The organism is uncultured Maribacter sp. (assembly GCF_947500985.1).
GTDB lineage: Bacteria > Bacteroidota > Bacteroidia > Flavobacteriales > Flavobacteriaceae > Maribacter.
Window position 1 is genome coordinate 1 of record NZ_CANMTX010000008.1, and the last position, 57,671, is coordinate 57,671.

Annotated in this window: 49 protein-coding genes, 1 tRNA gene and 2 pseudogenes (1 of these 52 running past the window's edge); 22 read left to right on the forward strand and 30 right to left on the reverse strand. The window is 36.2% G+C overall.

Translation table 11 applies throughout. The features are described 5' to 3' along the window. The first annotated feature begins 158 nt into the window (after positions 1-158). The gene (locus Q0871_RS15515) at positions 159-413 is read left to right on the forward strand and encodes a winged helix-turn-helix transcriptional regulator (RefSeq protein WP_299325336.1); all 255 of its coding nucleotides are present in this window, start codon (positions 159-161) and stop codon (positions 411-413) included. Positions 414-616: 203 nt separating this feature from the next. Here the strand turns inward: Q0871_RS15515 and Q0871_RS15520 are convergent, their stop codons facing one another. Together Q0871_RS15520 and Q0871_RS15525 are read right to left on the reverse strand one after the other, a co-directional pair. Next, on the reverse strand, positions 617-1,351 hold the full coding sequence (locus Q0871_RS15520) for a LytTR family DNA-binding domain-containing protein (protein ID WP_299325337.1): 735 nt from the start codon (positions 1,349-1,351) through the stop codon (positions 617-619). A 77-nt stretch (positions 1,352-1,428) separates the two neighbouring features. Next, positions 1,429-3,087 (reverse strand): histidine kinase, encoded by a 1,659-nt coding sequence (locus Q0871_RS15525; protein ID WP_299325338.1) that lies wholly within the window; start codon positions 3,085-3,087, stop codon positions 1,429-1,431. A gap of 270 nt (positions 3,088-3,357) precedes the next feature. On the opposite strand from Q0871_RS15525, the gene Q0871_RS15530 reads away from it, so the two are divergent. After that, positions 3,358-3,915: a DUF6252 family protein gene (locus Q0871_RS15530; RefSeq protein ID WP_299325339.1), complete on the forward strand. Its 558-nt coding sequence runs from the start codon at positions 3,358-3,360 to the stop codon at positions 3,913-3,915. Between the two features lie 77 nt (positions 3,916-3,992). Then, entirely contained in the window at positions 3,993-6,038 is a 2,046-nt protein-coding gene (locus tag Q0871_RS15535) for a hypothetical protein (protein WP_299325340.1), read from the forward strand. A gap of 16 nt (positions 6,039-6,054) precedes the next feature. Here Q0871_RS15535 and Q0871_RS15540 read toward each other — a convergent pair whose 3' ends face one another. The 12 genes and pseudogenes from Q0871_RS15540 to dnaE all read right to left on the reverse strand — a co-directional run bounded on the left by Q0871_RS15540 (position 6,055) and on the right by dnaE (position 19,311). Beyond that, the gene (locus tag Q0871_RS15540) at positions 6,055-6,426 is read right to left on the reverse strand and encodes a hypothetical protein (RefSeq protein WP_299325341.1); all 372 of its coding nucleotides are present in this window, start codon (positions 6,424-6,426) and stop codon (positions 6,055-6,057) included. A gap of 7 nt (positions 6,427-6,433) precedes the next feature. Then, positions 6,434-7,267 (reverse strand): DUF4138 domain-containing protein, encoded by an 834-nt coding sequence (locus tag Q0871_RS15545; RefSeq protein ID WP_299325342.1) that lies wholly within the window; start codon positions 7,265-7,267, stop codon positions 6,434-6,436. A gap of 31 nt (positions 7,268-7,298) precedes the next feature. Continuing rightward, a pseudogene (gene traM, locus Q0871_RS15550) lies at positions 7,299-8,227 on the reverse strand (conjugative transposon protein TraM). A gap of 31 nt (positions 8,228-8,258) precedes the next feature. Next, positions 8,259-8,873 (reverse strand): conjugal transfer protein TraK, encoded by a 615-nt coding sequence (locus Q0871_RS15555; protein ID WP_299325343.1) that lies wholly within the window; start codon positions 8,871-8,873, stop codon positions 8,259-8,261. An 11-nt stretch (positions 8,874-8,884) separates the two neighbouring features. Further along, positions 8,885-9,727, reverse strand: coding sequence for a hypothetical protein (locus Q0871_RS15560; RefSeq protein ID WP_299325344.1), 843 nt, complete (start codon positions 9,725-9,727; stop codon positions 8,885-8,887). Positions 9,728-9,729: 2 nt separating this feature from the next. After that, entirely contained in the window at positions 9,730-10,299 is a 570-nt protein-coding gene (locus Q0871_RS15565; RefSeq protein ID WP_299325345.1) for a conjugal transfer protein, read from the reverse strand. A 4-nt stretch (positions 10,300-10,303) separates the two neighbouring features. After that, positions 10,304-12,710 (reverse strand): annotated as a pseudogene (locus Q0871_RS15570) (TraG family conjugative transposon ATPase). Between the two features lie 45 nt (positions 12,711-12,755). After that, positions 12,756-12,923 carry an Arm DNA-binding domain-containing protein gene (locus Q0871_RS15575; RefSeq protein WP_299325346.1) on the reverse strand — a complete coding sequence of 56 codons (168 nt, stop codon included), beginning with the start codon at positions 12,921-12,923 and terminating at the stop codon, positions 12,756-12,758. Positions 12,924-13,152: 229 nt separating this feature from the next. Beyond that, positions 13,153-13,226 (reverse strand) — tRNA-Asp (locus tag Q0871_RS15580). Positions 13,227-13,299: 73 nt separating this feature from the next. Beyond that, on the reverse strand, positions 13,300-14,229 hold the full coding sequence (locus tag Q0871_RS15585; RefSeq protein WP_299325347.1) for a DUF58 domain-containing protein: 930 nt from the start codon (positions 14,227-14,229) through the stop codon (positions 13,300-13,302). Positions 14,230-14,346: 117 nt separating this feature from the next. Continuing rightward, complete coding sequence (trxA, locus tag Q0871_RS15590) at positions 14,347-14,664, reverse strand: thioredoxin (protein WP_299325348.1); 318 nt, start codon at positions 14,662-14,664, stop codon at positions 14,347-14,349. A 210-nt stretch (positions 14,665-14,874) separates the two neighbouring features. Continuing rightward, on the reverse strand, positions 14,875-19,311 hold the full coding sequence (dnaE, locus tag Q0871_RS15595) for a DNA polymerase III subunit alpha (protein ID WP_299325349.1): 4,437 nt from the start codon (positions 19,309-19,311) through the stop codon (positions 14,875-14,877). A 413-nt stretch (positions 19,312-19,724) separates the two neighbouring features. Between dnaE and Q0871_RS15600 the strand changes: the two genes are divergently transcribed. The 6 genes from Q0871_RS15600 to Q0871_RS15625 all read left to right on the forward strand — a co-directional run bounded on the left by Q0871_RS15600 (position 19,725) and on the right by Q0871_RS15625 (position 24,710). Continuing rightward, on the forward strand, positions 19,725-20,300 hold the full coding sequence (locus Q0871_RS15600; RefSeq protein ID WP_299325350.1) for a 30S ribosomal protein S16: 576 nt from the start codon (positions 19,725-19,727) through the stop codon (positions 20,298-20,300). A 13-nt stretch (positions 20,301-20,313) separates the two neighbouring features. Continuing rightward, positions 20,314-20,841: a ribosome maturation factor RimM gene (gene rimM / locus Q0871_RS15605; protein ID WP_299325351.1), complete on the forward strand. Its 528-nt coding sequence runs from the start codon at positions 20,314-20,316 to the stop codon at positions 20,839-20,841. Positions 20,842-20,956: 115 nt separating this feature from the next. Beyond that, the gene (locus tag Q0871_RS15610; RefSeq protein WP_299325352.1) at positions 20,957-22,042 is read left to right on the forward strand and encodes a sensor histidine kinase; all 1,086 of its coding nucleotides are present in this window, start codon (positions 20,957-20,959) and stop codon (positions 22,040-22,042) included. Further along, on the forward strand, positions 22,039-22,752 hold the full coding sequence (locus Q0871_RS15615; RefSeq protein WP_299325353.1) for a LytTR family DNA-binding domain-containing protein: 714 nt from the start codon (positions 22,039-22,041) through the stop codon (positions 22,750-22,752). The genes Q0871_RS15610 and Q0871_RS15615 overlap by 4 nt, the downstream gene beginning before the upstream one ends. Before the next feature lie 64 nt (positions 22,753-22,816). After that, a complete protein-coding gene (locus tag Q0871_RS15620) occupies positions 22,817-23,476 on the forward strand; it encodes a methyltransferase (RefSeq protein WP_299325354.1) in 660 nt (219 codons plus the stop codon). Between the two features lie 55 nt (positions 23,477-23,531). After that, positions 23,532-24,710 carry an acyl-CoA dehydrogenase family protein gene (locus Q0871_RS15625; RefSeq protein WP_299325355.1) on the forward strand — a complete coding sequence of 393 codons (1,179 nt, stop codon included), beginning with the start codon at positions 23,532-23,534 and terminating at the stop codon, positions 24,708-24,710. 140 nt (positions 24,711-24,850) lie between these two features. Here Q0871_RS15625 and Q0871_RS15630 read toward each other — a convergent pair whose 3' ends face one another. From Q0871_RS15630 to Q0871_RS15655, 6 genes are all read right to left on the reverse strand, one after another. Further along, on the reverse strand, positions 24,851-26,206 hold the full coding sequence (locus Q0871_RS15630; RefSeq protein WP_299325356.1) for a GH1 family beta-glucosidase: 1,356 nt from the start codon (positions 26,204-26,206) through the stop codon (positions 24,851-24,853). Between the two features lie 74 nt (positions 26,207-26,280). Then, complete coding sequence (locus Q0871_RS15635; protein WP_299325357.1) at positions 26,281-27,315, reverse strand: glycosyltransferase family protein; 1,035 nt, start codon at positions 27,313-27,315, stop codon at positions 26,281-26,283. Next, a complete protein-coding gene (locus Q0871_RS15640) occupies positions 27,312-28,175 on the reverse strand; it encodes a UDP-2,3-diacylglucosamine diphosphatase (protein WP_299325358.1) in 864 nt (287 codons plus the stop codon). The genes Q0871_RS15635 and Q0871_RS15640 overlap by 4 nt, the downstream gene beginning before the upstream one ends. Positions 28,176-28,414: 239 nt before the next feature. After that, entirely contained in the window at positions 28,415-30,712 is a 2,298-nt protein-coding gene (locus Q0871_RS15645) for an FdhF/YdeP family oxidoreductase (RefSeq protein ID WP_299325359.1), read from the reverse strand. Between the two features lie 83 nt (positions 30,713-30,795). Then, a complete protein-coding gene (locus tag Q0871_RS15650; protein ID WP_299325360.1) occupies positions 30,796-31,161 on the reverse strand; it encodes a hypothetical protein in 366 nt (121 codons plus the stop codon). A gap of 266 nt (positions 31,162-31,427) precedes the next feature. Next, the gene (locus Q0871_RS15655; RefSeq protein ID WP_299325361.1) at positions 31,428-32,306 is read right to left on the reverse strand and encodes a sugar phosphate nucleotidyltransferase; all 879 of its coding nucleotides are present in this window, start codon (positions 32,304-32,306) and stop codon (positions 31,428-31,430) included. Between the two features lie 143 nt (positions 32,307-32,449). On the opposite strand from Q0871_RS15655, the gene Q0871_RS15660 reads away from it, so the two are divergent. Further along, positions 32,450-33,802: a Gfo/Idh/MocA family oxidoreductase gene (locus Q0871_RS15660; RefSeq protein WP_299325362.1), complete on the forward strand. Its 1,353-nt coding sequence runs from the start codon at positions 32,450-32,452 to the stop codon at positions 33,800-33,802. A 9-nt stretch (positions 33,803-33,811) separates the two neighbouring features. On the opposite strand, the gene Q0871_RS15665 is transcribed toward Q0871_RS15660, so the two are convergent. The 4 genes from Q0871_RS15665 to Q0871_RS15680 all read right to left on the reverse strand — a co-directional run bounded on the left by Q0871_RS15665 (position 33,812) and on the right by Q0871_RS15680 (position 39,831). Further along, entirely contained in the window at positions 33,812-34,987 is a 1,176-nt protein-coding gene (locus Q0871_RS15665) for a permease (protein ID WP_299325363.1), read from the reverse strand. A 120-nt stretch (positions 34,988-35,107) separates the two neighbouring features. Beyond that, entirely contained in the window at positions 35,108-36,298 is a 1,191-nt protein-coding gene (locus Q0871_RS15670) for a histidinol-phosphate transaminase (protein ID WP_299325364.1), read from the reverse strand. Between the two features lie 28 nt (positions 36,299-36,326). Further along, positions 36,327-36,830, reverse strand: a complete 504-nt coding sequence (locus Q0871_RS15675; RefSeq protein WP_299325365.1) for a hypothetical protein — start codon at positions 36,828-36,830, stop codon at positions 36,327-36,329. 34 nt (positions 36,831-36,864) lie between these two features. Then, on the reverse strand, positions 36,865-39,831 hold the full coding sequence (locus Q0871_RS15680) for a TonB-dependent receptor (protein WP_299325366.1): 2,967 nt from the start codon (positions 39,829-39,831) through the stop codon (positions 36,865-36,867). A 532-nt stretch (positions 39,832-40,363) separates the two neighbouring features. On the opposite strand from Q0871_RS15680, the gene Q0871_RS15685 reads away from it, so the two are divergent. Beyond that, the gene (locus Q0871_RS15685; RefSeq protein ID WP_299325367.1) at positions 40,364-40,837 is read left to right on the forward strand and encodes an Lrp/AsnC ligand binding domain-containing protein; all 474 of its coding nucleotides are present in this window, start codon (positions 40,364-40,366) and stop codon (positions 40,835-40,837) included. On the opposite strand, the gene Q0871_RS15690 is transcribed toward Q0871_RS15685, so the two are convergent. After that, entirely contained in the window at positions 40,838-42,229 is a 1,392-nt protein-coding gene (locus tag Q0871_RS15690) for a Gfo/Idh/MocA family oxidoreductase (RefSeq protein WP_299325368.1), read from the reverse strand. Between the two features lie 232 nt (positions 42,230-42,461). Here Q0871_RS15690 and Q0871_RS15695 point away from each other — a divergent pair, with 232 nt between their 5' ends. After that, the gene (locus tag Q0871_RS15695) at positions 42,462-42,920 is read left to right on the forward strand and encodes a small multi-drug export protein (protein WP_299325369.1); all 459 of its coding nucleotides are present in this window, start codon (positions 42,462-42,464) and stop codon (positions 42,918-42,920) included. Positions 42,921-43,024: 104 nt separating this feature from the next. Next, on the forward strand, positions 43,025-43,378 hold the full coding sequence (locus Q0871_RS15700; protein ID WP_299325370.1) for a pyruvate kinase: 354 nt from the start codon (positions 43,025-43,027) through the stop codon (positions 43,376-43,378). Between the two features lie 183 nt (positions 43,379-43,561). Here Q0871_RS15700 and hutG read toward each other — a convergent pair whose 3' ends face one another. The 4 genes from hutG to hutH all read right to left on the reverse strand — a co-directional run bounded on the left by hutG (position 43,562) and on the right by hutH (position 49,510). Then, positions 43,562-44,518, reverse strand: coding sequence for a formimidoylglutamase (hutG, locus tag Q0871_RS15705; protein ID WP_299325371.1), 957 nt, complete (start codon positions 44,516-44,518; stop codon positions 43,562-43,564). 79 nt (positions 44,519-44,597) lie between these two features. Further along, positions 44,598-46,598, reverse strand: coding sequence for a urocanate hydratase (locus Q0871_RS15710; protein WP_299325372.1), 2,001 nt, complete (start codon positions 46,596-46,598; stop codon positions 44,598-44,600). A gap of 85 nt (positions 46,599-46,683) precedes the next feature. Continuing rightward, complete coding sequence (gene hutI / locus Q0871_RS15715) at positions 46,684-47,931, reverse strand: imidazolonepropionase (protein ID WP_299325373.1); 1,248 nt, start codon at positions 47,929-47,931, stop codon at positions 46,684-46,686. A gap of 4 nt (positions 47,932-47,935) precedes the next feature. After that, entirely contained in the window at positions 47,936-49,510 is a 1,575-nt protein-coding gene (hutH, locus tag Q0871_RS15720; protein WP_299325374.1) for a histidine ammonia-lyase, read from the reverse strand. 84 nt (positions 49,511-49,594) lie between these two features. Here hutH and Q0871_RS15725 point away from each other — a divergent pair, with 84 nt between their 5' ends. After that, positions 49,595-50,488 carry a LysR family transcriptional regulator gene (locus tag Q0871_RS15725; protein WP_299325375.1) on the forward strand — a complete coding sequence of 298 codons (894 nt, stop codon included), beginning with the start codon at positions 49,595-49,597 and terminating at the stop codon, positions 50,486-50,488. 111 nt (positions 50,489-50,599) lie between these two features. Beyond that, positions 50,600-51,157: a nitroreductase gene (locus Q0871_RS15730; protein WP_299325376.1), complete on the forward strand. Its 558-nt coding sequence runs from the start codon at positions 50,600-50,602 to the stop codon at positions 51,155-51,157. Positions 51,158-51,165: 8 nt separating this feature from the next. On the opposite strand, the gene Q0871_RS15735 is transcribed toward Q0871_RS15730, so the two are convergent. After that, positions 51,166-51,681, reverse strand: a complete 516-nt coding sequence (locus Q0871_RS15735) for a DUF456 domain-containing protein (RefSeq protein ID WP_299325377.1) — start codon at positions 51,679-51,681, stop codon at positions 51,166-51,168. 144 nt (positions 51,682-51,825) lie between these two features. Here Q0871_RS15735 and Q0871_RS15740 point away from each other — a divergent pair, with 144 nt between their 5' ends. From Q0871_RS15740 to Q0871_RS15770, 7 genes are all read left to right on the forward strand, one after another. Then, entirely contained in the window at positions 51,826-52,188 is a 363-nt protein-coding gene (locus Q0871_RS15740; protein ID WP_299325378.1) for a BlaI/MecI/CopY family transcriptional regulator, read from the forward strand. Beyond that, a complete protein-coding gene (locus Q0871_RS15745) occupies positions 52,185-53,909 on the forward strand; it encodes a TonB family protein (RefSeq protein WP_299325379.1) in 1,725 nt (574 codons plus the stop codon). The genes Q0871_RS15740 and Q0871_RS15745 overlap by 4 nt, the downstream gene beginning before the upstream one ends. A gap of 244 nt (positions 53,910-54,153) precedes the next feature. Next, positions 54,154-54,630, forward strand: coding sequence for a hypothetical protein (locus Q0871_RS15750; RefSeq protein WP_299325380.1), 477 nt, complete (start codon positions 54,154-54,156; stop codon positions 54,628-54,630). Positions 54,631-54,635: 5 nt separating this feature from the next. Then, entirely contained in the window at positions 54,636-55,193 is a 558-nt protein-coding gene (ruvC, locus tag Q0871_RS15755) for a crossover junction endodeoxyribonuclease RuvC (protein WP_276491889.1), read from the forward strand. 92 nt (positions 55,194-55,285) lie between these two features. Further along, entirely contained in the window at positions 55,286-55,651 is a 366-nt protein-coding gene (locus tag Q0871_RS15760; protein WP_299325381.1) for a four helix bundle protein, read from the forward strand. Between the two features lie 45 nt (positions 55,652-55,696). Beyond that, positions 55,697-56,830, forward strand: coding sequence for a radical SAM family heme chaperone HemW (gene hemW / locus Q0871_RS15765; protein WP_299325382.1), 1,134 nt, complete (start codon positions 55,697-55,699; stop codon positions 56,828-56,830). Between the two features lie 102 nt (positions 56,831-56,932). Further along, positions 56,933-57,671 carry the 5' portion of a cyclase family protein gene (locus Q0871_RS15770; RefSeq protein WP_299325383.1) on the forward strand. 8 nt of this gene lie beyond the right edge of the window, so only the first 739 of its 747 coding nucleotides appear in the window; it begins with the start codon at positions 56,933-56,935; its stop codon lies off the right edge, out of view.

The window sequence follows — 57,671 nt, forward strand, 5'->3', positions numbered from 1 at the left end:
AATTCTTCATCAAACCTGACCTAAATAATAATTATTTATCGAATTTAGAGGTGTCCTAATAAGGGGAAGCCTACATTGAACAATTAGGTTCTGGCATCCCTCGTATTTTAGAACACTATGGGAAAGAGAGCTTCAGGTTTTCAGATAATTTCCTTAGAATGACTTTTAGTGTTAAAGAAGTTGCTGATGAATCTACTATTAGAGATGATGATAAAGAAAGTGGTGTAACAGGTGGTGCAATGGGTGGTGTAACAGGTGGTGCAATAGATGCTATAGATGCACTTACTAAAAGACAAAAAGAAGTACTTAAACTTATTGCAACCAATACTACTATTACTTATACTGAAATAGCTGAAGCTTTAGGCATCAATGAATCCCCTGTGGGCAAACATATAAACGCACTAAAAAAATAAAGGCTTTTTAATACGTCACGGTGGCACGCAAGGCTATTGGGAAATTAAGTTATCGAAAACCTAAAAAACAACTTTCATCAAAAAGGCGCTTTGTTATTTCATTACATCGGTATTGAGCAAAGGCTTCCTCTTTAATAAGTAACAGCATTTAAGATGGAATCGTCGATCTCAGTTATGAAATATAGAAACAGGAAGCCTTTATCTTAATTAAACCTGCCCAAAAACTCATCCTTACGCCTCACGGCTATGGGAACTTGATTGCCATTGGTCATAACCACATAGGCTTGTTTTCCTTTATGGTAATTTTTTACTTGGTCTAACTTGATGAGATGCGATTTGTGACATTTAAAAAATAAATCTTTATCAAGTAGGTCTTGGTAGAACTTTATGGGTTTGGTGACCGTTTTTTTGGTGTCATCGGTATGGATATACGTATAATTTCCACTCGCTTCTAAATGAACAATGTTCGCTACAGGAATGGTTTCAAAACCTTCTACCGAAGAAATGGTCAGTAGATTAGGTTGCTTCTGTTCAACATTTTCAAGCAAGCCTTTCACCTGAATGTTTTTCTGACTTTTAGCTGATGTTTTGCTAAGGCGTTCTATAGATTCGTTGAACTCATCCACATCGATAGGCTTCATTAGATAATCAAAGGCACTGTACTTAAAAGCCTTGATAGCATAGTTATCAAAGGCAGTTGTAAATATGGTATTGAAGTAAATATGTTCTACTTGGCGAAGAAAATCAAATCCTGTTTTGTCCTTGATTTCGATATCCAAAAACACCAAATCCACTTGATTGTTTTTCACCACGTCAATAGCAGCTTCAACTGTTCGGCAAGTACTGATAACTTCAAAGGTGTTTGGTCGTCTTTCAATTAAGTGCAATAGTCTATTGATGCAATGGGTTTCATCATCAACAATCAAGGTTTTTATCATAGTAATTTTCAAGTCAAAGTAAATCGCGTTCCGTCCATAAAGATAAAAAAAACTTCAAATTGAATTTAGGATAAACACTAGGCCAATTGTAACGGTAATGTTACAATCACCTTAGTGCCAGTATCCTTGTCAATAATCCTCACGGAACCATTGGTGTTTTTTGTCCTGTTGAGTACATCAATACGGTTTTGTGTAATAGTGATTCCTTTAGAACTTTTTCCAACCATACGTGTTGATGCTTTAGTGGACGTTCGCCCTACACCATTATCGTCCACCGAACAAACCAACTGGTTGTTTTGACTTTCAAATGTGATTTCAATTTTCCCACCTTTTTCCATTGTGGACAAACCGTGGATGATACTGTTCTCTACAAAAGGCTGCAAAAGCATTGGTGGTAACAGTACTTCATCTATATCCAAATCATCATCTACCTGAATTTCAAAATTAAAGGCATTTTCAAAACGTTTTTGCTCTATGGTAAGATAGGTGTTTAGCAGTGCAGTATCTTCTGCCAAAGTAATCTCTTTCTTATCCGAATTTTCTAAGGTCATACGCATCAACATGGCGAATTTACCTAAATAATCGCTAGCAGCTTGACTGTCATTTCTGAGAATGTAATCGCCAATTGAGTTTAAACTATTGAATATAAAATGAGGATTCATTTGCGCTCGCAGTACTTTCAATTCAACATCGGCAACCGTGGCTTTGAACTGGGCTTCCTTTTTGTCCATATCTGCCTTTTGCTTTCTGCGGTAAAGTACAAAAGCAAATAAAGATACTAGAATAATACCGCTTCCACCAAGTATGGATGCATTTTTAATGGTACGTTGTCGTTCCGCGTCAGCCAATGCCAAGGCTTCCTTTTTATCGGCTTCATATTGAATTTCCTTACGAGAAATTTCCACTTTGCGATCCGTGTTTATAAGACTGTCGTTTAAAATAGTATAGGCTTTAAAGTTTTCAAGTGCCTCATGGTAGTCGCCCTTTTTTTCTTGAATCTTCGCCAAGGTTTGAAGCGATTTGGTCTCAGTATATAAATTGTTCAATGATTTGACCGCATTAAGGCTTACCCGTGCATAGGATTCGGCTTTTTCCAAATCATTGCTGTGCATATATACTTCTGCAGCATTGATATAGACAGGAACTCGTAATATTTCAAGATTAAGGGAATCCAACATTTGAAGGCTGGTCGAAGTATTTTCCAAACCTTCATTTAGCTGTCCGCCCTGTGCCTGCACCAAACCTAAGTTGCTTTTTACATTGACAATCTGCAATACGTCACCAATACGTTCTGCTTCAATAATGGAAGCTTTGAAATAGTAGGTGGCAGAGTCTGTTTGTTGCCGAAGACCAAAGATGTTGCCAATATTGGAAAGCGTATTACTTTTGCGCTGTGGAAACGTCAACAATTTTTTGAATATAGGCAATGCCTTATCAAAATCCTCCTGTTCGTAATGGATAAGTCCTATATTGGTAAGCAAAGCAAATTGATATCGCTTGAATAAGGAATCTGTTTCACTAATAGTATAGGCCTTTTGATAGTAATCCAACGCGGTGAGTGGGTCAGATAGGAAATAGTGATATACTACACCGACATTATTACTCGCAAGCAACTTTCCTTTTTCATAGTCCAATTCTTCGGCAAGCGATAAGGTCTTTAAGTTGTATGACAGCCAAGATGAGTCAGAAGGTGTTTGTAACATCTTCTTGGCGGTATAACTCTGTCTCAGATTCACAAAAGTAGTATCAATCCAATTATAGTTTTTGATGACATTTTCCAGAGAGTCCGCAACTTTAAACTGCCCAAACGACATCAAATAGCATAAGCATAATAATAATGTGAAAAGTGGTTTCATTAAAATTTGGTTTGGGCATTTAAAATAATCATTAAAAACGGAAAAACAATTAATCTTATACGTTAAGCTAAAAATTAACTACGATCATACATTTTCTATGGATAATTTAGAAATATTTACACATATTGCTTTTAAATTAAACAAGGACTTATGAGATATTTTATTCCATTTTTACTTTCAATGCTATTAATTGCTTGTAGTAGCGACGATGACTCAGTAACATCGGATGATAATAACGGTGAGTTGGGCGCTACATTTATCACTGCAAAAATCAACGGAAATGATTTTGAGGCCATACCCATTGACAGAGGTGTGCCCACAATTTCAGCTGAACTCGATGAAAACGCTGCCTTCTTCTCATTGGTAATAGCAGGCATTGACCTATTTGAAAATATTACCGAAGGTGAAGCTATCATCATTGCGATGGCAGGGGCAAGTTTTGATCTGGTATTTGAAGGTGCTCAGGTAAATAATCCAGTCGATAACCCGTTAGAACTAACATTCGGTGGCGGGTATGCACCCTATGAAACTGGTGGTCCTAATGTGGATTTTGATACGGATGGTAGTTCTGGGTTTTTAAGAATTACCGCTATTGATAAAGAGGCACAAACTATTTCAGGTGAGTTTGAATACAATGTAGAAAACTCGGATACTGGTGAAACCCTTCAGATTACCGAGGGTGTATTCAACAATATTAATTATCAATGATTAGATTGTATGCTTCACAAATGATTATATATTTATAGAAACTGATTCAAAACCATACCAATAATACTATCTAACCAATGCTGACCAAAAAAGTTCTATGTCTTATGATTTTCACGTTAAGTGCTGTTCTAATAAATGCACAGAACTGTAAGGATTTGGTGAGTTGGATGAATTTGGTAAAACAAGAATATCCGGAAACGGCTTCTTTGCGCTATATGCAACGAGGGAAGATTGAAAAATTGGCCACTAATTATTTCTCAAAAGCCTATTTTGAACCGTATCGAGGGAAAGCATACTCAGAACTTTCGCAAAAAACAGCAGTAAAGGATTTTCGAAAGGTTCAAGTTTGTTTTGTCAAAGGAAATTATAGGAACGACCCACATTACAATTGGGTGTTCCAAAATGTTATTTCCAACTACTATCTGGCGGCTGGCAACCCAGATATTATCAGCAAAGTTGCAACAGTAGATGCCAAACGCAATCAACTAAAAAAAGAACTGGCTACCTTGTCGGGAAACAGCGTTTCCAAAACCCGACTGTCGCAATTTAAACAGTGTTTGGTTCGTGATTACGCTGTGCTTCTGGATAGTGAACTAAAGCGAACCAGCATAGAAATTAATGCCCTAATTGCTAAAAAAGTGGACACACAGCTCGACGGGATTCTGGCTTCCATTGAGAAACTAAATAACGAAAAACAGTCGCTTGCGAGGTTAGCAGAACTTATGCAACAGGCACAACAACTATATCTTGAAGCTTCCCAGTCAAAGCAAACCGAACTTCAATATCAATTAGATACCAAAGCGAAGGTATTGCTTCAGAATACTATTAAAAGTGATTTAGCCTCGGTCAATCAGATTTTGGATATAGCACAAATCAATCGGAAAATCAGGGATTTCAAACAGGATTACGGGCCATTTTCGAGATACGAGGAAGTAAAAAATGGTGAGATAACCCTAGTATCAGCAAAAGAAAGCTTAATCAATAGTCAGATAAGCAATATTGAGAGCCAAATAGCAGAGGCAGATGATAATGCATTTCAACGTTTGCAAAATGAGTTTAAGGATTATTTACCTTCGCAATCTGCTCAATATCAGAAACTTAACAGGCTTTTCGATTCCAGAAAAAAGGATTTGGTAGAACAGCAACGAGCGGCACAACAACAGCAAAAATTAGCTAAAAGCCAGGATCGTATTACCTATCTAAACACCAACGGAAAGGATGAGGGCACAATGCAGTTCAAGACTTTAGGGCTTAACAATGCTGCGTTTTTTGATTACATCTACCGTGGTCATTTCGAGAATATTGAATTAGATGTCAACGGTAGTCATTTTCTAATGATTTTAAGTACCTATTTAAACACTTTTGGTAGCCTTTGTCCAAATCAGCTTCCAGAAGATAAGGTAGAAATAATGACCGAAGTTTGCTCGCGTGAAAATGTGACTACAGATGGCTGGGGTGTAGAAATTAGCAGGTATTGCATTGCTTGGAAAACAGTAGGTACGGATATTTACGCTGATCCTAAATTGTATGCCGCAAAAATGCGTTTGGTCGCACAGCAAGATCAGAACGCCTTGCGGACTGTTATCGATATGTATACCAATCCCGATGCGATGGGCAATTCGGTAGATCAGATACACAAAGCCAAAGCGTTACAGAGTGATATGTCCAATTTCTTTAGATTGAACCAATGTGACTCAAAAAGTATAGTACAATTCGCCAATAACCTATTGGCCTTCGCCAACCAGCAGCAACCCGTTCGTTTAAAGGGAATGAGCAATTATGAAAAAATCAAGATACTAGGTGGGCCCGGTGGTGACCAAAACTATGATAAATTGTTAAATGACATATTGAAAAATCAATCCAAAACTTGGGCGATGAATAGATATGTTGGTAATAGTATTGCTAATGTGCGCGAGTTTAAATCACAAGATAAAACCCAAACGATTGCATTGAAGGCCAATTATGATTTTAGCGGATTGTTAGGAAAACAAACAGGTGTCGTAACTGTAAAATTTAAGGATGGTCTTCCGGATTGCATCTACTTTTCCGACTTTCCAGAAAACTGTAAAAAGCCTAATGGCGCATTGGTAACCAAGTATGTAATGGGACAGTATGGAAAGTAGTCAATTATGGGGATAACTAAAAAGGCGATTTATCCTTTGAGCCTCTCGCATCTGCCAGCCACTTGCCATTTTGCTTAACCAGTTTAAAAAGGCCTGGTGTCTTATCATAGGCTGTTGTATATTTTACCCAAGCCACGTCACCCATAATTGTATCTTGCAAAACAGTAAAGTTTGAATCATCCTTTACCGTCGCATTAAACATATTTATAGTATTCATATAATTAGAATATGCCTGTGGTGTTGAGTTGGCTTTTAAAGCTTCCTTATCTTTCTCATAAAAGCTTTCGATGACGATTTGGGCTGTGGCACTTGGTCCCGAAATTTTAGTTTCAGAATCAGCACAAGAAAGGAACAGCAGTACGAGCGAGAAAACAACAATTTTTTTCATAATATTATTAATTTGGGTTATTAATATATCTATGTGATATTTTCAGTTCAATATTGCGTTCGCCATCTTTCTCGTTCAATTCTAAAATCGCCCTACGGTCATTAGATAATGAAAATTTGGGCAATACATAAACGAAACGCACAGTTTCACTTTCTGCAATTTTTGAAGGCAGATTGTGTTTGTACGTTGGTTCTTGATACAGGCGTTGTAACGATTTTCTTTTCCCTTTTTGTCTTGTTTCAATCGAAAGGTTCAAAAAATTTAAATCGTAATCCAAAGTAGAATTATTCTCAATCTGGATAACGAAGTAGAGTTCTTCCTTATCAAAAACAATATTCTCAACACTCAAAACGATACCTTCATTTCGCTTTTTAATTCGACCAATATGCTGATTTCTATTAAGAAGATAAGAACAGAATTTTTGATAGTAATACGTTCTATTATCTACACGTTCTTCAGTAGATTCAGCAAGAATCGAATCGACCATAATTGGTTTCTCATTTCCGATACTATTGGATAGCGGAATGAAATAATTGAGCTTAGATAGCTGTTTTTTATATCTTACAATATACGAAAAATTTGAACCATTTCTATTGACTACCAGTAGATTACTTTCTTTGCCAGGCTTTGCTTGTAGAAGTCCAAAATACTGTTCTTTTTCACGATTGTAGGTAAAAACAAAATTATCTGAACCGGTTATACCTTGCCGAATAGGTTCAGGGAAGAATAACGCAACGTTTTTGGTGTCGTTGGCATAAATGGTATCGAGGACTGTAGATGTTTGCGCTTTCGCGAAAGCGAAACTTAAAACAAGAGTGGAAATTATGATATACTTTTTCATAAGAGTGTGTTTTTAAATGCCCATTATGGGCTCATAATTTAGGTTTTAGAATTAATTTATAATTGTTCAATACCGTAACTTTTACGTTTCGGTTGTTACGTCTGAGTACTTTGGATATACCACCAACTTGTGGAACGGTAGGGATATTAATGTCGCCAATTATATCGTCCAAAACTTCGGTGGTGGCTTCTGCTCGAAAGTTATTCTGTACATAGATACCCTCACTACCATCCGATAAATCGAAGGCTTTGAGTTTGGTTGGATGATGCTTTATATTTTCAATTTCAATTAAAGCCCGATTGGGCTGAAAACTAATAAATCCAAAAACTGGCGTATTCTTTAGCATCAGCTTACCATTGATAGTTGCCGATTTGGTAAGGCGCATTCTTAATCTAGTATTTGCCGTTACGATTTGGTCACCATCGACGATGACATAGATACTTTCATCTGTATTGCCTATAATTGAAACGGCATTGGGTTTAGGCGAAGCGGCAAAGAACAATTGATGTTCCAAACCCAATTCTTTCGCTTCAATTTTTTGTTCTCTCTTGATATCGGTTGAATCAACTTGTTGCGTATTTTTTTGAACGACTTTTTTTGTCCAAAGTTTTGATATCGCTTTTCAGAATATTGAATTTTGCCAGCTTCATAAATACTATCTACAATGCGTTCTTTTTCTTGTTCTGGTAAATCAGGATTGTAAAGACCTGTTGAATCCAAAAATTTTTCGTCGTAGATGCTAGGCGCATTATTTTCGCGTACTTCCTTTAAGTCATTAATAGCATCTAATTTTGAATCGTATTCTTTTTGGTTTTCCTCTAAATCTGGAACTAAGGTCTGTTCAAGATTTTCATTCTCACTTTTATCATCGCCCATAACCATCATAGAATAGGAAATTAGGAATATGAAAATCACAACTAGCACCGCTGCAAAGACTATTTTATTTTTTTCTACTTTCATAATCGTGGTATTTTAAATGCCGATTATCGGCTCAATTTTCATCGTTTAATTTTTTTAAGGTGTTCTCGAAATAGTTTGTAACCAACAATCCGTGCGGATTGTTTGGAAAATTTCTATCAACTGGAATTAAGTTTCCACTAGAAACAAGTTCGTAAGTGTCTATTATTGAACCTCTATTTATTTCAAAGACGGTAACAGTCCTAAAAACATACGTTCCGTTTTGTTCTTCGATTTGTGAATCAATGCTTAGTACTTTCTGAACTAGCGAGTATTGCAGCAATCGGTTATAGACACCATCAGCTTTTTTCTGACGATATAAATTATCCACAGAACTATTACCTAGCCAAAGTGCCTTTTCAAGATTCCGTTCATAATTACTGGCATCAATGTTATAGAAATACTTGTGGAACAGGTCTAAATGCGCCAAAGCTTCAACTCTAAAATTTTCTTTTTGGGTAACGAGCTTCAACGGAATAATGCTGCCATCGGTATTAATGGCAAATGCACTATTGAGCGCATTTTTATTCGTAGTAAAAGCCATCCATACTGAAAAAGTGCTGGATAACATTGCAAAAATGACAACTGCTAACACGATAAACCTGTTCAATTTTAAGACTGCATAGATATTTTTATAAGGTGTTTTCATTTTTATTGGAATTAGCTAGTAAACAATCTGAGCGTGAAAGATGTAGCACGTTTATATAATTTGAATTTCAGAAAAACAATGAAACCAACCGACCCAAGCTGAACCACAGGTGCAAAAAAGCCTTGGCCAACATCTGTTCCAAAAAGGTTTGTCCAGAAATTAGTGTTGATTTCAGTATAGAGTGCGTTTACAAATACATTGACCAAAAAGAAGGCTGGTACCCACATATAGACCGCAGCGTACAACTTGAAAAATGTATAAGCAAGCGAACGGAATTTTTCAAAAACTGCTAGACTTATAACCAAGGGGAAGAAGGCTTGCATTATGCCCAATAAGAAATAGCGTTCTGCAAGAAATAGCGGGTAGATGAACAAATCCAAAATCCAGAGAAAAAGACTTATGATGAATGCAAGTATTTTGAATCCGTAAAGCGGTGTCACTAGAGCTTCATATAAGAGCGTCATAGCAGCTTGTGCAACTTCGATTATACTAACGTCCTCTTCAATGGGAATATCTTGCATCTGTAAGGGTAATAAGGCGGGTGCTGTACCACGATATTGCCCTTCTATGGATACCAAGATGCTATCAAAGAAACCGAGTACCTGTGTCGAGAATATGACCAGAATAACAATCGCAAAATTCTTCATAAGTTCCCCTGGACTTAATCCCCAAGTGTAACCATCTTTATCCGCAATACCTTCATTATATTTTTTAAGGATATTAACCAGAAAAAACAGTACTGCAAGCGTTTTCATTCCGGCAATAGTGTATTGCGAGAAACTGCTATTTTGTATTGTTTGAAATACTGCGTCGATGTATTCCAGTCCAATTCCTAAAATGATGGTTGCGGTCATTTTCAGTATTCTGTTTCGCGATTATTTACTTTATCCTGCATTTTCCTGAAGGAAATAATATCCCTGTAGCGTTTGGTTCTCGTGTTGATATTGGAAACCATTTCCTTAGATTCCTGTTTTTTCTGTTCTAACACTTCAGCACGTTCTGCATCAGACATTTTTAGATTATCACTGGATAAGATTTCGCCCATAAAATCAGCCGTGTCCAAAGAGTTTTGGACTATGGCATCAAATGATTCCGCAACCCGAGTGACTTCCTCTGGTTTGATGTAAGGCGAGTTTAAAATATCCTGTAAATCGTTTTGCATTACATTGATAAGGCGTTGATTATTTTGTGCAATTTCCTGAACCGCTCTGAGCTGTTGCACCACACTTGATACTTTCTCAATGCTTTCCTTTGCATCTTTTAAGAACTGTACTGACTTAATCATTTGAGCCGTCTGCTTTCCAGATTCTACAAGTTGTTTTATCAAACTGACAAAATTGGTGTTGTCATAAGTGGGCATTCCCTGTGCTTTGATATTTAAGCTGAACAGTAATGCCATTGCGAGTACTAAGATTTTTACTTTCATATTATTATGTTTTAGATGTGAATTGAATTATTGCTTTTTCCATATCGTGATACTCATCGTAGAGCTTCATTATTTCTTCATTTTCCTGTCCATCGGTCAAATAAGCCGCATATACTTCCTTGGGAACTTCAAGACGAAAAATGTTGCTTTCCTTCCCAATTTTGATAAACATTTCGGTGTACTTGCGTGGTCCCGATAGATTGTTTTTGATGGACTTTAATTGGTTAGGGTCGTGGCTTGATAGGTTGAGCCTTTTGACTAGTTCCTCATAGCCCTTTTCATTGTTCAAGCTATATATGACCTGTGTGTTTTCTAGTATACTGGCGGAAGTCGAATTGTTCGGAAGCTGATTTATGGATTGAAGAATAATACCAATCGCACCATTTTGTTTACGAATGGCTTGGTAGTAGAACTCGACGCTTTCCAGTACGTTGTCAAACTTGAGTTGTTTAGCAAACTCATCAAATAGGATAATGCCTTTTTCAGCTCTGTTTTTCCAAATGGTTCTTTGGATGGCTGACTTAATCAGCTTCAACATTACGGACAGGATTTCCTTATTGTCCTTAACTTCATCCAGTTCAAAAACAATCAATCGTTTGTCTTCAATTTTATAGGTCTGGTCTTCACTCACTTCAAACAGAAAGCTATATAGACCATCGCCGACATATTCGGACATTACGTGCAAGAAGCTTGTCACATTGAAGTAGTCGGGATGGATTTTTAATGTATTCAGAAGGTCTTTTTGATTTATTTCAATGAATTGATAGAAACCATCCAACGAGTGATTTTCAGAAGTGCTATCGTAATAATGACGCAATATCTTTTTGACCGAAACCGATTGTGCTTTTGTAACCTTTAAATCTGAAGCAAACAGTTCAAACAAGAAAACAGACAAGTCTTCCAAACGCTCAGGTGTTAGGTCATTTGTATCACTTATATAAAAAGGATTAATACCTAAGTTCTTTCCACTCTCATACCGAAGTACCGTATATTGTTCGGGATAGAGTTTGGCAAATTTGGTGTACGAGCCACCCAAATCTATAATAACTAGACGTACACCACTTTCAAAATATTGGCGTAGAATATTATTGGCCAAAAAAGATTTGCCTTCGCCAGTTGGCGCAAAAATGGCAAAGTTTCGTGCCTTAATGCGTTTCTTGCGTTCGTCCCAAACATCTTTTAAAACAGGAACATTATGTTCCCTATCATTAAAGATAATTCCGGTGGCATCTGAATTATAATTTGTGTTATTAATTAACAGGCATAAAGCGTGTTTCAAATCCGTTACATATAAATCGTTATTTGAGAAGTTTGAAGAAAAACAGCAGTAACTGTTTAGTATATAATTTTTCCGTTCTTCACCTCTTGGATAATATGGAATGATATCCAATTCCTTAAATTCGGTTTTGATTTTAGAACCTATTTGGCTTAGGTTTTTTGGGTTTTTATCCCAGTAAATGATGTTTAAATGACCACGAATAATACGAGCATTGTCATCGGCATTAATTTGGTCTAAAATGTGTTGAATTTTGCCAAGTACTACTTTATTCTGTGAACCAAAATTTGAACTTTTATTGAGTTCTTCAACTTTTTTATCTAACATCTTACGCCACTTCTGTTTGTCATCCAAATACAAAATCTGGTTAACGATGTGGTTTTCGTTAAGCGTAAGCCCTAAGCCATCAATAAACCCTTGATGAAATACAAAATCGTCAGAAGTGAATTTCTCATTGGTCTTGCTACTCTGTACACTTTCGCCAAAGCACAGTTCGCTATTGATGGCAAGGGCATCAAAATGGTTTTCGCCAATATTGACGCTTTTTTTATCTAGTATTATGTCTGTATCAAAACCTTCATTGAAGCCATTGAAATATCCATTAGTAAGATGCTGTATCTCTTCCGCTTTAAGCGAAATAAACTTCATTTTTCGGCTATTGTTTATGAAGGAAATGGAATCAATCACTAATCGAACCTATGAAGCTCTTAATAGTATCATCTAATTCTTGAACAATCCCTTTAGAAATTTCACGAAAAGGATTAACATATTTTGAATTATTTAAGGCTTTATTCTTAGTGAGCGTGAAGAACAAAAAGCAACGATGTTCCATATAGTCACGCCCTTTGAAGTGGTCGTGAGTTGCTTTTTCTAAAAACGTTTTATTAGGAAGCTGTTCTGAAGAATATACCTTTTTAAGGTATATATCTTGTTTTTGTACTACTGTACCAATGGGTAATGATTTTAAAGCCTGAAACCAAGCACCGTGTATATCTTCAAAGTCTTTTTCGGATAGTGAATAGATTTCTGGTAGCGTTCCTTCATAGCATAGGACGACATTGCCATTATTGGCAAATATGATATTGTCTTGAATATCCGTAATAGGGTTATATGCTGAAAGATTAATCTTGTTCATAATCGAATCCAGAATTTCTTTTGTTACTTATTATTTTAGGGAAGCCTACATCTGTAGCTTTTCGTCCCAAGTGGTAACATCGATTTTCTTTTTAAGACTGATGTTGACACGTTGACCGTTAAGGGTAACCCTTAAGTAAAGATTTGCTTTGTTGTTTATGGCACGTTTACCGTATATCCAAAATAGGATAGAAAATGTTGAAGAAGTTCGCATAGTTGTCGTCTTTAATGGTTAAACATTGTTGGACGAAAGTCAAATCAACTATATTAATTATGAGTAAGTTACATAATCTGTCAACATAGATAATGAAAAATAAAAGATGTTGACGATTTGTGACCTTTTAGAATCAAATAGAACCAAATTCTATGATTGTCCTAAAAACATAAAACCTTGTAAATCATATGATTTACAAGGTTTTGAGGGATTTTGATTTCCCATTTAGCGGTCTGGACGGGACTCGAACCCGCGACCCCCTGCGTGACAGGCAGGTATTCTAACCAACTGAACTACCAGACCGTGGCGTTTAGCGAGTGCAAATATATGTAGTTATTTGTATTGCGCAAACATTTTTTTTACTTTTTTTTTCAGTCTAGAGAAATTTATTTCTTTCTACGAGAAAAGTATTGAGCACGGTAGAGAAATCTCGCTGTATATCAATGTCAACATATTTGATTTTATACTGGGCACATTTCATTTTTATATCAGATAAATAAGCGGTAATGCGTTCATTATAAGCTTCTTTGATATTGTCGGCATACAAGTCTAAATGTTCGCCGGTTTCTACGTCTACAAATCTCTTCGGTGTATTTTCAAAATTAAAGAATAATTCGCGCTGTTTATCCATCGGGTGAAAAAGTACGACATCATGCTTATTATATTTCAAATGACGGAGTGCTTCGAACAATTCATCATCATTTTTTTCGGTTTGAAACATGTCGGTAAATAGAAAAATGAGACTTCTGCGTTTAATATTCTCTGCAATTTGATGCAAATAGGTGTAAGTATTTGTTTCCTTCGGTGGATTCTTTGCCATGCCAACTGCACTTAACTGCGCCAATAGCATTTGAAAATGACGCTCGCTTCCTTTTTCGGGAGCATAATAATTATAGGCATCTGAATAAATACTTAAACCAACGGCGTCACGCTGTCTTTTAAGCACGTTCATTAGGGCAGCAATTGCCAAGACGCTAAATCCTATTTTGTTTAAAGAATCAATGCTTAAATTATCTACCTGAGGATAATACATAGATGCAGAATTATCTAGTATCATATGACACCTTAAATTGGTCTCTTCTTCGTATCGCTTTGTGTAGAGTTTATCGGTCTTTGCAAAAAGTTTCCAATCTATATGTTTGGTGCTTTCTCCATTGTTATAGATTTTATGCTCCGCAAATTCTGCAGAGAACCCATGAAACGGACTCCTGTGTATTCCGCTAATGAAACCTTCTACTACTTGGTTAGCAAGAAGCTCTAGGTTAGAGAATAGAGATGATTTGTTTAATTCTGATTGTAGATTCACAATTCTAAAGATAATAAAGACATTTTAACTAGCTGTATTGGTCTAATTAAAATTGTGCTAAATAAAAAGAGCTGACATATGCCAGCTCTTTTTATCTTTTATATGCGTGTATTGTGCTTACAAAGCTGCGTCAATAGCATCTGTGTAAACTTTCTTAGGAGATACTCCTACTTGTCTGCTTACAATTTCACCATTTTTGAAAACCAATACGGTAGGTATATTACGTACTCCGTACTTAGCTGCAAATTCTTGATTTGCATCAACATCAACTTTACCAACAATAGCTTTGCCGTCATATTCAGTACTAACTTCGTCGATGATAGGACCTACCATACGACAAGGACCACACCATGCTGCCCAAAAATCTACTACTACTGGTTTATCGCTTTTTAAAACTACCTCGTCAAAAGTAGCATCTGTTATTTCTAATGCCATCTTAATATCTTTTATTGATTATGCAAATTTAGTCAATTATTCTTCTGTTTCCTTACAGGTCAACAATTCGTTTTACCTATAAAGGTATCAAGCTAATTTATCAATTTATATAGTTCTTTTCTTACTTCTTATGCTAGATAAAATAGTTTAGCTAGGTATTTGTGAATGAAAAAACTACCGTTTCAATTCTTAAACTTGATATATACCGCTTTAATTCAGTTTAAAGTGAACGTCTTGTTTTTCTAAAAGTTGTAATAACTCGGTAGAAATATTTACTTTTTGTTTTCTACTGTTTAAAGTTACCTTGATTTTTTCTTGCATTTCATAAACGATAAAGTTGACATTGTGTTCTCCTTTATGATTGGTAAAGGTTTCTTTTAATGTGCGTACATTCTCTTCTTTGAGATTGGCAATATTCAGTTTTATGGTAAGCTTTCTAGCGTATGTTTCCATAACTTCTTGTAATAGCATGAAGCTATTGAACTGCATTCTAGGGTCTCCTTTTTTACCGGTATCCTTATTCATCCATCCGTCACGAACAAATAGTTTTACGTAGGCAAATGAATTAATCATTAAAAAGTGCCTGAATTTTAGATACTCCTCCCCAAAAATCCTGAATTCATAAGAGTCCGTATAATCTTCCATGGTAAATGCTGCCCATCCTTTTCCGTTTTTAGAAACTCTATGCTGCACATCTGTAATTACGGCGGCAAACGTAAGTTCTCTGTTCACATAGGTTGGTAAATCATGCAAACAGGCTATATTGGCATTACAGAATGCCTTTACTTCAGTCTTAAAATCATCTAGCGGGTGACCGGAAATATAAATACCTACTACTTCTTTCTCGCGACGTAGTTTTTCCATCGTACCCCATTCTTCACATGGTGGTACCTCAGGTTCTGGTATTTGTACTTCGCTGGCATCGCCAAATAGACTTACTTGGCTAGAGTTCTCGCTTTCTTGAAACTTGGCACCATACTTTATAGTTTTTTCTAAAAAGGTGACTCCGTCTCCTTCATTATGAAAATATTGTGCTCTATGCGTATCACCGAACGAGTCAAAACCACCGGCAACGGCTAAACTTTCAAATGCTTTTTTATTGGCGGCACGAAGATCTATTCGTTTCGCAAAATCAAAAACTGATTTGTATTCTCCTTCTTCTTTTCTGTTTTCAACGATGGTTTCAACAGCACCACGACCAACACCTTTTACGGCACCCATTCCAAAACGGACAGCACCGGCATCGTTCACCGCAAATTTGTAATACGATTCATTTACATCTGGTCCCAATACTTCTAAGCCCATTCGCTTACATTCTTCCATGAAGAAGGTAACCTGTTTAATGTCATTCATATTATTACTCAATACCGCCGCCATATATTCGGCAGGGTAGTGGGCTTTGCAATATGCGGTTTGGTAAGCGATCCATGCGTAGCAGGTGGAGTGAGATTTGTTAAAGGCGTAGGCTGCGAATGCTTCCCAATCTTTCCAAATTTTCTCTAATTTATCAACGGCATGTCCTTTGGCAGAAGCTTGTTCAATGAACTTTGGCTTCATTTTATCTAGTACGTGCTTTTGTTTTTTACCCATCGCCTTACGCAAGACATCGGCTTCACCTTTTGTAAAGTCCGCTAACTTTTGCGAGAGCAGCATCACTTGCTCTTGGTATACCGTAATACCATAGGTTTCTGCTAAGTATTCTTCATTAGCATCAAGGTCATATACAATTTCTTCGGTACCGTGTTTACGTGCAATGAAACTCGGTATATATTCCATTGGACCAGGACGATACAAGGCGTTCATGGCAATTAAATCTGCAAAAACAGTAGGTTTTAACGCCCTCATGTGCTTCTGCATACCAGGAGATTCATATTGAAACACCCCAACAGTTTCTCCTCTTTGGAAGAGTTCGTATGTTTTTATGTCATCTAGCGGAAAATTCTCTGGGTCTAATTCAACACCGTGTTTCGCTTTCACGATCTTAACGGTATCTTTAATTAAAGTCAGTGTTTTTAATCCCAAGAAATCCATCTTCAACAATCCTGCATCTTCCACTACCGAGTTGTCAAACTGCGTACAGTACATCTCAGAATCTTTAGCAAGTGCCACGGGAACGAACTTGGTAATATCATCAGGAGTAATAATTACCCCACAGGCATGAATACCCGTATTACGTACGGAGCCTTCTAGGATATAAGCTTGATTCAGTGTTTCTGATTCAGGACCATCACCTTCGGATATCGCTAAAAGTTCGTTTATCTTTTCTAAATCTTCTGACCTGAATTTCGCTCTTAAGATTTTTTCATCGACCCCAATTATCTTTTTCAGCTTAGACATATCGGGTATGAGCTTCGCCATGCGATCTGAATCTTGCAAAGGCAAATCTAACGCACGAGCTGTATCTCTAATGGCGGATTTAGCAGCCATGGTACCATAAGTGATAATCTGTGCTACTTGATTTGAACCATATTTATCGATCACATAATCCATTACGCGACCACGCCCTTCATCATCAAAATCAATATCAATATCGGGCATACTTACACGATCCGGATTTAGGAAACGCTCAAAAAGTAGGTCGTACTTAATAGGATCTAAATTCGTAATCCATAAACAGTAGGCAACGGCAGATCCTGCAGCAGATCCACGACCAGGACCAACGGATACATCCATAGCTCTCGCAGCCCTAATAAAATCTTCAACAATTAAGAAGTAACCAGGGTAGCCGGTTTTTTCAATTACTTTAAGCTCAAAGTCTAGTCGTTCATCAATAGCAGGTGTAATTTCGCCATATCTTTTCTTGGCACCTTCATAGGTGATATGACGTAGAAATTTATTCTCACCACGCTTACCGCCATCTAATTTGTCCTCTTCGAATTGAAATTCTTCAGGAATATCGAAAGCTGGTAACAGTACATCGCGTGCTAATGTAAAGGTGTCTACTTTGTCTATAATTTCTTGAATATTGATGATAGCTTCAGGGATATCCTTAAAAAGCTCTTTCATCTCATCAGATGACTTAAAATAGTATTCTTGGTTGGGTAGTCCGTAACGATAGCCACGGCCACGACCTATTGGTGTAGCTTGTTTTTCGCCATCCTTAACACATAAAAGAATATCATGCGCATGTGCATTTTCTTTCTCTGCGTAATAGGTGTTATTGGTGGCAACTAGTTTTACATTGTGTTTTTTGGCAAACTGAATTAATACTTGGTTTACACGATCTTCGTCTTCTTGACCGTGACGCATGATTTCAATATACAGGTCATCGCCAAAGGTTTCTTTCCACCAAATTAAAGCTTCCTCGGCTTGATTCTCACCAACGTTCAATACTTTACTTGGAACCTCGCCATACAAGTTACCTGTCAAAACTATGACATCTTCTTTGTACTGTTCAATAACCTTCTTATCAATACGGGGTACATAATACTTACCTGAAACGAATGCTATAGAAGACATTTTAGCAAGGTTCAAATAGCCTTGTTTGGTCTTGGCAAGCATTACTATTTGATACCCGTTGTCTTTTTGCGATTTGTTGGTGTGATCTTCACAGACCTGAAATTCGCAACCTATAATAGGGGTGATTTCTTGTTCAGGTTCTGGTAGTTCGGTTAAAGGTTCTTGCCCTTCTTCTAAAGTACCGTTTTGGGTTGCTTCATAACGTTTTTGGTTTGCTTCATTTCTTGATACTACCCCTTTATTATGGTTCAACACTCCGTTTACGAAGTGAAAAGCACCCATCATATTTGCATGATCCGTCATAGCAACCGCAGGCATTTTAGCTTTTGCAGCAGCTGCTACTAAAGCTGGTACGCTTATAGTCGATTGAAGGATGGAAAATTGAGTGTGATTATGTAAATGTGCAAAACTTGCATTTTCTAATGTGGCTAAGTTCTCTTGAATTTCTTCTTGAGAAACCCCGCCAGTATCTTTTGCCCAAAGTGCATCGGCTATTTTCTTCGATGCTTTTTTTAGGTTAATGTGTTTAAGACCAATAAGTTCAATCTCTTTTGGATTCGCCTCAGAGAAATTCTTGAAATAATCTGGCTGAACATCTAATTGTTCTTTTGTATACTGTTGCTTACGAATAAGCTCTAGGAAACAACGCGTGGTGGCTTCAACATCGGCAGTTGCATTATGCGCTTCGCCAAATGGCTCACCAAATAAATATTGATGTAGTTCTGTTAGTGTAGGTAGCTTAAATTTACCACCTCTACCACCAGGAATTTGACAAAGTTTTGCGGTGTGCTCTGTACAGGTATCTAAAATGGGTAATTCTTGTAGCGGATTTTCAACACCCAAACGGTGAAACTCGGCACCCATAATATTTAAATCGAACCCCACATTCTGCCCAACCACAAATTTTGTTTTAGACATGGCAATGTTGAATTTCTCTAATACCTCAGATAGAGAAATACCTTTTTGCTCTGCCAACTCCGTAGAGATACCGTGAATCTGCTCGGCATCATAGGGGATATTGAATCCGTCTGGGCGAACCAAATAGTCTTCATGCTCAATGCATTTTCCCATTTCGTCATGTAGCTGCCAGGCTATCTGAATACAACGCGGCCAGTTGTCAGTGTCGGTAATAGGGGCGTTCCATTTTTTTGGAAGACCGGTGGTTTCGGTATCAAAGATGAGGTACATAACGAATTTTCTGTGTGTTCAAAAGCGGTCAGTTACTTGACCTAAAAAGTGCATATAAAATTACAAAAAAGGAGGTGTTCGAAAAAGTAGAATTACAAAGAGTTATTAACGGATGAATTTGTGAGCATATATATTAGTATAATTCATCAAATTTTAATTTTTGTAAAACAGGGCTGAGGGTTGTTGATTGTTAGTATTCGCTGAGGTTTTGATGGTGTTTTTTTTATTTTTACATCCGAATTAAAATGAAATCTTTTTATGGTTATTTAAATAACTATTAATCATGATTGTCATTTCGGTATTTTGAATTATATTTGCACCCGCTTTCAGATTAGCTTTGCTTACTGATGGCGAACGAGTTAAAAAACTAGAATTAATAATCAAGGGTCGGGCACCCTACAAATTAATGTGATATGCCAGTAAAAATTAGATTACAAAGACACGGTAAAAAAGGAAAACCATTCTATTGGGTAGTTGCTGCAGATGCAAGAGCTAAAAGAGATGGTAAATTCTTGGAGAAATTAGGTATCTACAATCCTAATACAAACCCTGCAACAATTGAACTTAATATCGATAATGCAGTACAGTGGTTGCAAAATGGTGCACAACCTACAGATACAGCTAAAGCTATTCTTTCTTATAGAGGTGTTCTTTTAAAGCATCACTTATTAGGTGGTGTTCGTAAAGGTGCATTAACTGAAGAGGAAGCAGAAGAAAAATTCAATGCTTGGGTTACTGAAAAAGAAGCTGCTATTGCCGATAAAGTTGGTGGTTTAGATAAGGTTAAGGCCGATGCTAGAGCTGCTGCGTTAAAAGCAGAAAAAGAAGTAAACGATAAGCGTGCTGCTGATGCTGCCGCTGCTGCTTTACCAGAAGTTGCTGAAGGTGAAAACGCTGAAGCTGAAGTAGAAGCTGTTGAAGCTGCTGGCGAGCCAGAACAAGTTGTTGAAACTCCAGAAGCTCCGGCTGCTGAAGAAGATAAAGCATAATTTTTAAGAAACGATGCGAAAGGAAGATTGTTTCTACCTAGGTAATATCGTTTCAAAATATAGTTTCAAAGGGGAGGTGCTAGTAAAACTAGATACTGATGATCCCGAGATATACGAAAACATGGAATCAGTATTCGTTTCTTTAGGAAACAATCTGGTTCCATTTTTTATTAAAAGATGCCGACTTCATAAATCGAACTTACTTCGTATAGATTTTGAAGAGGTGAAATCAGAATCTGATGCAGACCGCATTATGAAATCTGGACTCTATTTACCCCTTACTATGTTGCCTAAACTAACGGGGAACAAATTTTATTACCACGAAATCATCGGTTTTACCATGATAGACTCCGTTCATGGTGATATTGGGGTCGTACAAAGTGTAAATGATACTACAGCTCAAGCCTTGTTCGAAGTCGAAAAAGAAGATAAGCAACTGCTTATACCTGTTAGCGATGATATCATTATCAAAATAGATCGCGAGAATAAAAGTATTTTTGTGAAGACTCCTGAAGGGCTTGTAGATTTATACCTTTCGTAAATTTTATTTACTTTTTTTGAGATATTTTTTCGTTGAGAATTATACTGTAGCGTAAAAAATAATAAAGATTGATATCAACAGTAATTAATAGTAGAAATAGTATTAATTTTTCATCATGGATATTAGATTGATGAAGTTCTTACGAAAGCCTAAGTTTTTCGGAACAAATGATATCAAACCTTGGCATCATTTTTTGTTCTGGTCAGTTTATTTCATCTTTAATACTTTCCGTTGGTCATTTATTCATAATGATTTTTTACTTTCTCTACAGACTAATTTAATCGGCTTTCCTATACATATGTTCTTGGCGTATTTAAATGCTTATTATTTAATGCCAAGGTTCATTTATACTCAAAAGTATGTTCAGTATGTCATATATATACTCTTGGCATTATTTGTAATGTTATTGATTAAGTATAATCTAACCTATTATTTGGTAAGTAAAGATGTTATGCCAGAAAGTTCTGAAATTATTGATAGCTTAACTATTGGTTTTGCTGTGCAAAGTATGATTGGTGAGGTGTATGTAATATCTTTTTTTACGGCTATAAAACTAACCATTGATTGGCTTAGAGAAAGTAGTAAACTTCACGATTTAGAAAAGCGTCAATTGAAAACTGAACTTCGTTTTTTACGCTCTCAAGTTTCGCCCCATTTTTTCTTTAATACACTAAATAATATATATTCTTTAACGCTAGAGAAATCTGATCAGGCACCTGAAGTTATTTTAAAATTGTCTGAACTGATGAGGTATCTGCTCTATGCAACAAAAAAACCAAGGCAAGATTTAACAAGTGAAATAAATTGTATTAGAAATTACATAGATTTGGAACGCATTCGGTTCGATGATTCTTTGAAAATAGATATGAATATATCTGGTAATCTTGATAACTGTAGTATATCGCCCATGTTATTGATTCCGCTAATCGAAAATTGCTTTAAACATGGGGCAAGTAAAAATATTGGTGAAATGAAAATTAAAATAGATGTAAAGATTGAAGATGGTTTTATGGATTTTAATGTTTCTAATTCTATACCTAACATTAATAAAGAGTATGTTTATCCTGTAAAAAGAGGAGGTATCGGTTTGTCAAATGTAAAAAAGCGTTTAGAATTAGGCTACGGTAAAAATGATTATGATTTACAGATATTCGAAGAGGATAAAATGTTCAATGTTTTTTTAAAGCTTAAGGTGATATGATATTGAAAGTGATAGTTGTAGATGATGAACCGTTGGCAGTAAATGTGCTTAAAAACTATATAGAGAGAGTTCAAGAATTGCAATTAGAAGGCACCTTTTCAAATGCTTTAGATGCATCAACTTTTTTAAGAGATAACCAAGTTGATATCATGTTCTTAGATATTAATATGCCTTTTCTTGACGGATTAGAATTTTTGAGTACCCTACATAAAAAGCCGTTTGTTATTATGACTACGGCACATGAAGAGCATGCATTAAAGAGTTTTGAACTTGAGGCGATAGATTATTTAGTGAAACCTATTTCATTACCTAGATTCTTTAAATCTGTTGATCGTGTAATTGGTTTAAAGAAAGGTTCAGGTAATGGTTCTTTAACTAAAGACGACAAGCCTTCTATTTTTGTGAAGGTCGATAAAAAGAAACTTCAGAAAATTTACCTTGATGAGATTATGGTCATAGAAAGCCTAAAAGATTATATCAGAATTATTACTCCAACCGCTAAGTATATTATCCATAGAACGTTAAGTAGTTTTACAGATGAATTACCAGGTGATAATTTTCTTAGAATTCACAGGTCCTATACCATTGCTGTAGATAAGGTAAGTGTTGTAGAAGGTAATAGTGTTGAAATTGGTGGTATTAGGTATACTATTGGAAGAAGCTACTTGGCAGATGCCAAAAGTAGAATATTAAATAATTTAACGGATTAGGATTTTTACTGTGAGTGAGCCTTTCAAATTTAAACAGTTCAATGTTAACCAAGATCGCTGTGCTATGAAAATTGGTACGGACGGAGTTCTTCTCGGAGCTTGGGCAAATGTCGAAAATAACCCAGAATCTATTCTTGATATCGGGACCGGTACGGGTGTTATTTCATTGATGTTGGCACAAAGATGTTTTGCAGAAGTAATGGATGCCATTGAAATAGATGCAGATGCCTATGAGCAATGTGTAGAAAATTTTGAATTATCGCCATGGGGAGATAGATTATATTGTTATCATGCCGGTCTAGATGAATTTGTTGACGAAATTGAAGATCAATATGAATTGATTGTGTGTAATCCTCCTTTTTATTCTGAGACGGTTACTTCAGGAAATTTACAGCGGGATCAAGCACGACAAAATGAGTTTCTTCCTTTTAACGAACTTTTAGAAGGCGTTTCGAAATTATTAACTGAGAACGGACTGTTCACTACAATTATTCCTTTTAAAGAAAAAGAGGCACTTGTGAATATGGCAGCAGATTTGGGTTTGTTCCCTAAAGAATGTCTTCATGTAAAAGGGAACCCAACTGCAGAAATAAAACGTGTGTTGTTGACGTTCTCTAGAGTAGCGAAAGAATACAATACCACAGAATTAATTATTGAAACTGAAAGGCATATCTATACTGCTGAGTATGTGGACTTGACTAAAGAATTTTATTTAAAAATGTAACTTTAGTCTTTCATATTGTTATATTTCTTTATTTATCTTTGATAAAAGCATTGTTATGAGACCAGATTTATTTGAAGCACCCGATTACTACAGTTTAGATGATTTACTTTCTGAAGAGCATCTTTTAGTTCGTGATGCGGCACGCCAATGGGTGAAGCGAGATGTATCTCCAATAATTGAAGAATATGCTCAAAAAGCAGAATTCCCAAAGCAGATAATAAAAGGTCTTGCCGAAATAGGCGCTTTTGGTCCATATATTCCTGAGGAATATGGTGGAGCTGGTTTAGATCAGATTAGTTACGGACTCATCATGCAAGAAATTGAGAGAGGCGATAGTGGTGTTCGTTCTACGGCATCGGTACAATCTTCGCTGGTGATGTACCCTATATTCACGTACGGTACAGAAGAGCAACGAAAAAAATATTTACCAAAATTAGCTTCTGGTGAATGGATGGGGTCTTTCGGGTTAACCGAGCCTAACCACGGTTCTAACCCTAGTGGTATGGAAACTAAGTATAAAGATATGGGAGACCATTATCTTTTAAATGGCGCTAAACTATGGATATCGAATTCACCTTTCTGTGATATTGCCGTTGTTTGGGCAAAGAATGAAGAAGGGCGTATTCACGGTTTAATCGTAGAGCGTGGTATGGAAGGTTTCACAACGCCAGAAACGCATAACAAGTGGTCATTAAGAGCTTCTGCAACAGGAGAATTGATATTTGATAACGTAAAAGTTCCTAAGGAAAATATTTTACCGAACAAATCAGGATTAGGTGCGCCGCTAGGTTGTTTAGATTCTGCTAGATATGGTATCTCTTGGGGTGCTATCGGTGCAGCGATGGATTGCTATGATACGGCATTAAGATATGCAAAAGAGCGTGTGCAATTCGGTAAACCTATTGCAGCTACGCAATTGCAACAAAAGAAATTGGCAGAAATGATTACTGAAATTACCAAAGCGCAATTAATGGCGTTTCGTTTGGGACAATTAAAGAATCAAGGTAAAGCGACTACTGCTCAAATATCAATGGCGAAAAGAAACAATGTGGAGATGGCTATTAACATTGCTCGTGAAGCAAGACAGGTATTAGGTGGTATGGGCATTACCGGTGAATACAGTATTATGCGTCATATGATGAACTTAGAAAGTGTAATTACTTATGAGGGAACTCATGATATTCATTTATTGATCACAGGTGCAGATATTACAGGAATGCCAGCTTTTCAATAAGGTAATGGTTTCTTATACTAGTCTTAACACAGAATAAAGAAAGTCCGTATATCTTTGACTTGTGCGTGTAAGATGTGTACATGTTTTTTGGATAGAAGCTTAAGCCGATGGGAGCATCGGCTTTTTTTATGTCCTTTATTTTAGCTGGTTAAGAATTTAGAGAACCATTTCCCCGATTCTTTAATGGTTCTCTTTAGTGTTTTAAAATCGATATGTACTAACCCGAACCTTGGATGGTAGCCTTCTGCCCATTCAAAATTGTCTGTAAACGTCCAAACAAAATATCCGTGTATATTTAAGCCTTCTTGCTTCGCTTTTAAGACTTCACCCAAATATTGTTGTAGAAAATTTAAACGGTCTGTGTCAGGTATAACTTCTCCCTCAATGGTGTCTTTAAAAGCAGCCCCATTCTCAGTAATGATAATTTTTTTAATCTGAGGATACTTCCTGAACTTTTTGATCATATTGTAAATGCTAGGTGGGTACACCTCCCAATCCATCAAGGTTGTTTCTACATTTCGTTTGCTAGCTTTTACAATCTTAGCCCTTATGTATGGTACCAAAAGGCTGTACTTTACTTTTTCACGGGTATAATTTTGAATCCCGATAAAATCAAAATCGAACTTACAATCATCCATATCGGTCGGTTGAATGTAGGGTTTTAATTTTTTTAGAATCGGTGCTTCATTTGTGGGGTAGCCTAATCCTAGAGCTGGTTCTATAAATAAACGATTAAGCAAAGCATCGACCATTATGGCAGTTTTTTGATCTCGCTTATTCTGTCTGTACGGGGTAATTTGCGAGCATGAAAATGTAGTGCCTATTTGAGCATCGGGCACTAGTGTTCTGAGTATTCTGCCACCTGCTGCCTGACAAAGGACTGCGTGGTGCGCAGCAGGTAGAAAATTCTTTAACCCTTTTTTGCCAGGAGCATGTACACCTAAAAAATATCCGGCTCCCGTAAATACCATAGGTTCGTTTAATACCATCCAATGTTTTACGCGGTTGCCAAAAGCATTGGCACAGACTTGTGTAAATTCTGAAAACCAAGTTATGATTTCCCTATTTGTCCATCCTCCTTTATTTTCTAGTATCTGAGGTAGATCCCAATGATATAGGGTCACCCAAGGTGTAATTTCGTTTTCTAGGCAAAAGTTTATTACCTTATTATAGAAATCTACACCTGCCGTATTAATGGTTCCTACACCATATGGTAAAATCCTAGTCCACGAAATTGAAAATCTATAGTTATAGATATTCATGGACTTCATCAAAAGAATATCTTCTTTGTACTTATGATAAAAGTCGCAGGAGACATTTGCGTGGTCTCCGTCATGAATCATTTTCGGGGTGTCGGTGAACTTATCCCAAATGGATCGACCTTTACCGTCTGCATCATGACCGCCTTCAATTTGATATGCTGCAGTTGAAACGCCCCATGTAAAATCTTCACCAAAATCTGATGCGTTCAAAATGGTGTCTTTATGTTTTTTCAAGGATGTAGGGAGCTTTTAACGAACTACTCAATAATCGAGATTTAAATGTTCCGATGCTTTTGTCGAAATATTAATTATGTTTTCAATTCTATGCCTATCGGGCTTGCCGCTTGGTTATTTACTAGAGATTCTTCTAGAAGTTTTAAAATAATTTCATCTGTATTGTCTTGGTAATTTACAGGTACAATAGTATCAGTATCTAGCCAATGTTTCAGTTTAGATAAGTGCTTTTTTTTGAGCGATTTTATAACCGGAACGCCCATTTCTGCTAATGCTGCGGCATTGCATTGCTGTTCGTATTGTCCTTTCATAGGTATAACAAGTAGTTTCTTTTGCATGAAAAGACTTTCTGCAGGGGTTTCAAAACCGGCTCCGCATAAGACACCTTTACTAGAAGCCATACTTTTTACAAAGGCTTCATTGGTAATTGGTTTTATATGAATGTTATTGCTGAAATATTCATAGTTATTGTGCTTTGAAAAAACTTCCCATTTTATGTTCTTCATCTTGCTTAGAAAACGCAATAGTTTTTCATCACTATATGATGGTAAATAAACGGTGTAATGTTCGCCATTTGAAACTATGGCAGAACGAACATCGTTTCTGATTATGGGCGTGTAAATATTAGATTCGTACGATTTAAAATGTAAGCCAAACTGTTGACTGGTGGGAGCGTAATTGTTTAATATCCATTTACCCATTCTATCTTTTTTTTTGGGTTTTGGGGCTAAATTTGATAGTACTGCGGCCTGGTGACTAAAACTATAAGAAGGTTTGTTTTTCAACTTACATGCCCACGCTGTTACCGGTTCAAAATCATTTATAATAAGATCGTAATCTTCTACAGGTATGCTTTTAATTTCTTTCTGTAATCGAAGGGAGTTTGCCTTGTAATATGTTTTCCAGACATCTACACCTCCTTTTTTTCCAAAAATGAAACTTAGTCCTTTTAATTGATATCTAACCGGGTAGGGCAGCTTAATATCTGCTTGTATGCCGCTTACTAAAATATCTAATGAGATGTTGTGTTTTAAAAGTGCAGGAATAACGTCTCGTGCTCTGCTTAAATGCCCATTTCCAGTACCTTGTATGGCGTATAATACTCTCATTTGGTCTGTTGAATCATTCCACTAATTCTAAACTCTTCTAACAAGCTTTCAAAAAGCTCTGCCTTTTCTAAGACAAAGGTTTCCTCTTTACTATCTTCCTGGTGGTCAATGACTCGTTGATCTTCAAGATATGAGTAGAGTTTCCACTTACCTTCATGGTATTCAAGTGCTGTTAAATTCTCGATCCAGTCTCCTGAATTTAAATAGGTGACTTCACCTTTGTCTGTCTTTATGTTACGAATTTCTGGTTGGTGAATATGGCCACAAATCACATAGTCATAACCATTTTCTATAGCGATATCTGCTGCAATCTGCTCAAAGTCATTTATGAATTTAACAGCAGATTTTACTCCGTTTTTAATTTTTTTGGACATGGAAATAGGACCCTTGCCCATCTTTTTACTAATAAAATTAATACCTCTATTTAGTAGAATTAAGGAGTCGTACCCTTTTGCACCAAGTTTGGCAACCCATTTACTATGTTGCATGGTTACGTCAAAAACATCACCATGAAAAATCCATGCTTTTTTATCTTCTAGAGGAATCACCATTTTATTGACAATACTTAAAGAGCCCATTCTGTTGCCCGAAAATTTACGCAAGAGTTCATCATGATTACCTGTTACGTAATTAACGGGTATCCCTTTTGCTACCCACTCTAATAAAAGTTTAATCACCTTCATATGAGATTTGGGCCAGTAGCGCTTGCTGAATTGCCAAATGTCTACAATATCACCATTAAGAATTACTTCTTTTGGCTTTATAGATTTCATATATTTTAAAAGCTCTTTAGCGTGGCAGCCGTATGTTCCTAAATGAACATCAGAAATGACTACAATGTCAACTGGTCTTTTTTTCATAAAATGATTGGAGGTTTCTTACCTGATAATTTTGAAATACGAAATAGGGGTAGATTGACCTCCAACTTGTCATTATATGCAAGATGGGTATTTGAGAAAACGGTCAAGTCAATAGATTTCATGCACTGAAACGTATGACCGTAAAGATTCGAATAATAAGATTATAATAAGGTTACTACTAGCTTATTTTTGAGTTACCAGATTGTTAAGTATTTGAATGTCAGTAAAATATTAGTTAACTATTTCTTTACCAATCTCACTTTAACTGACTTGCTAATAGGTGTTTTGCTTCGGTCAGCAAAATGATTGTAGGGTACCAATACGTTGGTTTCAGGAAAATAAGATGCCAAATTCCCTGATGGTATATTGTACGGTACTACCTTAAAATTATGAGCAGTTCTAATCTGGTCATCATAAGTGCTGGTAATATCTACCACATCTAATTTTTTGAGACCGATGGCTTTCATGTCATTGGTATTCATAAAAATGACACGTCTTGCATTATAGACACCTCTATAGCGATCATCTAACCCGTAAATGGTGGTGTTGAATTGATCATGAGAACGTATGGTCATTAACATGTACTCATCTTTAGCCAATTTGTGCTCGGGTAATTTATTGACCGAAAATTGTGCTTTTCCGTTAGGCAGCATGCTAAAATCTAACTCACGTACATTATTTGGTAAGTAGTAACCAGCACCAACAGAACGTTCTTCTGTTTTACTGAACCCTTTGGCAACTTGATCTATCTGGGTTCTGATTAATTCATAATCATTACCTAAAGCCTTCCAGTTCATAGAATGGTCTTCTCCAAAATAAGCGAGTCCCATATTTGCGATAATCTCTGGTTCGCTCATTATGGTGTCCGCGGCAGGTTTTAGAATCCCTTTAGAACGTTTTACACGTCCCATACTGTTTTCTACCGTAAAATGACGCGGTTTGCCATCTTTCATGTCTTTCTCTGATCTACCTATAGTAGGGAGAATTAGGGCTGTTTTGCCGGTAATTAAGTGTGTTCTGTTCAATTTGGTACTTACCTGTATTGTAAGGTCGCAATTTTGAATACCCTTGGCAGTATATTCAGTATCAGAAGCCGCCATTAAAAAGTTTCCTCCCAAACACATAAATACTTTAGCATTGCCTTCATACATAGCTTTTAGCGTACCTACAACATCTACACCTTCGTGATCCGGTGGTGTAAAACCTAAATGCGCTTTAATACGTTCGTTCATTGCCTTATCAACAAAATGTTGAATACCAACACTACGATCACCTTGTACGTTACTATGACCACGTACTGGGCATGTGCCAGCATTAGGTTTGCCTATTGCACCTTTTAGTAAAAGAAGGTTTATAAATTCTCTAATATTCTCTACACCGTTTTTGTGTTGTGTAAGACCCATTGCCCAACACACTATAATTTTAGATTTGTTCGCTAGTAAATCTACGGTTTCATTAATTTTTTCTTCGGATACGCCAGTTTGTGCTAATAGCTCTTCTGATGAATAATTTTTTAAATCAGAAATTAATGATTCATAGCCATCTGTATATTTTTCAATAAAAGCGTGGTCAAATACTTCTTTTGATTGTTCATCTAAAGCAACTAATTTCTTAAGAATCAATTTCACCAAAGGGATGTCTTGGTTGATGTTGACAGGCAAATGAATATCTGCCATGTCTTCGCCACCGCCGATCCATCCACCAAGATGTTGCGGATTTTTAAAATTGACTAAGCCAGATTCCTCAAGCGGATTGATACTTATCACCTTACCGCCATTCTGTTTGCATTTTTCTAATGCAGATAACATTCTTGGGTGGTTGGTACCCGGGTTTTGACCGGCAATTAAAATGACCTCTGCTTCGTAAAGATCCTCTAGAGTTGTTGACCCTTTTCCTATACCTAAAGTTTCGCCTAATGCAACACCGCTACTTTCATGGCACATATTAGAGCAATCGGGTAAATTATTGGTGCCTAAAGCACGGGCAAACATACCGTATAAAAAGGCTGCCTCGTTACTAGACCTACCAGAGGTATAGAAAATAGCCTCATCCGGATTGTTTAATTTTTTTAATTCTGATGCAATTAAATCAAAAGCAGCTTGCCAAGAGATAGGTTCGTAATGAACACTACCAGGTTTTAAAACCATCGGTTCTGTTAGGCGGCCAAATTTGTTTAGCTCATAGTCGGTAAGCTGAGATAGTTTTTCAACAGAATTCTTTTGAAAGAAACTTGCGCCAATTTTTTCTGTAGTGGCTTCATCACCTAAAGCTTTTGCACCATTTTCACAATATTCTGCAACAGGAGATGGATGTTCTGGATCGGGCCATGCGCAACTAGGGCAATCAAAACCGTCTTTTTGATTCATGCTAAGCAAGGTTCGCATGGATCTAAGAACGCCCATTTCTTTAAATGTATGTTTTAAAGCTTCACGAACACCAAGATAGCCTGCGGCATGAGTAATGGGGTCTTTTAATTCAATATCAAAAAAATCTTCTGACCCTCTAAATGAGACGTTGCGTTCGGTTTTTGCATCCATTCACTAAACTTAATAAATGTATGAGAAACCACAGCAGTCAAATTCATTAAAACTACCTTAAAAATGATGAATTATACTATGTATTAACTCAACTTAGGGTTAGGGTAGTTGTCAGATTGATCCTCAATAGTATTATCTAAACATGTAAAATCTTTTTCTAAAAGTAAGTAGAGTTCGTTGCCGTACGTTGTCTTCATGGTATGGTCATAGGTGATGATATCATTTTCAAACCAAACCTTACCGGTAGTTTCTGGCATTTCTAAAGTAACCCTATTATTCTCAAAGCTAATTCGTAATTGATCTGTATTACTCTTTAGAGTAACTCCGTAACTAAATACCTGACTTCCAAAATTAGTGTTGTCGTAAATCTCACCATTTGTAGAGAGCGATTTAACTTCTGTCTGGGTTAGTCGAAACCTAACAGAATCACCTTTTATTCTAATTTTCATAGCTATAAATTGAGTTCACAACAAAAATAGACCATCTGACAACAAAATATAAGGGGTTGACATCAATTTGTTTTTAATATTTAACCTTACCTGTACATTTACTGTGTTATTAAAAACGAATTAAAAATTTTTCATTTTCATATAGTGTTCTCGTAAAAGAGTCCGGTCTGTTAAGATCGGACTCTTTTTAGTTTATGACGATTTTGAATATAAAAAAACCCATTAAATAATTATTTAATGGGTTTTGATTTGTGATAGTAAAAGGCTTATTTCCAAATAGGAACAGGGTATTTACCTGAATCAGATTTTTCTTTTAAGCTACTCATTGCTTTTTCTTTATCACTTGCATACGTAACACCAAACCAGTTTCCGCCAGAAGGTATACATTTTACTTCGATCTCTTTTGCTTGAAGCATTTCTTGTATCATTAAAGGAATGTACAATTCGCTGTTAGCAATACGGTCATCGTCTTTCAAGAAAGTTCTGAATTCAGATTCTATTTTATCAAAGATAGAAGGTCTACATACCCAAAAATTCATACTAGCTTGTTCATCACCAGTAAACTCTAAGTTAGTATCCTCATCAAGAATATTATTCTCTTTTTGAACCAATTTTAAACGCTCTTGAACAGAAACTAAATTATCTCCGTTTACTTCACAAACGCCTCTAGAAACTGAACCGTGTTCAGATAAAGTATCTTTTAAAGTGTATCCTAAAAGTGCATAAGCTTCATCATTAGATTTCATGAAGTCAGCTGCTTTCTTGTAAGCAGATTGTCCGTAAAAATCATCAGCATTGATAACTACAAATGGTCCGTCGATTACTTTTCTTGCGGTCCAAACTGCATGTGCCGTACCCCATGGTTTCTTACGCTCACCAGTGAAGGTAACTCCATCAGGTAAATCTGTAAGTTCTTGGGCAAGAACATTTAATTTTATAGTACTTGGTATTCTTTTAGAAAGATGCTCTTCTAAAAAAGAAACGTTCTCTTTTTTGGTAATAACTACAATTTGCTCAAAATTATTCTGGATGGCGTCATAAATGGCAAACTCCATTAAAAACTCACCATTAGGACCTAAATCATCAAATTGTTTAAGCTTTCCATATCTACTACCGCTACCGGCAGCCATTAAAAGTAATGTCATAATTTTCTGTATTTACAGCGCAAAAGTAGCGAATGTGATTAAAATTCGTACAAATTATCGGTGGTAACATTATTATAATTGATGATAAGTTAATACAGGTCAGTAACTTTTTATAAATTTAGAGTTCATGAAATTTACATCGTATGGCATCAAGAAGAAATTTTATCAAGAATACATCAATAGCTGGTATGGGACTATTTGCAGTGCCAGGTTTTGCTCATAATAGTTTTAGTGCTGCCGATAAATTGAATGTTGGTTTAATAGGTGTAGGCTTGAGAGGTACAAACCATTTACAGAATTTGTTACTAAGAAAAGATGTGAATGTCACCGCAATTTGTGATGTAGACGGAGAGAGAATAAAAATTGCTAAAAAATATATAGCAGATGCAAAAGGGAAGAGTCCTAAAGTGTTTGGTGCAAATGAACATGATTATAAGAATCTATTGGCATTACCAGATGTTGATGCCGTAATTATTGCAACACCTTGGTTGTGGCATACGCGTATGACTGTTGATGCTATGGAAGCCGGTAAATATGCTGGTGTAGAAGTTTCTGCCTCTAATACGCTAGAAGAATGTTGGGATTTGGTGAATACCCATGAGCGCACCGGTACGCATATGATGATTTTAGAAAATGTCAATTATCGTAGAGATGTAATGGCGGTATTAAATATGGTAAAGCAAAATGTATTTGGTGAAATGGTGCATTTTAGGTGTGGCTATCAGCATGATTTGCGACATGTAAAATTCAATGATGGTAAAACGGCTTATGGAAAAGGAGTGGAGTTTGGTGAGAAAGGAATATCGGAGTCTAAATGGCGTACTGAGCATTCGGTAAAAAGAAATGCGGATGTATACCCAACCCATGGTTTAGGACCTATTGCAGTTATGGCAGATGTTAATCGTGGTAATCGGTTTATGTCAATGACCTCTCATGCATCAAAAGGTATTGGGTTGCATAATTATATAGTGAAGGAAGGTGGTGAACAGCACCCGAATGCAAAAGTAAAGTTTAAGCAGGGTGATGTTATTACCTCTACTATTGATACTGCCAACGGAGAAACTATTATCATTACCCATGATTGTAATTTACCTAGACCTTATTCTTTAGGATTTCGTGCGCAAGGTGCAAATGGACTCTGGGAAGTAGACGGTAGTCGAATTTATGTGGAAGGAAAATCTGAACCACACCAATGGGATGAAGCACAGCCTTGGTTAGATAAATATGACCACCCACTTTGGAAAAAATATGGTGAATATGCCTTAAATGCTGGTCATGGTGGTATGGACTTCTTTGTACTGAACTCTTTTGTAGAATCGGCAAAACAGAATATCGCACCGCCATTAGATGCTTATGATGCTGCAGCTTGGAGTGCGGTTACGCCACTTTCAGAACTTTCTATTGCCAATAACGGTGAGCCTCAAGATTTTCCTGATTTTACCCGAGGCCTTTGGATGAAAAGAAATCCTTATGAATGGTTGAAAGAATCGTATTAATTATTACGCCTAACTAGCTTTTGCTTCATTTAAGTTTTTTTTGTCTTCGCGGTTGAAAGTGTTATTCGCAATAGTCATTTGAGCATCGTCATCAATTACTTTTCGACTACGATTTGAACTAAGAGATTTTAGAATGTCTGGAACAAAAGTAATAGCTAGAATGACTACGCCAAGACCAATTAAAGTCAGTGGATTGATAAAGTAATCGCTAAACGAGAAAATACCAATAATCAACAATGTAGAAAAGGGTAGCGAACATGCTAATATGTTCAAACCAAAGTTTACATCAAATGTTGGCTTTGGGTGCTCATCTTTATCTTCCATAGATTGTATGGCACTCATATGAGCAAATGGCCAAAAACTACAGGCACTTTGAGGAAATACCACCAATAGTAAAATCATGGCAGGTGTTAGTGACGGTAAAATAAAAGCAAAAACTCCGCTAAGTAAAAATGCTAGACCACTTCTACGTAATAACATGGATAATATTAGTTTAAATTCCCCCGAATTTATTCTAACTGCCATACCTATAAATAGTAAAACTAAAGGGGTCATTAAGCCTTTTATACTCAACGCAGTGTTTTGAAAAAAGGTAGGAAGAGAAGAAAGGTTTAATCCAAAACCTAGCATAACCAAACCTATTACAATAACCATGTTTATAGGCTCATTGATTAAGGATACTAGAAGTCCTTTTAGTTTACTTTTAGATGATTCTTTTTTCTCTGTAATTGAATTCTTGCGATACCAATGCATGGCTAACATGTACAGTAGTATCAATACAAATATTTTGTTTCCAATATCTGCAAGTGCAGCTAATGCTAAGGTATCGTCACCTAAGTAAGCTACAATAAATGGAAAACATGAAAGACCAGGTGCAGTAGATGGTAATAGCATCATCAAGGTCCGTTTTTTACTGTTCTCTTCGTTAGGTAAAGATGCTGCTAAAAAATATTTACTAGCAAGCAACATTAATAAGTTGAAGGTTAGGGCCATTAAAGGGTAGGCCAGTAGGGTACCATTAAGCTCTATTTTGAGAAGGGCCACAAAAATTGTAGCAGGTAGAGCGACACTTAATATTAAGACTTTAACTCCTTTCAAATCTTGCTTGGCTACCTTCTTTTGTAGAAGCACACCAAGACCTATTATAAGTATTAATTCGAGGGTTTTTTGTAGTGCAAAATTCATTTTCGAGTGTTTTTGTTTGAGTAGTAGATAGATGAATTATGAATAGTCCGTAGGAGTTGAATTTAGGATTTTTGTGTCAAGGCAATTATCCGTTCTTCCAACTCCTGGACTAATTCAAACTTAAACTAGCACTTTTTCAAGGGCAGTTGTAAACAGCTTCATTTCATCCATAGTACCCATACTTACACGGCACCAGTTTTTTCCGTAGATTTCAAAAGCTCTTACACCAACACCTTCGGCGGTCATTTTTTCTAAGAAAGGTTTACCGTCCATTTCAATTGGAAATATGATAAAACTTGTAGACGAAGGCACATATTCGAAGCCTAATCTATCAAGATTTTCATATACATATTCTCTACATTCTTTATTTAGTTTTCTAGATTTATTTTTAAAGGCAACATCTTCCATACTTGCCATAGCAGCATAAACAGATGGTAATGAAATACCCATACCACCTCTGGTAATTTTTTGAATGATGTCCAAAGTTTCTTTTTGGGCAACTACATAACCTACACGTAAACCAGCCATACCTTGAATTTTAGAAAAAGTACGGGCAATGATTATATTTTTACCTTCATTAATTAAGGATACCATACTTTTTTCTGCCGCATCATCTAAGAAACCTAGGTAAGCTTCATCAATGAAAATCGGAGTTTTTTCAGATACACGAGAACAGAAATCAATTAGTTCTGCATGATCTGTCATACTACCTGTTGGGTTATTTGGGTTACAGATGTATACCAATTTTGTATCATCGTCTACGGCAGCTTCCATTGCCGCTAAATCATGAGACCAATCTTTTTTAAGCGGAATTGGTTTCCATGTTGCACCTGTAGCTTCCGCTACTTTAATAAGTGACATGTATGCAGGATCTGCAGAAACAATGTTTCCACCGTTTTGAAAGAATACCATTGCCGTTTTTTCCAATAAATCAGATGATCCAGGACCCATCATAATATTCTCTTGCTTGACACCTTCTTCCGCAGCAAGTTTATCCATTAACTGATATAGCTCTTTCCAAGCATATCGGTTTCCTTTTGGTGCATATTCCTGCATTGCAGAAACAGCCATTGGTGATGGACCATAAGGATTTTCGTTTGCATTCAATTTTGCTGCAAGCGCTAAAGGTTCTGTTGGTGCATATGGTAAATACTCTTTAAAAAACGGAGTGTACGGTATGTTTCCTTTTGCATCTAATGCAATTGGTTGTGATGGGAAAGCCCCATAGGTCAAATAAGGTGCTGCCATTACACCTGCTGCTGTGAGAACGCCTTTCTTAAGCCAATCTCTTCTGTTTACATTTGTTTTCATACTGTGCTATATTTAAGTTAAAAAATTTCTAATTTGAATCTACCGGCGTAGCATTGGCACCTATATTTCCTTCGGCAACAACAGTGTCATCGTCTGTGCTCAATGCAATGCTAACATGAGCATCAAGAGAAGCAATAGAATCGTAGAAAGAGGTGTCAGAAATAAGAAAAAACTTATTGTCTGCCAATTCTCCCGTAGTTCCATCTACATCGTCTAGTGTCATTGAAACTGAAGTGCCAATACCAACTTCGCCGTCAATTAAAACTGCTGGGTGTAGCGTGTCTTCAATAGTATTGTACAGTGAAATTTGTACCAAAGTTTGGTCTAGTTCTGTTTTCCAAAAAACTATTCTTCCGTACACATTTGATCCCATAGGGTCTGTTGAATCTATGGTATAGGCGGTAAATGTATTTATTGTTCCACCACCTTCTGCAACTTCTTGAGCAGATTCTAACCTTTCTAAACTACAAGAGCTAAAAGCAATCAGTAGTAGGGTTAGGATGCTTACTTTTTCTATATATTGTTTTATCATTTCTTTTATTTTTAAAATATCGTGTAACTATAATTTAGAAGCTAAATGTTGCTCTTGCTGAATAGTATGCTCCAAGAGAACCTTGTTGTGCATTCCCATACAGGTAAAATCCTCTTTCCTCGGCTCTATACAGGTCTGGTAATTCATTAAAGATGTTTTGACCTGTTAGTGTTAAGGATAAATTGTCGGTAGCCGCATAAGTCACACCAAAATCTGTTGTAAATTGAGCAGAAAAAGTTTGGTCAGAATAACCTTGTTGTCCTACATTTGAAAAATTCACATCTGTAAGCGTACCTATACCGTCATCTAGTCTACTAATCTCTCCAAAATAATTGCCTCTAAGATTTGCTGACCATTTTCCTATAGAATATGTTGCAGATCCAATAAATGTAGTGGTTGGGTTACCAACTTCATATTGTCCTATTACTGCTCTATCAATATACTTTGCTTCAAGGTCTTCATCACTTAATGCGGTATCTAAATCAGGAATATTAGCACCTTCAAAAGTTCTGTCAGAGATGATTCCAGATAGATTTAAGCCTAACATACCTTCTCCTACACGCTCATTGTAGTTCACAACAACTTCTACACCTTGGGTGCTTATATCTCCGCCGTTAATACGAAAGCTAGCTAAACCCGAACCTATAATAGGTTCTAATACCGGTGCATCTGATGCACTAAAGTTACCAGTGTCAAACAAACGATCTTTGATGTCTATTTTAAAGTAATCTGCGGTGATTTCTACTTTATTGAATAATTTGGTTGTAAAACCAAAACCAAAGTTGGTTGATCTTTCTTCTTGTAGGTTTTCAATACCAATAGCTCTTGCTGCAGAACTGTTGTTTGGATAAAGTGTTCCGTCAAAAGGCTCTAGGTCTACGAAAAAAGTAAAAGTATGAGAATAGTTAAGTTCTTGAAGAGACGGTGCTCTAAATCCTGAACTAACCGAACCTCTAATTGCGAAATTATCTGATATAGAATAGCGTGTGGCAAATTTGCCAGTAAAAACACCTCCAAAATCTGAGTAATTTTCTGTTCTTACAGCACCGGCAACAAGCCATTTATCAGTAACATCCAATTCCACATCAAGATAGGCAGCGGTAACAGTACGAAACTCGTTTGCTTCATTCTCTGGGGCAAAACCTCTAAAACATTGAGAGTTTGGACTATAATTTAAAACAGGATAAGAACTTGTACCGCCAAATGGTAGTACCAAAGCTTCTCCATCTTCACCTAGAATAGCATTACCGCTCAAGTCTTCTAATGGAAACCCATCAGGACCTATAAGAGCTTGGTTGTCTTCTGTGGCAGTAATAACTCCAGCATCGCCCGCAGCATAGCTTTCTTCTTGCCCTCTCTCTATAATATAATTTTCAACTCTTAATTCAGCACCGGCAGCTATGTTAAGACCAGCTAAGATGTCTGGATAGAATTTTGAAACGTCGAAGTTGGCTGTATTCTGTGTGAACTTGTGCGTTCCCAAATCCATTTCTGTAGGAGATTCTGATTGTAAACTAGCGTTTATAGTATTGAATTGACTGTATCTTTGGGTATTGGTTCCAAAAGTGTTGCTAAAATCAAAATCCCAATCACCTAATTTTCCTTTTATCCCGCCTGTAAAGCCAATATTGGTTTGTGTACTTACCATTTGTGGTCTAAAACCATTTGGGTATAAATCATAACTAAATCTATCTGCCTGTGCTGATCTTCTATAAAAACAACTAAAAAGATCACCATTGCTATAGCCAAAGTCTCCGAAAGAATAGAAAGAGGTTTCTGAGTCTTTTGATAAAGGAATTTCTAAATTATAGGAAATTACTGAGGAAATTGCCGCAGGTAAACCTGCAAAGGTAGAAATATCATAAGCCGTAAGTCCGCGAGCTGCAAGTAGACCTGCATCGGTTTGAAGATTTGAAGCTAATGCTGCATCTCCTGCCGCTTGTGCAGCCAACAGTTCTGGATTTGTAATAATTATATTACCAGACGGATCTGTTCTTTGATTATTAAGATAAGCATCTCCATAAGGTGTAGACCCACTTATGTTTGGACGAATAGCTTGTTCATTTTGGCGATACATACCCGTAATATTTAAAAAACCTCCGTTTTCAAATGAAGTTCCATAGTTTAGACCTAATTGGTGAGTTACACCATCTACCCCTTCTGACTTTTCATTAAGTAAATCTTGGTCTGATTCACTTATGTTAGAATCACTTAGGTCTGGATTGTTGTTGGTATAGAAACCAGAAGTGAAATTTGCTGTAAACTCGTTGGTGCCTTTTTTGGTAATAAAGTTGATTACACCGGCAATAGCATCAGATCCATATTGAGCAGACGCCCCGTCTCTTAGTACTTCAACTCTATCGACTGCATCTAATGATATAAAGTTAAGATCCACAGAGTTGGCTTGTGAACCGGTTGGGGAACTAATCAATTGTGCACCGCTATGACGTCTTTTACCATTTACTAGTACAAGAAGTTGATTAGGTCCTAAACCTCTTAAAGTAGGAGGTGTTACTGCAGAACTTAAATCTCCTCCCTGTGATCGTACCGCGGTAAAAGAAGGTGCAGAGGCAACTAGCATTTGCCCTACATCTAACTGGGGCATATTAATGGCTTGTTTACTTACACTAATGACATCTACAGGTGCCGCTGTTTTTAATTTTGTTCTTGCCTGTCCTCTTGATCCAACTACGACTGTTTCTGTAAGTTGCTGTGCAGATTCTTCAAGAATGGCGTTTATTGTTGTTTTACTATTAACCGGGATTTCTAATTTGGCATACCCTATGAAGGAGTATACTAAAATGGCGTCACTATCTGCGGTAATGGAATAAAGACCATCAAAATCTGTGATGACACCTTTTGTGGTTCCTTTGACCAAAACGTTAACTCCAGGCAATGGGCCTTGAGAATCTGATACTTTACCATTAATTGTAATTTCCTGTGCTTGTGCTACGAATAGTGTACATAGTAACAAGAAGGATAATGTTAGAATTTTCTTCATAATCATGTGAGTTTAGTTGTTGCTCAATAGTATACCTACCTAAAAAGCTTTCTGTGGTTAGCAGAAATACTAATGGGGGAATACATTATGCGTAAAAGAAAAGTTCCGGATACTTTACAGGTCATAAAATCATGTTATTAAGTGATAGTATGACTTAGACAATATTATAAATTGTTCTACGGATAAAAAAACATGCAGTTTTTTAAATGCCTGCTATTTAAAGCATTATGAAGTTTAATTTTAAATTATTGATAGTTTTTTAAGTAAAAACTATCAATAATTTAGATTTTTAGTTTTTTGAAAATCAAAATCTAACAATTTGATATTACCGCCTAAAAAAGTGCTTTTTATGTAATTAACAATTTGATAAGGAGAAAATAAATAATAACGCATTAATTGGCTATTTTATTGCCATATTAAAACTAACAATTAGATAAGTATAAATTAAATTTGTTAAAAAGGGTTAAATACTTACAATTGTTCAATAAATATTCAGCTTTTATTGAAATAGCCATTTAAACCAACAGGACATATGAGGAACAAATTAGACCAAGTTGATTTTAGTATTTTAAACATTTTAGCAGAAAACGCGCAAACACCATATACAGATGTAGCTAAGAAATTAATTGTTTCTCCTGGTACGGTACATATGCGAATGCGAAAGATGCGAGAAATGGGTTTGATTACTGGGGCAACCTTAAGTTTAGACTATGCTAAAATGGGTTGGAAAATGACGATTTTCCTCGGAATTTTTCTAAGTGAAATAAGTCTTTTTAAAAAAGTGATGAAGCGTTTAAATGAAATTGAAGAGGTGGTTAAAATACACCACGTAACTGGTAAATACGACATCTTTATAAAAATGCATGCTCGAGATAGCTTTCACTATAAACAAGTATATCAAGATGAAATTCTGAGTATTTCAGGTATACGTGGTATAGAATCTTTTATATCAATAGAAGAGAATTTGGAACGTCATATTCAATTCGTTGCCGTAGAAGAAGATTAATTACAATAGTTTCATTTCTGTAGGATTCCAATTCACAGGCTGTTTTCTAGAATAACTCTCATTTGCCAAAAGAGCCGCACCTGCTGCTCTTAATCCAAATTTTGGGTCTTGTATTACTTTTCCATTAGTTCTTATACTCGTAAAAAAATTAAAGAAGTGATCATAATGCGCTCCTTTATAATCTCTTGGTGCTTGCCATGTTGTTGTACCAGTTTCCAAGCTACTTGCTCTAGTATTCAATTTTTTAGAAGTGTATTCCGCTCTTATTTTAGCTTGCATATCTTCTGTAAATGATATCATTGAATATCCGCTAGGTTCCATACCCAATTTAGAGCGATTTACCGTAACCGAATTCTGACCTATTTCCATCTCGCCTTCGGTACCAATTAATTTGAACCCACCACCACCGCCACTACCAGCAATGAAATTAATACGAAACGCTGCATTAAAAGGAGCATGGCTTTCTGTTTTTGGGTAGTCGTACAATGTAATAGAAACATCGGGTACATCTCTACCATCTTTCCAATAACGGAGTCCGCCAGTCGCTAAAGCCCTGTTCGGTCCGTCTGAACTTATTACATAGTTTAAGGTAGAGAACGCATGTACGAATAAATCTCCGGCAACACCAGTACCATAATCTTGATAGTTTCTCCATCTAAAAAATCGGTTATTATCAAAAGGGACTTTTGGTGCGCTCCCCAAAAAGGTGTCAAAATCAACAGTCTTGGAACTGGCATCTGTAGGTATTGGATATTGCCAAGCTCCTTCCGCAGAATATCGATCATTATACATATCTAACATGACGATATCACCGATAGCACCATCTTCATAAAGTTCCTTAGCTTTTTCATTACCAAGTGATGACATCCCTTGACTACCTATTTGACAAATTTTGCCAGAATCTTTTTGGGCTTTAATAATTTCTTGGCCTTCGTTGAAATTTTGAATCATTGGCTTTTCGCAATACACATGCATGCCTGCTTTTAATGCGGCTACGGTTATCGTTTGGTGCCAATGATCTGGTGTTGCTATTAATACGGCATCAATATCTTTTCTATTTAAAATTTCACGGTAATCTCTCGTTACAAAAATATCTTGCCCCCAGAGTTCTTTTGCTCGATCAAGTCTGCCTGTATATAAATCACATGCCGCTACTAATTTTATGCCATCTACTTGTAAAGCTGCCTGTGTGTCATAAATACCTTGTATACCAGTGCCTATAAGGGCAATGTTAATTTGGTCATTTATACTAAAGTCTTTAATTGAATAATTTCTATGTAAAAGCTGAGGTTCATTTTTTGATGCTGCAAGAAGAAATGGGGTTGTGCTCAATGCGGCAGAGGTAATTGAAGCTCGTTTAATAAACGACCTTCTAGAATTCTTTTTTGTCATGATGGGTAAACGTTGAAATTAGTTGTTGTAAGCTATTAAAAATACCAAATAATTATGGTCTTAGGTATATGCAGTTGAAGCATAATCTTGGAATCTTAATATTCTTAAAGTCGACGCTACGTAATTTATGGTCATTCACCTGTATAATTGACCAATTGGCAACATTTATGATTTAAATGGCACTAAATTTTTCTAGAACAACGTAATTTTGCATTCGCTTAAAAAAACAAAATTGTTGAAAGATATACTTATAGCAGCACTTTGGAGTATCTCCCCATTAGGAGAAGCTAAAGTTGGTATACCCTACGGTCTTTTACAGGGGGGGAATATTTATGTGGTTTTTATAGTTTGTTTTTTAGCTAATGTAATGGTGTTTCCTATCATGATGTTTTTCTTAAACACCGTAAATAGATATTTACTTAGGTGGCATTTCTATAAAAAAAATGCATTATTCGTTGCAAGAAGAGCAAAAACAGGTTCTGGAAATCAGATTAAAAAATACGGATTTTACGGACTCATATTTTTCGTGATGTTACCCGTACCAGGCACTGGTGTTTATGCAGGTAGTATTGCCAGTTACCTTTTTAAAATTGAAAGAAAAAAAGCCTTTTTGGCAAATACCATTGGTATATTTTTATCTTCTTTAATTGTTTGGGCAACTACTTTGTTGACCATGAAGGGTATGGCGTAATAACTGAACGCAAATATTTTTATCCTTTTTTTTTGTGAATAACTATACCCACAAAAAATTTCATTAACAAACTTTGCCTTTTAAATTTGTAGCTTTTTGAAGCTATGGATACCCTTAATATTGGTGATAAATTATATAATGTCGAGCAGAATGGTTTTAACGATTTTGCTAGATATTCTTTTTCTGAAGTTGTTCGACTAACCGAAACCCTAGCGGTTTTGAAAAATGGAGTACGACTTATTAATAGACCAAAACAATCGTATATAATAGAAGATGTAGGCTATTCTGTGAATAGAAATAAGGGGTCGCATTGGCATATTGTTTCTTTAAAAGCAATTAGAAATGCCCAGATAGAAAATGAAAAAATAAGAATTCATGACTGGTTTGAAGAGAAACAATTTACCCTAAAAGAGAAACAACATATCTATAAGATGTTCAAAACTGAAGAAGAGCAGTAATATTCAGAAAGGCTATAGTTGTCACAAGAAATGAACAGACCGTTTTTTTATTTAAAAAGCTTTATTACCTTTACAGCGTTGTGTTGTGTCTCAAAGAGATTTGAGGCAATTGTGTTTATCGAATTTAATCGATAGAACCCAATGAAAGGCTTTCCATTAAGGGAGGCTTTTTTTGTTTTTACCCTATATCTTGTGAATAACATAATGTACTAAAGATGCTGCAAGTTTTGCGGTTTGGTCATCAATATCATAATTAGGGTTTAATTCAACTACATCAAAACCTACTAATTTTCCAGAATCGATGATTAATTTTAGACTTTCTAATACAATATCTGGAGAAAAACCCATGGGCGATGGAGCACTTACACCTGGTGCAAAAGCGGATGAAAAACCGTCTAAGTCTATTGTAGTATACACATAATCTACATCTTCTAGAAATTGAATGAGCCTTAATTGAACATGTTCAAGGTAGTTCATATTAAAATACTTCTGAAAAAGGTAGTTGACTTGATTCGTCTCGGCAAATTCAAATAAATCCTTTGTATTTGCATCTTTTCGTATGCCTAAAGCCATATATTTAATTACCAGACCTTTTTCTTGATGATCTAAGGCAATTTGGTAAAACGGTGTGCCAGAATTGTTTTCTTTGGTATTTGCCCTTAAATCAAAATGAGCATCAAAATTAATAATTCCTATTTTTTCTTTAGTTTTTACATGTTCTAGTAAACCGTTGTAGTGAGCATATGACAAATCATGACTACCTCCAATTAGTATAGGTGTTGCCCTATTTTTTATTAAATGGCTTACGGCCTTAGTAAATTCGATTTGTTGCTCTTCTAAATCTTGATCTTTACATTCTAAATTTCCAAAATCTATTAATAGGGTATTATCTTTTAAATGATTTGGCATTTTCGCTAATTGCTTACGAATTTCGTCTGGTCCTAATGCGGCACCAACTCTGCCAGAATTTCGTCTCACACCTTCGTCACTGCTATAGCCCAATAAAGCTATTGTCTTATTGTTCGTAACAGGTAAAGGGTCTTTAATACTAGAAAATGATATTTTTTCGTGCAGATAGAGCTGTTGGTCAGAAATACGTCCTTTCCAATTATCTTTATTAGCTAATTTATAATTTGACATATCATTTAATTCAGATAAATATTACGATTTTGAATCTGTCGTTTTATTAAAACGATAAAGTAGTCTTAATCTTACATTTTTAAAATAAATCTTTTAAATGTTTATCTTTTACTAATGTTGGTATGGTAACTTTTAATGTTTTGGTTCTCTCCATTTCGCGTTGTAATGCAAACATTGCTTCTTTATTTCTCGCCCAACTACGTCTTGCAATTCCGTTATTTACATCATAGAAAAGCATGTTTTTTAATTTTCGTTCTGCATCTTTTGATCCATCTAATACCATACCGAATCCGCCATTGGTGACTTCTCCCCAGCCAACTCCGCCACCGTTGTGTATAGAAACCCAAGTTGCTCCCCTAAAGCTATCGCCAATAACATTATGTATGGCCATGTCTGCAGTAAATTTACTACCGTCGTAAATATTGCTTGTTTCTCTGTACGGTGAATCTGTACCACTTACATCATGGTGGTCTCTTCCTAAGATAATAGGTGCACTTAACTCTCCATTAGCAATGGCGTCGTTAAATGCCAATGCTATTTTTGCTCTACCTTCTGCATCTGCGTATAAGATTCTTGCTTTTGATCCTACGACCAATTTGTTTTGCTCTGCTTCAGATATCCATTTAATATTATCTTGTAATTGTTGCTGAATTTCTGCAGGAGCATCTTTTTTAATTTCCTTTAAAACTCTCAATGCAATCGCATCTGTTTTCTGTAAATCTTCTGTTTTTCCAGAAGAACACACCCAACGAAATGGTCCAAATCCGTAATCAAAACACATAGGGCCTAAAATGTCTTGAACGTACGACGGATATTTAAAATCTATTTTATTCTCAGCCATAACATTAGCACCTGCTCTTGAGGCCTCTAACAAAAAGGCATTTCCGTAATCAAAGAAATAGGTACCTTTTTGGGTGTGTAGATTTATGGCATCTGCATGTTTTCGTAAAGATGCTTGAACACTTGTTTTAAATGCATCAGGATTTTGATTCATCATTTCATTAGATTCTTCAAAAGTCAATCCTGCTGGGTAATAACCACCTGCCCATGGGTTATGTAACGATGTTTGATCAGAACCGAGGTGAATGAATATGTCCTCCTTAAAGAAGCGTTCCCATACATCGACCACATTGCCTATAAATGCGAGTGATACAACTTCGTTTTTAGATGTGGCTTCTTTTGTTCTGGTTACTAAAATATCTAAATCATCGATCAATTCATCTACCCAACCTTGTTCATGTCTTTTCTTTGCCGCAAACGGATTCACTTCTGCGCAAATAGTAATACATCCTGCAATGTTACCAGCTTTTGGTTGTGCACCGCTCATTCCGCCTAATCCCGCAGTTAAGAATATTTTTCCACTGGGATTTTCATCCGTATTTAACACCTTTCTAAATGCGTTCATTACTGTAATTGTAGTACCATGAACAATACCTTGCGGACCTATGTACATATAAGAACCCGCAGTCATTTGACCGTATTGGGTTACACCAAGTGCATTGTATTTTTCCCAATCGTCTTGTTTGGAGTAATTGGGAATCATCATTCCGTTAGTTACCACAACTCTTGGAGCTTCTTTTGATGAGGGAAATAAACCCATAGGATGCCCAGAATAGATATGTAAGGTCTGCTCATTGGTCATTTCTGACAAGTATTGCATAGTTAATAAATACTGAGCCCAATTCTGGAATACAGCACCGTTTCCACCATAAGTAATCAATTCTTGGGGATGCTGCGCTACGGCAGGATCTAGATTATTCTGAATCATGAGCATGATTGCGGCAGCGTGACTAGTCTGTGCCGGATATGCTGAAATAGCTCGGGCATGCATATCATAAGATGGTTGAAAGCGATACATGTAAATTCTACCATACGTCTGTAACTCTTCAGCAAATTCAGGAGCCAAAACAGCATGCCAGTCCGCGGGAAAATAACGCAGCGCATTTCTAATTGCCAATTGCTTTTCTTCTTTAGAAAGTATTTGCTTTCTATTTGGCGCATGACTTACCGCAGTAGAACGCTCTTTTTTTGGAGGAAGTTCTGTTGGTATACCAATCTGTATCTGTGCTTTAAAATCCATCTTTAATTTTTAAATAAATTAATTTGGTTTTGGATCTAGAGGTTTATTTTCCAACAACCAACAACCAACAACCAACAACCAACAACTACTTATGTCGATCAAAAACCAACTTCCCATTTTTCCATATCATACACGGTTTTAGATTTCCTTGATTGTACAGAATATCTTGATAATTATCTGAATGAAAAACGGCTAAATCCGCTAGTAGTCCCGCTTCCAATTTCCCTCTGTCTTCTAGTTTCAATGCTGCTGCAGCTCTAAAAGTGATTCCTGCCAAGACCTCGGCATTCGTTAATTTTTGAAATGTTCCAAGAATACTGGCTTGGGTCAGTAAATCGCCCATTGGTGCAGATCCAGGGTTGTGGTCACTTGCAATGGCAAGGGCTGCACCTGCATCTAATAACTTTCGAGCAGGAGTAAAATCGCATCCTAAACCTAAGGAAGCTCCTGGTAGTGCTACTGCAATAGTCTCGCTATGTGCTAATAATTCTATTTCTGTATCTCCGCTTGCTTCTAAATGGTCTGCGCTTACAGCATTGAACTCAACTGCTACTTTACTGCCGCCTGCAGAAAATTGATCTGCGTGCACGGTAATGTCAAAATTCATCTGACTAGCTTTTGAAAAATATGCCTGTATATCATCCGCAGAAAAAGCACTTTGCTCAATGAACGCATCAATACGTTGTGTTAGGTTTTCTTCTTTAAGAATGGGGAATAACTCCTTAGAAATCATTTTTAAATATTCGGTCTCTGAGCCATCAAAATCTTTGGGTAACATGTGCGCTGCAAGGCAAGTAGAAATTAATTCAGGCAATGCTTCTTTATCGGCTTCTTTAATAGCACGAAGCATTTTCAGTTCTTCATCGACGGTTAGTCCGTAGCCACTTTTAACTTCTAAAGTAGTCGTTCCATTTTTAAGATGACGATTGGCTCTTTTTATAGTGCTTTTCGTTAACTCCTCTATACTTGCTTTTCTGGTTTGGGTAACGGTATCCCAAATGCCACCGCCAGAATGTGCAATTTCTAAATATGATTTTCCTGCATTTCTCATGGCGTAATCTTTAGCACGTGAGCCACCAAAACAAATATGGGTATGAGCATCAACGAAACCAGGTACACAAACATGGTTTCCTTTTAGCAATTGAACACCTGCTTCTGGATATTTCAATTTTAAATCTTCAAAATTCCCTGTGGCTAAGATGAGGTTGTCTTCGATTAAAATTCCGCCCTCAACAATCACTTCAAGCTCATGGTCAGAAATAGCTCCTTTGAGCTTTATTCCTGTCATGGGTAGTATCTGTTTAAACGGACCTATAAGTGTTCTTTTTGTCATTAGATTAGTAGTTTTCGAACTCTTCTGAGTGTTTTGTCTTTAAAGATATGTTATGTTCTGCTTGTACCCGGTCTATAACTTTTAGTATGGTCTGATCTTTAATCATAGCAATACCCTTTTCAATATCATCTGCAAATACTCTGTCTTTACTTGCGAAAGCCACTTGGCTGCGAACGGCATTGTGTATTTCTTCTAAATATATGCCAGATTTCAACGGTTTTCTAAATTCGAAAGCTTGTGCAGCAGTCAATAATTCAATTGCCAATATCTTTTCTACATTACCAATAACCTGTAACGCTTTTCTACCACTAATAGATCCCATACTTACATGATCTTCTTGACCAAGGGAAGTTGGAATACTATCTGCGCTTGACGGAAAACAAAGTCCCTTATTTTCACTTGCCAATGCTGCGGTGGTATATTGTAAGATCATGTATCCGGAATTTATACCGGTGTCATTCATAAGAAGTTTTGGAACACCGGGACTATTACCCTCTAGGGATAAATAAATTCGACGGTCTGAAATATTACCGATTTCAGATGCTGCTAAACAGGCATAATCCAAAGCCATTGCTAACGGCTGACCGTGAAAGTTACCACCACTAATGGTCAATTCTTCATCTATAATTACGGGATTATCGGTGACCGAATTTAACTCTACTTCTAATAATTCTTTTAAATGTAACCATGCTGCTCTTGAAGCCCCATGAACTTGAGGAATACAACGGATGGAGTAGGGGTCTTGTACTTTCTCACAATCTACATGGGCTTCCATAATTTCAGAGCCTTTCAGTAATTTTTTAACTCGTTTTGCTACATGTACATTCCCTTTAAAAGGTCGTAATGCATGAAGCTCATTGTAAAACGGTTTTACAGAACCTTGCAAACCTTCTATCATCATAGCGCCAATAACATCTGCTTGTGCTAAAATAGAATGTAATTGCGCTACTACTTTTACAGCATGTGCCGCTATAAATTGTGTTCCGTTAATAAGTGCCAGCCCTTCTTTTGGACCTAGAGCAATTGGTGCTAATCCTGTTTTTTCAAAAAGTGTTTTCGTTGTTATGGTTTCATTTTTATATTCCACTTTACCTAAACCAATAAGCGGTAAAAATAAATGGGAAAGCGGCGCTAAATCCCCCGATGCACCAACTGATCCTTGTGATGGAACAATGGGAATAGTATCATTATCGATATGCCAGATAATTCTATTTAGTGTATTCAATGCAATCCCCGAATATCCTTTTGCCAACGATTGTGCTTTAAGAATGAGCATCAATTTTGCAATGTCTTTTGTTATAGGGTCACCAACGCCTACACTGTGACTTTGAAGTATATTGGTCTGTAGAATATTGGTTTCTGACTTAGATATTTTGGTGGTGCATAACGGACCGAAGCCTGTATTTATACCATATACGGGGTATCCTTTATCTACAATGTTCTGTACAATTTCCCAGCTTTTAATTATTTTATCTTTTGTAGCTTTTGACAGTATGGGGCTAATTTCACCATGAACAATTTGCATTGCTTTACCGGCTGTTAGCCAATCTTCGCCCAATTTAAACGTCTGTGTGCTCATAGCTTTCTGTCTTGAATATTATAATTAAAATTAATACCTATTTTTGATACTTGGTAATATCAATTTTGTCATCAATCCATAACTATGAGTAATCAAATAGAATTGCGTCACCTTAACTACTTTCTAGCAGTAGCACAAGAATTGCATTTTAGAAAAGCTGCAGAAAAACTGTTTATTTCACAACCAGGACTCAGTAGGCAGATAAAGCAGATGGAAGATATTCTAGAAACCCAATTGTTTGAGCGAAATAAGAAAAAAGTTGCTTTAACTCCTGCAGGGCACTACTTGAAAAAGGAAGTCGAGTTCATATTTAACCATATGGAAAAGGTAGAACGGCAATTGAAATTGGTGGGTGATGGTAATAGTGGAGAGTTACGAATCGGATTTTTAGGCTCGGCTATGCAACAAGTAATACCTAAACTATTATTGGGCATAAAAGAAAAATATCCGAAGGTGAAAACGTCTTTAGAGGAGCTATCTAATTTTGCCCAAGTAGATGCGGTTTTAAATGATCACTTAGATATGGGTTTTGTGCGTGTGTCTAGAGTGCCAAGTACCCTAGAAATGAAAACTGTTTTGACTGATACCTTTTCGTTGGTGTTACCAGAAAGATACCCGATGTTAACGAGAGAGTTTGACGGAATGGAGCGATTTGCGAATGAAGAATTTATTTTATTCAGTCAGGCTTATAGTCCGCTGTACTATGAAACCATTTTGAGTATATGTCAAGATGCCGGTTTTGCACCTAAGGTCTCACACAAATCTGTTCATGCCCATACTATTTTTAAGCTGGTAGAGAATCAAATGGGAATCGCCATTGTTCCTACATCTTTGCAAAACGGATTTCAAATGCGCGTAAAGTTTGTGGAATTAAAAGACATTCCTCAACGAGCAGAATTATCTGTAATTTGGAAAAAGGAACATACGAATCCGGTTCTTAAGAATTGTATGGAGTTACTTTTAAAAGATAAGTTTTAATACTTATCTAACATAGAATGAGTTTTTGAAGGGTTAATTTTACTTTAATTAGAAAATAGAGCGTGCTGCGTTTGGCGTTTCGCGCACAGCGAATAAACCAACAATGAAACTATGATATTTGATATAATTAAAAAGAGACGATCGGTATTTCCGGTGCAATATAATGATACACCGATTGCGAAGGCAGATATAGAGAAAGTTTTAGAAGCGGCAAACTGGGCACCTAACCATAAGTGTACAGAGCCATGGCGTTTTAAAGTGATTCAAGGGGAAGCAAAAGGTCGATTAGGTACTTTCTTATCTAAGAAGTATGAGGAAGTTGACCCAAGGCCAAAAGCTATAAAGGTTAAAAAACTTCAAGAGAATCCACAAATGGCAAGTGTTATAATTGCAATTTGCATGCAAAGAGACCCTAAAGAATCTTTACCAGAATGGGAAGAAGTAGCTGCGGTTGCTATGGCAGTACAGAACATGTGGTTACAATGTACAGAAATGGGTATAGGATCGTACTGGTCTTCACCGGGACTCATAAAACACATGGGTGAGTTTTTAAGCTTAGCCGAAGGCGAAAAATGCCTAGGTTTTTTCTATATGGGTAATTTCGATGGTGAATTGACCGAAGGTAAACGCGAGCCTATTGAAAGTAAAACAAAATGGATAACGGATTAATTACTCCGTTAATTAAAGAAAGGAAATAGGGCGCTACTATGTTCCCAAGCTTTTGAAATGAAGAGTCCTAAATAGACAATGGCGACCATAAATTTCAAAAAAGTACCAGTTAAAAATCCTAAAAAGGAACCAAAAGCCGCTTTCGTAGCGGTTTTTTTGTCTGCCTTATTCAGTAATTCTCCTACTAAAGCACCAACAAAAGGCCATACAATAATTCCGAATGGTCCGAGTATAGGGAATATTAGCGCAACCAACAATCCTACAGTGGTGCCGATAACTCCCGCTTTCGTGCCTCCAAATTTTTTGGTTCCTATGGCTGGTATTACGTAATCTAGTCCAAAGACTATTAAAGCAATGGCAAGGGTAATGCCCAAGAACGTCCAATTCATGGTAATTGCGCTGGTAGAGTATAGTAAAAGTAAACCTACCCAACTAATTGGTGGACCAGGTAACACTGGTAAGAAGCTTCCAAAAATGCCTACGAGCATTAAAATGAATCCTAGAACTAATAAAAATATATCCATTGTAAATAGTAAGTGTTGCTTATAAGACTAATATAGGTTGCATTTGTTACATGATCACCTATCAAAAGTAATTTTTTCAACTATAAAATTAGTTTAAACTAAATATTTAGTTATATTTGAACATAGAACTAAAAGATTAGTTGAATGAAGCAGTTGACAAAAGCAGAGGAAGAAGTAATGATCGTGTTGTGGGAATTACAGAAATGTAACGTAGCAGCGATCATTGAAAAATTACCTGAACCGAAACCCGCCTATAATACAGTATCTACTATTGTTCGGATTTTAGAAAGTAAAGGTTTCGTAAATCATGAACAGTTAGGGAAAGGGTATTTGTATTTCCCATTGGTGATGAAATCAGATTACAGTAATCAGTCTATAAATAAACTGGTAGATGGCTATTTTCAAGGTTCATTTAAAAGTATGGTCTCTTTTTTTATGAAGAAGAATGATATGAGCCTTTCTGAATTAGAGTCGGTATTGAATGAAATTAAAAAGGAAAAACCATGATACAATACATTTTGGAGTGCATCGCCTTTCAGCTTCTTTTCTTGGTTATTTATGACTTTTTTCTAAAGAAAGAGACTTTTTTTCAGTGGAACAGAGTGTATTTAATAGGAACCTTTGTTTTGTCTTTGGTATTGCCTTGGGTAAAAATAGAAGCTTTTAAGCAACAAGTACCTCAGAGGTTTGTGCAATATCCTGAGTATTTATGGGGATTACAAAATGCAGATATTGTAGTACAAGTTGAAGAATCAACGGGATTCAATTTAACCTGGCAAGAAGGAATTCTTTATGGGGGAATGTTAGTGGCATTATTGATATTCGGATTAAAAATAAGACAGTTGTATCTCTTACGAAAAAGTGGGAAGAAAGTTACATATCCCTTATTTACCCAAATAGTAATAACAAACAGTAACATTGCTTTTTCATTTTTTAAATCCATTTTCATTGGAGATAAAGTATTGAGGATGAAACATGATACCATAATCGCCCATGAATTGGTACATATAAAACAAAGGCATACGTACGACTTGTTATTTTTTGAGTTTATGAGAATTGTAGGTTGGTTTAATCCGCTAGTGTACGTATATCAAAATCGTATTTCAGAATTACATGAATTTATTGCCGATGCTCAAGTATCAAAAGAGCATAAAACGGATCATTATGAGCAGTTATTGGCTCAGGTTTTTCAAACCGAACATATATCATTCATCAATCAATTTTTTACACAATCATTAATCAAAAAACGAATAATCATGTTACAAAAATCAAAATCAAAGAAAGTTTGGCAGTTGAAGTATTTATTATTAGTGCCTATGGTGTTAGGGATGTTGTTGTATACCAGCTGCGAAATAAATTCTAAGAATAAAGATAATCTTCATCCACAATTTGAGGTAGCTAATATTGACAACCTTAGTTTAGATAAAAGCAACCAGTTTTATGGTCAGCTGGTTGAGCTTTCTGTACAACCTAAGGACTGGTCAATGATAGTGAAGGATGAACAATCTAAGATTACTTTTTCAAAGGCTCCCAAGGGCTCTGGAATCTCAGGACCAGATGGTGTTTTTATCAATGCTAAAATGCATATTGAATCGAAGGTTTTGGAAGATGATTTTGATTTTTTTAAATTAAACTCAGATCGTGCAAAACAAATCCAGGTTCAAGATGATGCTGTTCCTTTTGCCGTAGTTGATGAAGTTCCGGTTTTTCCTGGTTGTGAAGATGCAGACGATAAACGAGCTTGCTTTAATGATAAAATGCAACAGCATATTGGTAAACATTTTAATTACCCACAGGCAGCTCAAAATGCGAATATAGAGGGTAGGGTAAATTCAATGTTTTTGATAACCAAAGAAGGTACAATTGAAAATATTAAACTGCGAGGTCCAGATAAATTACTCGAAGATGAGGTTGAACGTATTATTAAAAGATTACCAAAAATGACACCTGGTAAAAATGATGGTGTGGCTGTGAATGTTCCTTTTTCTATTCCTGTTCAGTTTAAATTACAGGATGATGATATTTCAAACATGGTTTCCGAAATTTCGAAAGAAAGTGAGGTGGATCCATTGTACTATGTTAATGATAGAAAAATCACTAAACTAGAAATGGAAGCTATAGCCCCAAATACTATTGAAAGTATTTTTATTCTTAAAGATCAAAAAGCGATAGAAAAATATGGTAGGGAGGGTGAAAATGGAGTTGTTGAAATTAAAATTAAAAAGTAAGTATTCTATTCATAACATGTTTTAGCTTGTAAAGCTGAGGTCTATACCTCGGCTTTACTAATTTGCATGAATTCTTTAGAAGAAATTAACCTATTATCAGAATTTTTTAAATGATTACCCGAATGGGCATCCGTATTATTATGAAACCGCTAAAAAACGTATTTATGAATTAAAGGAAGAAATCCATTTTACCAAAGATTAAACTCCTTAAAAAAATCGTAATTTCACTTGTAGAACAGGTGTAATGAAACGAGTTGTGTTTTTTCTTTTAATGATACTTATAAGTTCATGTTCGTTCTTTGAATCTAAACAAAAACGAACACAAGAGCTTATAGATGAGGAATTACGCCATATGGATTGGAACAGTGTAGATTCTTATCCGTTTTTCTATACTTGCGATGAAGCGGTTACCAAAGAACAGCAAAAAATATGTTTTGAAGAAACCCTTATTTCTCATTTTCAAGAAACCTTAAATGATTTTGAATTCACCTTGACCGATAAGGAAAGTGAAACCGTTGAAGTTATTTTTATCATTGATACCCTAGGTAAAATAAGAGTTGCCGATATTTATAAAAATGAAGTAGTATTAAATCAAATGCCAGAATTTGATGGAGTAATTACGCAAAGCTTGAAGAATCTTCCTAAACTTGCACCCGCTTTAAAAAGAGGAATTCCGGTGAATACTAAATATCGAATTCCGGTTCAATTAAATACAAACTAAGCATTTTGGCGAACGAGAAAATAATATTGGGTATTGACCCAGGTACTACTATTATGGGTTTTGGACTCATAAAAGTGGTAGGTAAAAAGATGGAGTTTATACAAATGAACGAACTTTTACTTCAAAAATATAGTGATCCATATACCAAATTAAAACTCATTTTTGAGCGTACTATCGAATTGATAGATACCTATCACCCAGATGAGATTGCCATTGAAGCACCTTTCTTTGGTAAGAACGTACAATCGATGCTTAAACTAGGCAGAGCACAAGGTGTTGCCATGGCTGCAGGACTTTCGCGTCAAATACCAATTACGGAATACCTACCCAAAAAAATTAAAATGGCAGTTACCGGAAATGGTAATGCCAGTAAAGAGCAAGTTGCTAGAATGTTACAAAGTGTATTGGGACTAAAAACACTCCCAAAAAATCTAGATAGCACTGACGGACTAGCTGCTGCCGTATGTCATTTTTATAATCAAGGAAGAATAGACGTAGTCGGTAAAAGTTACTCCGGTTGGGATGCTTTTGTGAAGCAGAATGAGAAACGAGTTAAGAAATAGTGTTCAGTTCTCAGTATCAGTTATCAGCAATAACGTTAAGTAATAGGTATACATATTTAGAAATAGTACGCGGTAATCAGTAAAAATAATTTATGCAGTTTCAAGATTTGTTGGCTTATAAGAAGTCTTTTGCACTTGCAATGAAAATATTTCATATTTCAAAAAACTTTCCTAAAGAGGAGAAATATTCCTTGACTGACCAAATTAGACGTTCCTCTAGAAGTGTCAGCGCTAACATTGCAAAAGCATATCGTAAAAGAAGTTATCCTAAGCACTTTATAAGTAAGTTAACTGATAGCGATGCTGAAAATTCAGAAACTCAAACCTGGCTAGAGTTTGCATATAAATGTGACTATATTGACCAAATAACATTTAATGATTTTATAAAAGATAGTGAAGAAGTTGGTAAGCTGTTAAATTATATGATTAATAACCCAAGTAAATTTGGTTCAAACTAAGAACTGTAAACTGAAAACTGGTACTGCCCACTGAAAACTGAAACTATGTCAGGTATCTACATCCACATTCCATTTTGTAAACAAGCGTGTCACTATTGTGATTTCCATTTTTCTACCACTATGGGGAAGAAAGAGGCGATGGTGAATGCATTATGTAAAGAGTTGGAAATACGCAAGACGGAATTTTTTGGGGAACAAGTTGAAACTATATATTTTGGTGGTGGTACGCCTTCTGTTTTAGAGACTGAGGAAATTGAGCAGTTGATAGATGCGGTTCGTGAACATTACAATGTTGTAGACAATCCGGAGATTACCTTAGAGGCAAACCCTGATGATTTATCCGAAGAGAAAATTCTGCAATTGGCGGCTAGCCCAATAAATAGACTAAGTATAGGCATTCAATCATTTTTTGAGGAAGATTTAAAGCTTATGAACAGGGCTCATAATGCTTTGGAGGCGGAAGAAAGTCTTGAACTAGCTAGTAAGCATTTCGATAATATTTCCATCGATCTTATTTATGGAATGCCAAATATGACTTTAGAGCGATGGAAGCAAAATATTAATAAAGCACTTGATTTTAATATTCCGCATATCTCTAGTTATGCCCTTACGGTAGAGCCCAAAACTGCACTTGCGAAGTTTGTGGAGGATGGATTAATTACTCCCGCTACTGACGAAGAAACGCAAGAGCATTTTAACCTGCTGAACGAGACTTTGCTTGCAGCAGGATTTGATTGTTATGAGATTTCCAATTTTGGAAAACCAGGGTCTTATTCTAAGAATAACTCTGCCTATTGGCAGCAGAAAAAATATATCGGTATTGGTCCGTCTGCACATTCTTTTGATGGAGTACGTAGAGGATGGAACATCAATAACAACCCTAAGTATATAAAATCCATAGAACAAGATATAGTTCCTATGGAAGTTGAGGTGCTTTCTGCTACCGATAAATACAACGAGTATGTGATGACAGGGTTACGCACCATTTGGGGGGTGTCTCTTACTAGAATATCAACTGAATTCGGACCTAAATACAAAGAATACGCGCTAATGCAAGCTGATAAATTCATAGAAGAACATTTGCTTTTCGTTGATGGTGACATCCTTAAAACCACAAAAAAAGGGATGTTTTTAGCCGATGGCATTGCGGCAGATCTGTTTATGGTGAATTTGAAATAGATGGAAGAAGCTTGTTATGAGCAATCTAAAAATTCGTAATTTTCTAACTCTTAAAAGAAAAGCCCTAACCATACCTCTGCACATAGATTTACAAATTGTAAAATGAAGACTACCATAAGTTATAACACTAACGAGTATCAAATAGACCTGTCTAAGCCCTTAGATATCTCTATATCCATAAGCAATAAAGATGATAATGTAAACGCTTGGTATGTTAAAGCCCCAATAATTGAGCCTCATAGAGAAGCCAATTTTACAGGGAGTATAGCAGCTGGGTCAAGTACTAATTTTTATGATATATCTTTCAATCCGCATTCGCATGGTACGCATACGGAGTGTGTTGGTCATATTTCTGCAGAGCATCAATCTATAAATCAGCATTTAAAACAGTTTTTCTTTTTGGCTGAGGTCATTACCATTACACCATTAGAAGAAAAAGGAGATTTGGTTATTACAAAAAATCATTTTCAAAAGACACTTGGCGGTAAAACACCAAATGCATTAGTGATAAGAACGCTTCCTAACCTGGAGTCAAAACGAAATAGGCAGTATTCGCATACGAATCCGCCTTACATATTAGAAGATGCTATGTTGTTTATAAGGGAATTGGGTGTGGAGCATTTGTTGATAGACCTACCATCTGTCGATAAAGAAAAAGATGATGGTAAGCTTTTGGCGCACAAAGCATTTTGGAATATCAACGGCGATGTTCGACTTGGTGCAACTATTACAGAGTTTATTTATGTGCCAGATGCGATTGTTGACGGATCGTACTTTTTAAATTTACAAGTAGCACCTTTTGAGAATGATGCTAGCCCAAGTAGACCGGTGCTTTATAAAA

What these genes read in the sequence shown, in the direction of transcription:
- Q0871_RS15710 (WP_299325372.1), bottom strand. Translation starts at nt 46,598, where the DNA reads ATGGATTTTAAAGCACAGATACAGATTGGTATACCAACAGAACTTCCT.
- Q0871_RS15520 (WP_299325337.1), bottom strand. Translation starts at nt 1,351, where the DNA reads ATGATAAAAACCTTGATTGTTGATGATGAAACCCATTGCATCAATAGA.
- hutI (WP_299325373.1), bottom strand. Translation starts at nt 47,931, where the DNA reads ATGACAAAAAGAACACTTATAGGTCCGTTTAAACAGATACTACCCATG.
- Q0871_RS15515 (WP_299325336.1), top strand. Translation starts at nt 159, where the DNA reads ATGACTTTTAGTGTTAAAGAAGTTGCTGATGAATCTACTATTAGAGAT.
- Q0871_RS15625 (WP_299325355.1), top strand. Translation starts at nt 23,532, where the DNA reads ATGAGACCAGATTTATTTGAAGCACCCGATTACTACAGTTTAGATGAT.
- rimM (WP_299325351.1), top strand. Translation starts at nt 20,314, where the DNA reads ATGCGAAAGGAAGATTGTTTCTACCTAGGTAATATCGTTTCAAAATAT.
- Q0871_RS15650 (WP_299325360.1), bottom strand. Translation starts at nt 31,161, where the DNA reads ATGAAAATTAGAATAAAAGGTGATTCTGTTAGGTTTCGACTAACCCAG.
- dnaE (WP_299325349.1), bottom strand. Translation starts at nt 19,311, where the DNA reads ATGTACCTCATCTTTGATACCGAAACCACCGGTCTTCCAAAAAAATGG.
- Q0871_RS15565 (WP_299325345.1), bottom strand. Translation starts at nt 10,299, where the DNA reads ATGAAAGTAAAAATCTTAGTACTCGCAATGGCATTACTGTTCAGCTTA.
- Q0871_RS15560 (WP_299325344.1), bottom strand. Translation starts at nt 9,727, where the DNA reads ATGACCGCAACCATCATTTTAGGAATTGGACTGGAATACATCGACGCA.
- Q0871_RS15680 (WP_299325366.1), bottom strand. Translation starts at nt 39,831, where the DNA reads ATGAAGAAAATTCTAACATTATCCTTCTTGTTACTATGTACACTATTC.
- Q0871_RS15735 (WP_299325377.1), bottom strand. Translation starts at nt 51,681, where the DNA reads ATGGATATATTTTTATTAGTTCTAGGATTCATTTTAATGCTCGTAGGC.
- Q0871_RS15645 (WP_299325359.1), bottom strand. Translation starts at nt 30,712, where the DNA reads ATGGATGCAAAAACCGAACGCAACGTCTCATTTAGAGGGTCAGAAGAT.
- Q0871_RS15635 (WP_299325357.1), bottom strand. Translation starts at nt 27,315, where the DNA reads ATGAGAGTATTATACGCCATACAAGGTACTGGAAATGGGCATTTAAGC.
- hemW (WP_299325382.1), top strand. Translation starts at nt 55,697, where the DNA reads ATGTCAGGTATCTACATCCACATTCCATTTTGTAAACAAGCGTGTCAC.
- Q0871_RS15750 (WP_299325380.1), top strand. Translation starts at nt 54,154, where the DNA reads ATGAAACGAGTTGTGTTTTTTCTTTTAATGATACTTATAAGTTCATGT.
- Q0871_RS15725 (WP_299325375.1), top strand. Translation starts at nt 49,595, where the DNA reads ATGAGTAATCAAATAGAATTGCGTCACCTTAACTACTTTCTAGCAGTA.
- Q0871_RS15555 (WP_299325343.1), bottom strand. Translation starts at nt 8,873, where the DNA reads ATGAAAACACCTTATAAAAATATCTATGCAGTCTTAAAATTGAACAGG.
- Q0871_RS15665 (WP_299325363.1), bottom strand. Translation starts at nt 34,987, where the DNA reads ATGAATTTTGCACTACAAAAAACCCTCGAATTAATACTTATAATAGGT.
- Q0871_RS15620 (WP_299325354.1), top strand. Translation starts at nt 22,817, where the DNA reads ATGAAAATTGGTACGGACGGAGTTCTTCTCGGAGCTTGGGCAAATGTC.
- Q0871_RS15530 (WP_299325339.1), top strand. Translation starts at nt 3,358, where the DNA reads ATGAGATATTTTATTCCATTTTTACTTTCAATGCTATTAATTGCTTGT.
- Q0871_RS15660 (WP_299325362.1), top strand. Translation starts at nt 32,450, where the DNA reads ATGGCATCAAGAAGAAATTTTATCAAGAATACATCAATAGCTGGTATG.
- Q0871_RS15730 (WP_299325376.1), top strand. Translation starts at nt 50,600, where the DNA reads ATGATATTTGATATAATTAAAAAGAGACGATCGGTATTTCCGGTGCAA.
- Q0871_RS15675 (WP_299325365.1), bottom strand. Translation starts at nt 36,830, where the DNA reads ATGATAAAACAATATATAGAAAAAGTAAGCATCCTAACCCTACTACTG.
- Q0871_RS15600 (WP_299325350.1), top strand. Translation starts at nt 19,725, where the DNA reads ATGCCAGTAAAAATTAGATTACAAAGACACGGTAAAAAAGGAAAACCA.
- Q0871_RS15745 (WP_299325379.1), top strand. Translation starts at nt 52,185, where the DNA reads ATGATACAATACATTTTGGAGTGCATCGCCTTTCAGCTTCTTTTCTTG.
- Q0871_RS15575 (WP_299325346.1), bottom strand. Translation starts at nt 12,923, where the DNA reads ATGCGAACTTCTTCAACATTTTCTATCCTATTTTGGATATACGGTAAA.
- Q0871_RS15740 (WP_299325378.1), top strand. Translation starts at nt 51,826, where the DNA reads ATGAAGCAGTTGACAAAAGCAGAGGAAGAAGTAATGATCGTGTTGTGG.
- Q0871_RS15535 (WP_299325340.1), top strand. Translation starts at nt 3,993, where the DNA reads ATGCTGACCAAAAAAGTTCTATGTCTTATGATTTTCACGTTAAGTGCT.
- Q0871_RS15545 (WP_299325342.1), bottom strand. Translation starts at nt 7,267, where the DNA reads ATGAAAAAGTATATCATAATTTCCACTCTTGTTTTAAGTTTCGCTTTC.
- Q0871_RS15655 (WP_299325361.1), bottom strand. Translation starts at nt 32,306, where the DNA reads ATGACATTACTTTTAATGGCTGCCGGTAGCGGTAGTAGATATGGAAAG.
- Q0871_RS15670 (WP_299325364.1), bottom strand. Translation starts at nt 36,298, where the DNA reads ATGAAAACAAATGTAAACAGAAGAGATTGGCTTAAGAAAGGCGTTCTC.
- Q0871_RS15700 (WP_299325370.1), top strand. Translation starts at nt 43,025, where the DNA reads ATGGATACCCTTAATATTGGTGATAAATTATATAATGTCGAGCAGAAT.
- Q0871_RS15685 (WP_299325367.1), top strand. Translation starts at nt 40,364, where the DNA reads ATGAGGAACAAATTAGACCAAGTTGATTTTAGTATTTTAAACATTTTA.
- hutG (WP_299325371.1), bottom strand. Translation starts at nt 44,518, where the DNA reads ATGTCAAATTATAAATTAGCTAATAAAGATAATTGGAAAGGACGTATT.
- Q0871_RS15615 (WP_299325353.1), top strand. Translation starts at nt 22,039, where the DNA reads ATGATATTGAAAGTGATAGTTGTAGATGATGAACCGTTGGCAGTAAAT.
- Q0871_RS15690 (WP_299325368.1), bottom strand. Translation starts at nt 42,229, where the DNA reads ATGACAAAAAAGAATTCTAGAAGGTCGTTTATTAAACGAGCTTCAATT.
- Q0871_RS15640 (WP_299325358.1), bottom strand. Translation starts at nt 28,175, where the DNA reads ATGAAAAAAAGACCAGTTGACATTGTAGTCATTTCTGATGTTCATTTA.
- Q0871_RS15610 (WP_299325352.1), top strand. Translation starts at nt 20,957, where the DNA reads ATGGATATTAGATTGATGAAGTTCTTACGAAAGCCTAAGTTTTTCGGA.
- hutH (WP_299325374.1), bottom strand. Translation starts at nt 49,510, where the DNA reads ATGAGCACACAGACGTTTAAATTGGGCGAAGATTGGCTAACAGCCGGT.
- Q0871_RS15760 (WP_299325381.1), top strand. Translation starts at nt 55,286, where the DNA reads ATGCAGTTTCAAGATTTGTTGGCTTATAAGAAGTCTTTTGCACTTGCA.
- Q0871_RS15540 (WP_299325341.1), bottom strand. Translation starts at nt 6,426, where the DNA reads ATGAAAAAAATTGTTGTTTTCTCGCTCGTACTGCTGTTCCTTTCTTGT.
- trxA (WP_299325348.1), bottom strand. Translation starts at nt 14,664, where the DNA reads ATGGCATTAGAAATAACAGATGCTACTTTTGACGAGGTAGTTTTAAAA.